We start from the raw sequence: 57,054 nt of genomic DNA on the forward strand, positions 1-57,054 counted from the left end.
GCTGATTGCGGTCAGCGGCACATCTTTGAGCAAAGCGGCCAGTTCGACAGCGGAGCGCACGTGCAACTTGGTGTAAATGCGGGCGCGATGGACTTCCACCGTTTTGATACTGATGGCCAGTGCATCCGCAATTTGCTTGTTCAACTTGCCCGCCAACAGCTCACGAAGCACTTCACGTTCACGCGGCGTCAATGCATCAAGCTGATCAGACAAAGACTGACGCGCTTCCCATTCACCGCGCAACGCTTCGTCCTGTTCCAGATAAGTCTGGATTTTCCCGACCAGCACCCGGTTGTCGCAGGGTTTTTCCAGGAAGTCCGTTGCACCTTCCTTGACCGCGGCGACGGCCATCGCCACATCGCCATGACCGGTCAGAAAGATCACCGGAGGCAAGTATTCGGCGGTTTTGATCTTGTTAAAGAGTTCCAGACCACTCATGCCGGTCATGCGCACATCCAGCACCATACAGCTGAAATCGGCAGGACCGGCTTCAGCCAGAAAGCTTTCTGCGGAATCAAATGCAATAGCAGGCCAGCTGCGGGTTTCAAACAGCAGGGTCAACGCATCTCTTACGGCGATATCGTCGTCGATGATGGCAATCGGTCGCATTATTCGGTTTCCTCGGTCACTGCGGTACTGATGGTGAGCGGCAGCCGGCAGATAAAGCGGGTGCCACCGCCCGGGTTGGCTTCGGCCAGCAACTGGCCGCGATGTTGTTCGATCACGGAACGGCAGATATTCAAACCAATACCCATACCGTCCGGTTTTGTGCTGTAAAACGGCTGGAACAGCGATTCTGGCGCGGCAAGACCCGGCCCACGATCAGCGACGACAATCTCCAGTTCGCGATCGGTGGCACTGGCCGAAACCGTAATCTCATGGGGCGCATCCAGCTCTGCGGCGGCCATTGCCTCAATGCCGTTCTTCAACAGGTTGAACAATACCTGCTCCAGCATCACGCTGTCGCCTTGAAAGATGGGCAGGTTGTCCGGCAGCTCTACAATCACCCTGGATTGCGTCTTGCGCACCACAGGTTCCAGCAGCTGGATCGGCACGGACAACAACTCAGCCAGATCGCAATTTTCCCGGCGCGGCGCCCGTTTGGCAGCAAAGTCGCGGATACCCCGGATAATCTGCCCGGCGCGGCGCGCCTGTCCACCAATGCGGGCCAGCACATCCCCCGCTTTTTCGACCATGGGGACGGGCGCATTCAGCATGTCTTCGGCGGCTGCCGAGTAGCTGCTGATCGCTGCCAGCGGCTGATTGAGTTCGTGCGCCAGGCTGGAAGCCAGCTCGCCCATACTGATCAGACGCGCCGTGTGCTGGAGTTTTTCGCTTTGCAGTCGCATGTCTTCAGCGTACTGCCGCACTTCGGTGACGTCCGCCACGATATCGAGCCAGACCAGGCGCCGATCCACCCATTCAATACGACGGCGCTGCACATGAAACCAGCGCCCGGACACCGGATCACGCGTTTCCACTGCCAACGTGTGATCTTCGATCAACGGCACAAGGCAACACGGCGCTTCATCGCGCAACGGGAAGAGATCATCGTGGTGACGGTTGCGATACAACAACTGACCACTTTGCTCGTCAGTGACCGACACAGCGGCCTCCAACCCCTCCAGCACGGTCAGCAGTTGCTTGCGGGACGCGGCCAGCGCTTCGCGTTCTTTGCGGATCTCTGTCACGTCGTACAGTGAGGCCATCCAGCCGCGATATTCGCCGCGACCATCTACCAGCCGTGATGAGTACAAACGCACATCAAAGCGCTCACCATTGCGGCGCATAAAGCGCAACTGATAGCCATTCTGCGGCGTTTGCCCTTCCAGAATGGCGCGGTAAGCCGCAGCGCAGTTTTCCAGTTCTTCTGGCGGCCAGTAGGGCATGGGCGGGATATGCCCAAGCAGCTCGGAAGCACTCCAGCCCACCATCTGACAGAACGCCGGGTTAACGTAAATAATGCGTCCGTCGCGATCCATAGCCCGCAAACCGGTGGTCAATGAGTCTTCCATCGCGGACCGGAAACCCATTTCGTCACGCAGCGCGACTTCCGCGGCCTGCCGTTCCAGCATGCGCCGACGCAGCATGGCCAGCATCCACCACAACAAGGTCAATAGCAGGAACACGGCGCCCAACAGCCACGTCTGGCTACTCGCCTTGGGATTATCACGCACGCTGGCGCGCAGCTTGAGTTCATGCCCCAGCGGGTCAACGCCGACGGTCCGCGTCAGTTGCGAACCAGGCATGACCGTCGCATCAAGCGGTGCCACCACATGGCCTTGATCATCCAGCAATGCCAGGTCGTAGCGCTGGATCATCCACCAGGGAATACGCAAACGCAGCAGTTCGGGCAAGGAATACGCAGCCAGCACAATCCCGCCATACACTGAGGCATGGTAGTACGGGACAGCGAGCACAATCACTGGCGCATCGCGGATGATCACATTGCTGTAAACGGCATAGCCGAGCGTAGCGGCACCATCAATGGCTTCTTCGACTTGCGGGTCATCCAGCGGCACCAGACTGCTGGGGCGCGAGCTGTATACCGGCAAGCCGCCCATACGGTGCCCGGTCGCGTCCAGAAATTCCAGCGACTGCATTTCCGGGTTGTCTTTCATCAACGCGTCGGCACGCGCGTTAAAGTCGGTATCGTCGATGGCGTTGGCGGCCAGGCTATAAGCCAGGTTTTCCATCACATTCTGGTTGGTTTGCAAATGCAGCCGCAAACCCTGCTCTTGCCAGAGCAAATCCTGCGCCATGGTCATGTCGCGGGCGGCTTCAGTCTGGCGTTGATCCAGCCAGGTATAACCTGCCAGTGCGACGAGAACGAGGCCAATGGCAACGTGGGCCACCAGCCACGGCAGCATGGCATGCCAGGGAAGGAGAAATCGGGGTAAACGCATGGGTGAAGGATACCCGGTATTCTCAGCTTTGCCTTATACAGTCTTCCCCTTTGCGACGCGGACAAAACAAAACGCCACCTTGCGGTGGCGTTTTGTTTCAGGCTGGACCGCGTTAGTTGCGGTTGTTGCCAGAGAGCGCCATGAGGATGTTCAGCAGGCTGATGAAGATGTTGTACACGTTCAGGTACAACTGCAGCGTTGCCGTCACGTAGTTGGTTTCACCGCCGTTCACGATCCGGCTGACATCCATCAGGATATAAGCCGAGAAAATCATGATGGCAATGGCAGACACTGCCAGCGAAATAGCCGGAATCTGGAAGAACAGATTAGCCAGCGACGCCAGAATCAAGACGACCAGACCCACAAACAGGAACTTGCCCATAAACGAAAAATCTTTTTTCGTTACGGTTGCAATACCCGCCAGGGTAAAGAAGATCGCGGCTGTACCAATGGCTGCCGTACCGATCATGGCCGGGCCGTTGGCAAAACGCAGGGCAATTTGCAGGATCTGCGACAGCCACAGGCCCATGAAGCCGGTATAGGCCAGCAGCAGCACAACACCCATGGCACTGTTCTTGGTTTTTTCAATGGCGAAGAACATACCGAAGCTCACGCCAAGGAAAACAACCGCGCCAAACAGCGGGCTCATGGCGAAATGCATGGAAATACCCAGCAACGCACCGGCGGCGGTGGGCAGCATGCTCAGGGCCAGCAGGAAATAGGTGTTACGCAATACCCGGTTGCGTTCGACGGCGAGAGCCGCGCCGCCGTATTGGGCGGTGGTGTAATCCATAGTTTTCTTCTCCATGTTCTATTCAATACGAGCGGTTGACTCGCAGTGATTAAGATGACGGGATACGGCAAAAGTTTCAAGTCGCCGTGTGACTTTTTGCATCAGGCAACTATATCAGGCTTGCGTCGGTTATTTGTCAGATATCCCTGACAACATTCATACCGCATCAAACCAGCGTGTCACGCCCCGTGCCAACGCGGCTTCCACCGTAGTATCTTCCCAACCCGGTTGATTGTCGCGATCAATCAACCGGGCTCGTACGCCTTCACGGAAATCACCATGTCGCACGCTATGGCGAGCCGCCAGCGTTTCCATGGCCACCACTGCATCGTAATCCATGCCTTGGGCCCGCTGTGCCAACGTCCAGCTGAGTACGATCGAATTGGGCGACCCGGTCGCCATCTGTCGTTGCGCCTGCTGAATCCAGGTATTGTCGGTCTGGCAGGCGGCAATACGGCGTGTGATCTGCAGTAGATCATCACCCGCGACCAGTTCTGCGACCCAATCCTGTACCGGCTCCCACTGTGCTGCAGGCAACGGGCACGATAATGCACTGGAAAGCGCCTCAAGCAGTTGCGAGAGCATGGCCGCATCAGCTTGGCCCTGACCGGTCCAGGGGAGTTCATCCAGCCCCTGCAGCAGTACTTCGAACCCTGCGGCCGGCAAAGCCCAGTCTGCAGCGCCAGCAGCAAGGGCATCGGCGGCGTTCAAGCGTGAAGCCGTCAAAAACAAAAATCGCCCCACGTTCTGATTGAGCCGGCCCAGCCAGTCGCTGGCCCCCACATCCGGGAACAAGCCAATACCGATTTCGGGCATGGCCAGCATGCTGGATTCCGTCACTACCCGGTGACTGGCGCCCGCCAGTAAACCCCAACCACCGCCCATGACCACGCCATTACCCCAGGCCAGCACCGGTTTGGGGTAACGATGCAGTTCGCGGCACAAGGCATATTCCTCAGCAAAGAAGTCGTCCGCCTCGGTGATCCGGCCAGGTTCGGTCATAGCGTAATACAACGCCTTGATGTCGCCACCAGCGCAAAAGGCTTTCTCCCCTACTCCGCGCATCAGTACGGCCACGACCCCTGGATCATCACGCCAGAGATCCAGTTGCGTATGGATCTCTCGCACCATCGAGAGATTCTGGGCATTCAGTGTCCCTGGCGTATCAAGCAGAATTTCGGCGATACGTGCGCCGTGACGGGTGGGCAGATACTGGAAACGAACCATGCGGATTCTCAAACACCAAGCCGTGATCGGAAGCCTTGAGCTTACCGTTTTCGAGGGCGTGAACGCATCCGGGTTGTCACTCAGCGTCGCGTTTCATTAACGGGCGAAAACAACAAAAAACGGCGCTCAAAGCGCCGTTTTTCTGGGTTTCACCGTTAGAAACACGGTCTATTGATCGCGATCCGGGAATTTCATCTCGGCATAGGAAACAAATTTCGATTTACGTGTGAAGCGATAACCCAACCAGATCACCAGGAACACAGGCAGACCGATATAGGTCGCCGCCACACCAATCCAGTCAATCTGATCTTTGAGGAAAGCCTGGTAATTCTGACCGAGCGTGATGATCAGACATAGCACAAAAGCGAAGATCGGCCCCCAGGGGAAAAAGCCCGAGCGATACGGCAATACGTTCAGATCCCGACCTTGTGCCTGGTAACCCTTGCGGAAGCGGTAGTGGCTGATGGCGATACCCAGCCAGGCGATGAAACCCGTCATCCCGGACGTATTAAGCAGCCACAGATAGACCTCTTGCTTGCCGAACATGGAGGTCAGGAAACACAGTGCACCGACAATGGTCGTGGCATACAGCGCGTTGCGCGGCACACCGTTGGCAGAAAGTTTGGCGAATACCTTCGGGGCCTTGCCCTCCGAAGCCAGCGTGAACAGCATGCGCGTCGAGGCATACATGCCCGAGTTACCGGCCGAAAGCACAGCGGTCAGAATCACCGCATTCATGGCGGCGGCGGCAAATGCGAGGCCAGCGTGCTGGAATACCAGGGTAAACGGGCTGACCGCGATATCGCCCACGTCGTTCTTCAACAAGCGCGGATCAGTATATGGAATAAGCAAACTGATCACGAAGATGGCAAAAATGTAGAACAACAGAATCCGCCAGAACACCTGACGGACCGCGCGTGGAATGTTCCTGGCCGGGTCTTGCGACTCACCCGCCGCCACCCCGATCAGTTCAGTTCCCTGGAACGAGAACCCCACGACCATCGCCACGCCAATCAACGCAGAGAAGCCACCCGCAAACGGTCCATCACCAATGGTGAAATTATGGAAACCGGCGGTTTCGCCCCCCTTCATGATGCCGAAGATCATCGCCAGACCCAGCGCGATGAAGATGACAATCGTGACAACCTTGATCAACGAAAACCAGTATTCGGCCTCGCCAAAACCTTTGACGGAGATGTAATTGAGCAAGAACATGATGCCAAGGAACAGCGCGCTCCAGATCCAGCCAGGCGTCCCGGGAAACCAGTACGCCATCACCAGCTGGGACGCCACAAGGTCTACTGCAATGGTTACCGCCCAGTTGTACCAGTAGTTCCAGCCCAGCGCGAAGCCGAAGCCTTCTTCCACATAATTGGCGCCGTAGGTGGCGAACGAACCGGATACCGGCATGTACGCGGCCAGCTCGCCCAGGCTGGTCATCAGGAAGTAAACCATGAGACCAATCAAGGCATAGGCGAGCAAAGCACCGCCAGGACCCGCCTGAGAAATGGTGGCGCCCGAGGCGACAAAGAGCCCCGTGCCGATCGAGCCACCGATCGCGATCATGGTCAGATGGCGAGCTTTGAGCTTGCGCGCCAGTACTGGAGTTTGAGTCGGCGCTGCGGCCGGGGTGTCTACCCTGTTATTCATGCCAGAAATGATTACATATGAAAAAACGAAGGGCCGGATTCTAACAAAATCCAGCCCTTCGTGCCGTGTAAATACCTGTTAATACAATGGATTCACGTCATAATTCACTGACCGCCGGTCAGCTCCCGGGCCGTTAGCCACCAGTTCCACCCACCGTGAGGCCACCGTCGATGCGCATGGTCGGCTGGCCGACACCCACCGGCACGCTCTGACCTTCCTTGCCGCAGGTGCCCACGCCTGGGTCCAGCGACATGTCGTTGCCAATCATCGATACCCGTGTCAGGACATCCGGACCGTTACCAATCAGCGTGGCACCCTTGACCGGGTATTGCAGCTTGCCATCTTCCACCCACCACGCTTCAGAAGCCGAAAACACGAACTTGCCGCTGGTGATGTCGACCTGACCACCGCCGAAGTTCACGGCATACAGACCCCGCTTGACCGATGCGAGGATTTCTTGCGGATCTTTATCACCGCCCAGCATCAGCGTGTTGGTCATGCGCGGCATCGGCAAGTGGGCATAGGATTCGCGGCGACCATTACCGGTCAGCGGCATGTTCATCAGGCGTGCATTCAGGCTGTCCTGGATATAACCCTTGAGGATGCCGTCCTCAATCAATACGGTGCGACTGGTCGGGTTGCCTTCATCATCGACATTGAGCGAGCCGCGACGATCGGCAATGGTGCCATCGTCAATCACCGTCACCCCCGGTGCCGCAACGCGTTCACCCAGACGACCAGAAAACGCCGAGCTTCCCTTGCGGTTGAAGTCACCTTCCAGACCATGGCCAATGGCTTCGTGCAGCAAAATGCCAGGCCAGCCATTACCCAACACCACCGTCATCTCACCAGCGGGTGCCGGGCGGGCCGAGAGATTAAGCACCGCCTGCGCAACTGCAATCTGCGCATATTGTTCGACGACCGAGTCGGTGAAATAACTGTAATCGAAACGACCACCGCCACCCGCGCTACCTTGTTCGCGACGGCCGTTTTCCTCGACGATCACATTGAGCGACAAACGCACCAGGGGGCGCACGTCCGCAGCACGGTGGCCATCATGCCGGGCGATGTAGATCACATCATATTCAGACGCCAGGCTTGCCATGACCTGTACAACGCGCTTGTCGACGGCACGGGCGGCGCGCTCCAGTTTTTCCAGCAATGCCACTTTTGCGCCTTCATCCAGGCTGGCCAACGGATCAACCGGCCGGTACAACGCATGTCCGGCACCGTTCTTGACGAGCGCCGCCGTACCAGTGCCGCCCTGGCGGCCAATAGCCCGCGTGGCGCGCGCAGCCTCTATCAGCGGCGCAAAACCAATTTCATCTGAATACGCAAAGGCGGTTTTCTCGCCCGAGACCACGCGCACGCCCACACCCTGGTCGATCGAAAAACTCCCCGACTTGACGATGCCCTCGTCCAGACTCCAGCCCTCGGAGCGAGTGCTCTGGAAATACAGATCAGCGTAATCAAGGTCGTGCTGCATCAGCTCAGAGAACACGCGATCAAGCTGTTGTTCATCAAGACTGTACGGTGCAAGCAGGGTGGACTGTGCGGTTTGCAGAAGGCTCATGCCGGTATCGCTCGGGAAAATGGCGGGGAATGGATGGAACATGCCATCGGGGATGGGGTTTGACAAGCCCCGGCGACATCGGGGAACCGCTATAGCACCCGATGCTTCAGTGCCGGCAGAATCTTGCGCACACGTTCTTGCTGGCTGGCTTTGAGCTCGGCGATCACAACGCCATTGCCGTTCTCACGCTGAGCCAGAATCTGGCCCCATGGATCAACGATCATGCTGTGACCGTGGGTTTCGCGGCCGGTCGGGTGCATACCGCCCTGACCTGGTGCGATGAAATAACACTGGTTTTCAATGGCGCGGGCACGGATCAGTGGCTCCCAGTGCGCCTTGCCCGTCGTCGCGGTGAACGCCGAAGGCAGGAACCAGAAATCGACCTCGCCTGGCGCCCGGAAGAGTTCCGGGAAGCGCAGGTCATAGCAAATCGACAACCCAACCCGGCCAAATGGCGTGACAAAGGTCGTGACCTTGTCGCCCGGCTCAATGGTTTCGGCCTCGGCAAAGTGCTCGTCGCCATTGATAAAACCAAAGAGGTGGATTTTGTCGTAACGGGCGGCCAGCTTGCCATTGGGGTCATAGACCAGGGTGCTGTTACGCACCTTGTCGGGCACAGACGCCACCAATGGCGCGGTGCCGCCAATCAGCCAGACACCATGCTTTGCTGCTGTGGCGGCCAGAAAATCCTGAATCGGGCCGTTGCCAGGTTGCTCGCGCACTGCAATCTTGTCACGCGGGTCATGGCCCATGATGGCGAAGTACTCGGGCACAGCCACCAGTTGCGCGCCCTCGTCTGCCGCCTGCGCAATCAACTTGCCTGCAAGCACCAGATTTTCACTGACGTCTGGCGTGGAGATCATCTGGACGGCGGCGGCGACAACGGTTTGCATGCGAAGGTCCTGTTAACTCAAGGTGATTGCGTGGGGATACCACGGTGCAGCACATTCTTTTCCAGTAACGCCGCCTCTTGCACCCGGCGGATTTTCGGGTCACTCATACTGCCGGTAATATCGTATTCATAGGCGATCAGCTGTCCCAGCGGGTCTTTCAGCGCCCGTTGCAGCAGAAAAGCGGCGACACCTGCAATCGGGTTGACGATGGTGGTGGCCACCGCAACGGAGTCACCAATCACCGGCACGATACGTACACGCAAGTCCTGCGTACCCGCTTCAAAATTGGCCGCACCGCGGAACAACACCTGGGCAGAAGAACCCGTGATAACAAGGTTATCTGTGCGGGCAACCCCTTTTTCAATGATCGAGTCACCATGAATGGCGTCAAACTCGAAGCCTTGTGAGAACACATCGCGAAAATCCAGCTGCACGCGCCGCGTGAGCGACTGCAAACTCAGGATGGATAACAACCGCCCGGCCCCCGGATCAATGCGGGCGAACTGGCCGGCTTTGACATCGACATTGATATTGCCCTGCATGGACTGGAAATCCGGAGGGAAAGGCTCGCCATCCCACTCGACCTTGCCACTCACTTTGCCAGGTGCACGACGCAAGGTATCCGGATAACCCAATCGGGCCAACAACTTGCCAAAGTCATCACTGGCCAGGCCAAACTGGCCCGAAACATGAGATTTGCCATTGGTTTGGCGCCACAGGCCACTCATATCGAAATGGCCATCCGGGTTATCCAGCGTCACCTTGTTGAGCGACCAGGCGTCCCCCTGCTGCACACCCTGCATTTCCAGCTTGCCCAGTTGCAGGCTCTTGTACCGGAAGTCATCCACCGTCATGTCCATCGCCGGCAAACTGCGTAGCGGCGAGGACTCCGCTGGCTCGCCACCGCTGGAGGTCAGCGGCAGATAAACCTTGGCCAGATGTGCAACAACCTTGCCCTTACCCTGGCCGTTCCAGCCAAAACGACCTGTCATCTCACGGCTAGCGACTTCACCTTGCCAGTTTTGTACGGCGGTTTGGCTCGCCTTGAGCTTGACGTCATTAAGCACACGTCCCCAGCCACTCAAGCGGTCAAAGGCCAGATCAACCGAGGCGATCGCGGGCAAACCAGCACTGGCGGCGTTATCCGGTGCACGCCACTCTTGATCAACAAAGTGATACCAGTCCTCAACATCCACCTCTGGCCAGCCGCCGCTGACCACCAGGCCGCTCTTGCTGATGACCGCCGGTCCGGTACCGAGCACAAGATTGCCCGATGGCGCACCGCTAACCGGCTGATGCACCGTTGCCTGCACAGTGCGTTCCCACGCCAGATCAAGGTCATAACCCGTTTTGTCGCCACTGACGTGCAAACGAAGTGGCCTTGGTGTCGTGGCAGCTTTACCGACCGGGGCGGGTAAATCCACCGCTGCGCCGACCATGGAAGAATTGAGTAAAAGGTCAAGTTTCTCATGGCCCGCCAACAACTGGCCTTGCCAGGCAATCTGGCCGCGCAAGCGACTTGCCAGCGGTGCATCGAAACGGCTGATGGCATCGCTCAACTGGCCCTTGCCCGACAGTTGCAGACGCAAGGCACCATCTTTATCGGTGTTGCCACTGATCTGCACCGGGCCACCCAGCGCCTGGCCGGAAACCTCCTTGAATGACATCCCGGTCTCGGTAAAGCCAATCTGGCCTGAAGCCGCGGTCAGAGCGGGTGCACCATGGTCAAAGTCGAGTTTATTGCCGCTAAAACGGTAAGTACCCGCAACCTTGGTGTCATCTGGCTTGTCGATGGGAATGTCCAGTTTGAGCGTCAGATCTCCATTCCCTTCAGCCTTGAGCGGGTCAATGTAACTGGCCAGCATGCCATGCAATGGCGTCGCCTTGAGGTACTCCATAAAACCGTTGGTACTGTCTTGCGCCTTGCCGCTGACCAGCACGCGGGCATGATCCAGATCGGGTATAGACGCCTCAACATTGCTGAGCTGGGCATTGCGGGTCTGCGCATGCTGGGCATGGATCAACATGCTGCTGCCGTGAAAATCCAGCGTGCCATTAATGCCGGAGATCTCTGGCCAGTCGTTGGCAAAACGCAGCGAGACATCCTGTGCAGTGGCAGTAATACGGAACAGGCCGGTTTTGTCGCCCGTAAAAGGGAAATCCTGCAAGTTACCGTGCACCTGGATTTTGCCGTCATAGGCACGCCCACGCGGCAGCGAATCTTTTAGCCAGGCCAGTGTATCGTCACCCACCGCACGCGGCAGATAAGCATAGGCGCGTGATGCCTCCAGCCCCTTGATCACGCCATCCAGATCCAGTTTGCCTATGCCAGACCCCGGCCAGTTGTACTGCCCGGCCACGCTGACATTCATGTCTTTGTTGGTCAGCCGCGCGACATCCAGATTCACATGCCAACCTGGCGCTTTGCGTTGCCATGAAGCGATAACAGCCAGTTGATCCAACTTGATGGGCTCGACAAAGTGGTCGGGGTAATCGAGCACAAATTTGTTTGAATCAACATGCAGTGAGCCACCTGTGTCTGAGAAATCCGCCTGGATATTGGCCGGCCCCCATTGCGGCAAGGTACCCGGCCATTTCACCGCGAATCCATCTATGCCGGCTTTGCCACTGAAATGCGCCGGTTTATCCCAGTCACCCTGCCAGTTGTACTGGACGGCATGAACCAGACCGGCCAACTGGCCATCTGGAATCTGCTGCAACAGAGAGGTCGGCAGCGCTTCACGCAATCCGGCCAGATGGTCGAGCTGCCAATTGGAAAGCGACAGCGCCTGCTTGCCGGATTTATCACGCGTCCAGCCAAGGCGGCAATCATTACAGACCACGCCGTCGCGGGTTGCGATCTGCTGGCCCTCAAAATTGAACGACTGCCCTGCCCCCGGACCGTTCCAGCGCACATGACCCGTAAACCGGGGAAGTTCAAGCGTCCGGGTCCCATAGGTGGCCAGCAAGGAACGTGCGTCGATATCCACATCAGCCTGGGTAACCACACCATGGCCGATGCTGAAATCGACCTTGCCACCCGCGGTGCCTGAGGACACCGCAACCGGCAATACATTCGGTGGAATACGTTGCCACAACGCATCCAGCGAGACTTGCGGGGCGACGATACGCCCATGCCCTGTCCAGTTGCGCCAATTGCCGACATCGCTGCCATACCAGACACCACCCACCGTAAATGGCTGGGCGATCTCTTGCGGCGGCGTGGCAGCAAATTCAAAACTGTGTCGACTAAACAGGCGACGCACATGCAGCAGCATATTGCGCGCTTCAACCGGGGCAGTCTGCGTCAAGGCATCCGCGTAACGCAGGGTGCCGCCGCGGACATCCAGTTCATCCTGATTCAGAAACCAGTTCACGAGCTGGTTGTCACCCTTTTCAGGGCCGGTACCCAACGCAAAACCTGCGACGTGCCAGATACCGCCGGCATCGCGCATGACCTCAACATTCGGAGCGGACACCGTCAGGTGCCGAAACCTGATTTGCCCTGCCGCGAGCGACCACCATGCCACTTCGGCATCCAGCGTATCCAGGTGCAGCGCTGGCGAACCATCATGATTCAGGATGGTCAGCCCTTCGATCCGGAAACCCGGACGGAATGCACGCCAGCCGCCCTCGATCCGGCCAAGCCGGATCTGGCTACCCGTGGCCTGGGCAAAACGATCTTGCAACCATGGGCGGAACTCGTCCAGGCGGGGAAGCAGATAGAACTGCCAGACCAGCGCGATGCCGACAAACACCAGTGCACAGGCCAGCAAGAGGCGCAGCAACAAGCGGTAGTGCCAGTGAAGAAATCCCTTGAGGCGCGACCAGAGCAGACCCGGCAAGGTTTTAAAAGAGGAAGAGCGCAATAAGGTCATGCACAGCCCGGTGACCCGGTTCGTCAAAAAGCACGATCAGACATTGATCAAAAACAGGCGCAACGCGCCTTTTACCAGGTCGCAACGGCGACACGTCATCCGCAAACCGCCCAGGAACCAGGCTGGAATATGCTACGGTAGCCGCTCCGGGCATTCTAACCGATCAAGCCAGGCCTCAAGAGATTGAACATGTACGCTGTGACACATACCACGCTGGGCCCCGCCATTGAACATAGCCGTTTCTTGCAACGCCTGTTCACCCGCTATAGCGGGCTGGAGGCTGAAACGGCTGCCGCGCTGCAACAACCCTTCAGTCGTCTGCAGATGCAATCCTTTGTAGCCGACTGCGTGAATCAGGATGAAGAGACCGCCAAACGCACACTCCGACTGTTGCGTACACACGTCATGGCCCGCTTGATCGGGCGTGAACTGGCCGGTTTGTCTGATCTGGATGAAGCCGTCACTGTGGTCAGTGACCTGGCCGAAGTCGCCATCGAAACCGTACTGGCCGCTGCCAGCAAGCCATTGCATGCGCGTTACGGAGACCCGATTGGCGAAGACACTGGTCAGGTTCAACAACTGATCGTGGTTGGCATGGGCAAGCTGGGTGGGCGTGAACTCAATGTTTCCAGCGATATCGACCTGATCTTCGTCTACCCGGAAGACGGCGAAACCAATGGCGCTCGCAAAATCAGCAATCACGAGTACTTTGCCATGTTGGGCAAAGCGTTCATCCAGTGGATCGGCCAGCAGACAGATGAAGGCTTCGTATTCAGGGTAGATATGCGGCTGCGCCCGTTCGGGGATGCGGGCCCGTTGGCATCCAGCTTTGCGGCGCTCGAAAACTATCTGTTAACGCAGGGCCGCGAGTGGGAGCGTTATGCCTGGATCAAGGGCCGCCCGTTGTCTGGCGACGGTGACGCGCTGATGCAACTGGTGCGCCCGTTTGTCTATCGCAAATATCTGGATTTCGGCGCGTATCGCTCCATGCGTGAACTTCATAGCCAGATTCGCCATGAAGTCACGCGCAAGGACCGGCTGGACAATATCAAACTGGGGCCAGGCGGTATTCGTGAGATCGAGTTCATCGGCCAGGTTTTCCAGCTGATTCGTGGCGGGCGCGACCGGTTTTTGCAAGAGCGCCCTACCCGGACCATTCTGGCGCAATTGGCCCGTGAAGGTTTGCTTCCGCAAGAGGCGGTCGAAGAACTCACGACCGCGTATGAGTTCTTGCGGAATCTTGAACACCGCATCATGTATATCGATGATGCGCAAACCCAGATGCTCCCGACCAATGATCAAGATCGTGCCCGCATTGCCACCAGCATGGGTTATCCAGACTGGTCCGCTTTCGGTGCACGGTTAGGGCAAATCCGCAACGCAGTGACGCGGCATTTCGAACAAGTCTTTGTCTCACCGCAGGCGGAGGACGAGAGCCATCCGCAATCTGAACTATGGCAAAGCGTGCAAGACGATGGCGAAGGGGTCGATGAAGGCCTGGCCAACCTGGGCTATCAGAATGCAGCGGAGATCCATCGCCGCCTTGCCGGCATGCAAGCCAGCAGCCGCTATCAGCAGTTATCTGAACGCAGTCGCCAGCGCATGGATGCCATTTTGCCTGCACTGCTGGAGGTCGCTGCCGGATACCCTAATCCGGACACAACTTTCTTGCGGATTCTGGACCTGCTGGAAAGCATTGGCCGGCGTGAATCTTATCTGGCCTTGCTGGCAGAACACCCACAAACGCTGAACCGGTTGGCCAGCTTGTATAGTGCCAGCCCGTGGGTCGCTGAATACCTGACCCGCCATCCCATCTTGCTGGATGAACTGCTGGATGTACGGTTGCTCTATCAGTCACCAGACTGGGTGGAAGCCGGCAAGCAATTGCGTACGCAGATGAAAGACCATCTGGACGATACGGAAGCGCGTATGGACGTGTTGCGACACTTCCAGCACACCCAGGTATTCCGCCTGGTTGCACAGGACATTGCCGGTAATCTGCCGCTGGAAAGCCTGTCTGATCATCTTTCAGACCTGGCGGACCTGTGTCTGTCCGTCACACTGGAAGAAGCATGGCGCGACATGACCACGCGCCATATCGAGACGCCAGTTTTCACCATCATTGGTTATGGCAAACTCGGTGGCAAAGAACTGGGTTACGGGTCTGATCTGGATCTTGTGTTCCTGTATGACGACCCACACCCGGATGCGGCAGACATCTACGCCCGCTACGCCAAGCGCATCGTGAGCTGGCTCAGTGCCCTGACCTCCGCCGGCCAGTTGTATGAGGTCGACCTGCGACTCCGTCCCAATGGCTCATCCGGCTTTCTGGTCTCCAGTATTGAGGCGTTCTTGCAGTACCAGAACGAATCAGCATGGATGTGGGAGCACCAGGCGCTCACCAGGGCGCGTTACGCTGCCGGCAATGTTGCACTGGGTCAGCGATTTGAAGACATCCGGATTGAAATTCTGCGCCGCCAGCGGGATATCGCAAGCCTGGCGGGTGAAGTGGTCACCATGCGTGAACGCATGCTGGAAACGCACCCCGCCCGGGCCGAAGACGTCAAACACTGTCGTGGCGGCATTGTCGATATCGAGTTCATCGTGCAATTCCTGGTGCTGGGGTTTGCATCGCAATACGCTGACCTGACGGCCAACCGCGGCAATATTGCGCTACTGGCTACGGCAGCCAGCCACGGATTGATCGACGCCGAAGATGCGCAGGCCGCACGTTACTGCTACCGCGAATTGCGCAGGCTGCAACACAAGAGCCGGCTGAATGGCCACAAACCCACGGAGGAAGAATTCATGGGTCTGGCCGCGCCGCTGGCGGCTGTACACAAGATCTGGCGGATTTTGCTCAAGCAGGAAATCTGATACGCAAGCCATCGAGACTGACAGTTTGCGCAAATGCCCTGATCAGGAATCTCAGAGCGGGAACGTACAGTACTCGATGGCTTCTGCCCCAAGTGGCAGATAAGGCTCCAGCCAGGTCATTTCCAGCTTCACACGATCAATGATTTCGACAACCTGCCGCGGATCAGCGTCATTGGCAAAGCACATTTCCTTGCTCCAGAAGCGGTCGTCATTCAGCAGACCACGCACGCCCGGAGACATTTCATCCAGCGTCTTGCGATTGCTGCGGTAGCCCGTGCTGGCGAGCAGTTCGCCCAACTCGTCCGAGGCATCCGCCACCTCAATCACAAAAGCAAGTCCACCAGAAGCCTGTTGTCTCAGGTTGACGAATACACGGGTATCGAGCATTGAGCGGCGCGCCAGTTCGGCAAGGCAATGTGGACAAGAAAAAGCCGCGCGAATAAAGCGCGCTTCGTGACGATCGAAAGCAGACGGCCCTGGCAGCTGTCTGTGCCCGCAACGGTGAATCATGTTGAAAAGCAGTCGATCCATTCAGTGGTCTGACAACAATCATTAACTGGAATGACGCAATTATGTGTTAAACAAAATAAAACGCCAGAGATGTGTAAGCATCTCTGGCGTTTTCGCAACAAGTTTGCTGTCAGCTTTTGACTCAAACCGTTTTAAATGGCCGTTTTAGCCTTTGGTCAGGTTCAAGCGGTCGGCGTCGGATTGCGCAGACGAATATGCAGTTCGCGCAGTTGTTTCTCATCCACGGCGTTCGGGGCGTTGGTCAGCAGACACTGAGCACGCTGGGTCTTCGGGAACGCAATCACGTCACGAATCGACTCTGCACCCGCCATCAGCGTAACCAGGCGGTCCAGACCGAAGGCCAGACCACCGTGAGGAGGCGCGCCGTATTGCAGGTTGTCCAGCAAGAAGCCGAACTTGTTCTGGGCTTCTTCTGCGCCAATACCCAGAGCATCGAACACAGTCGATTGCACATCGGCACGGTGGATACGAATGGAGCCGCCACCAATTTCCCAACCATTGAGCACCATGTCATAAGCGCGGGCACGGCAAGCACCTGGATTGGTCGTCAACAGTTCAAGGTGATCGGCCTTGGGGCTGGTGAACGGGTGGTGGCAAGCGTTCCAGCGCTTGTCATCTTCGTCGTATTCAAACATCGGGAAGTCGACCACCCACAGCGGACGCCATTCACGCACAAAGAAGCCGCCGGCTTCGCCCTTCTCCAGACCAATCTTCAAGCGCAGCGCGCCAATGGCTTCGTTCACCACTTTGGTCTTGTCAGCACCAAAGAAGATGATGTCGCCAGCCTGGGCTTCGGTGCGTTCGACGATGGCCTTCAGTGATTCTGGCGTCAGATTCTTGACGATCGGCGATTGCAGGCCTTCTTCGTTCAGCTTGGTCGGGTCGTTGACCTTGATGTAGGCCAGACCCTTGGCGCCATAGATGCCAACGAACTGGGTGTAGGCGTCGATCTCGGAACGGCTGAAGGAGGCACCACCCGGTACGCGCAGGCCAACCACGCGGCCATTGTCCGAATTGGCCGCACCGGCAAAGACCTTGAACGGCACGTCTTTCATGACATCCGTCAGTTCAGTGAACTTGAGCGAAATGCGCATATCCGGCTTGTCAGAGCCGTAGTAGAACATGGCGTCGTCGTACTTCATGCGCGGGAACTTGCCCAGATCCACGCCGATGGCTTCCTGGAATACATGGCGAGCCATGTCTTCGGTGATGTCCATGATTTCGTCTTCGTTCAGGAACGAAGTTTCGATATCGATCTGGGTGAATTCAGGCTGACGATCAGCGCGCAAGTCTTCGTCACGGAAGCACTTGGTGATCTGGTAGTAACGATCAAAACCGGCCACCATCAACAGCTGCTTGAACAACTGGGGAGATTGCGGCAGCGCAAAGAACATCCCGTCGTGCACACGGCTGGGCACGAGGTAATCACGGGCACCTTCCGGCGTGGAACGGGTCAGCATCGGGGTTTCAACATCAATGAAGCCGCGGCTATCCAGGAAGTTGCGCACCAGCAACGCCACCTTGTAGCGCAGACGCAGATTCTTTTGCATGGCCGGACGACGCAGGTCGATCACGCGGTTTTGCAAACGCACGGTTTCCGACAGGTTTTCGTCGTCGATCTGGAACGGTGGGGTGTTGGCCGAGTTCAGGACCTTGATGTCCTTGGCAAGGATTTCGATCTCGCCAGAGATGAGGTTCTTGTTGGTGGTACCCGCCGGACGATCGCGCACGATGCCGGTGATTTCCAGCACGTATTCAGAGCGGGTAGCATCGGCGGTCTTGAAGGCTTCCGGGGTATCCGGATCAAACACGACCTGCACCAGGCCTTCGCGGTCACGAAGGTCGATGAAGATCACGCCGCCATGGTCACGGCGACGGTGCGCCCAGCCTTTCACGGTTACGGTCTGGCCGAGGAATCGCTTGTCGATCAAGCCACAGTAATCGGTACGCATAATTTTCTGAACCTGTTATTCGGTAAATACCGGGTCAATGAGTCTGTCTGTAAATCGTAAATCAAAAAAACCAGTCACTTCAAAATACAAAAGCCGGCCAGTCATCAAACTGGCCGGGCAGATACGGCAAACAACTGCACAACTTAAACGGGTGCGGCCACTGTCGCGTTGGGCGGTGCGGCGACGGTACGGCCAGAGGGCTGCACCACACCCATGGAAATCACGTACTTGAGCGCTTCATCCACGCTCATGTTCAGTTCACGTACGTCACCACGGCGCGCCATGAACAAAAAGCCGGAAGTCGGGTTTGGTGTGGTCGGCACAAACACAGAAACCAGATCGTCACCCAGATGATCTGCAATTTCGCCACCCGGCGCGCCGGTCATGAACCCGACCGTCCATGTGCCTTGATGCGGAAACTGTACCAGCAAAGCCTTGCGAAACGCCTGACCCGAATCCGAAAAAACGGTGTCTGAAACTTGTTTCACGCTGGAGTAGATCGAACGCACGATCGGAATGCGATTCAACAGCAACTCACCAATCTGCAGCAAACGACGGCCCAGCACGTTGGTGGCGATAATGCCGGTGACCAGCACCACCAATACGGTCAGCACCACACCGAAACCCGGGATATGGTGTGCACCGCCAAGGAACGGCGCATAAGGCGCAATCAGCTTGAGCAGCCAGAAATCGGGCCGTACCACTTGTGGCAGCAACGTGCCCAGTTGATCCAGCGTACCAATGATGAGGTTCAACACCCACAACGTGATGCCCAGCGGCACCCACACCAGCAGGCCAGTCAACAGGTATTTCTTGAAATGCGCCATTCAGGATCAAGCCTTGCGCCGGAGGGCGCCCAATTCATTCATCTTTGCCAACCCAAACGGGCTTAGTGGCACGCACAACCTGGACTACACGCCGCTGCTGCGGGTTCTGCAGCAGGTTTCTCAGCCGCTGTAGATGCCGGCGCCGTCACCGATGTACCACCACTACCGCCCTTGAAATCCGTGGCATACCAGCCCGTTCCCTTGAGCTGGAAACCGGCAGCAGTCACCTGCTTTTCATACGCAGCGGCGTGGCAGGACGGGCACTCGGTCAGGAGCGGGTCTGACATCTTTTGCATGTGATCGTTCTGATACCCGCAGGCGCTGCAACGATAAGCATAAATTGGCATGTGCGTACCCCCAAAAGAGACTGATTATACCGTGTTAGTCATGTTCGGGGCATTACCAGCAAAATCAAGCCTGTACACCGTACGGCGGCCGCGCTTTCAGGGCTTGGGAATACGCAGGGTGCGGCTGATCATCAGCGAACCCGACAACGCAAACATCAGCACCAGCGGATGCAGTTTCCAGGGGCCAAGATGCACCACCCCAAACCACAACGCATCACCCAGTGCCCCTGTCCATGCGGCAACAGCCAGCACCAGCACCAGCAAGAGCGAAGTGGGAATGGGCGTTCCTTCGTAATAACGCACCTTGCCTGACTCGCCCTTCAATTGCTCTGCAGTGACGTTGTAGCGCGCCAATCGACTCACGCCGCAAGCCACAAAGTAGCCCAGCACAATGCGATCCCACATGCCCTGCATGCCCGCGCCATATGCAATGGCAGCAGGCGCAACGCCAAAAGAGATCACATCGGCCAGCGAATCCAGCTCACGGCCTAGTGCCGACTGGGCATGCCGCCAGCGTGCGACCTGGCCATCCAGAATGTCGAAAAACAGCGCCAGCGGAATCAAGCCGCAGGCAATCAAGAGGTGCTCCGGGCTTTGCTGTTGCAGATACGTCATGACAGAAAACAGGGCACCGGTGCCGCACAGGGCATTGGCAAGGGTAATCCAGTCCGCCAGGTGAAAGCCCCGGATCATGGAAAAGTGACGGGCTTGTTTGCTACGCGCTTCGTCCAAGATTGCTCCAAAAGGCCAAAACAGAAGGGTAAACGTGTCCTATCTTAGCACTGGAGCGTCTGTTCTTTGAGAGATGCAAATGACATGCATGTCTGATGATTTCTTCCGCAAACCGGATCAGTGTTTGCTGTTGATCCACAAAACACCTGACTTGCTTATTCAGAAAAGATCGCAGCACAGTAGCGAAACTGTCCGCCTGTCCGGATGGTGTTGCACACGATTGCAAGCCACTTGCCCGGATGGCCGAGCTGCTTTAGCTTTTGGGGTCTCGCGCAGGCAGAACCCTGTAAAACAAGGGTCATCACACCGATGACCCTGCGGCAGGAGCTTGCAGGCGCACTAGATCACATCGGGTACGACTTACTGCACACAGTCCAGCAAGAGACTGGCGGCAATATGTAAGCCAAAAAGAAAATGGAGAGTTGAATATGAGTATTGGCCATCGTTTAATTGCAATGATTGCCATTGCGCTTGCAGCTGTGCTGGCGATCGGCGCCACCGGTTTGTATCAGTTTGCGCAAATCCAGTCCGGGGTAACCCGGCTGATGAACGATGACATCGACAGCCTGTTGATCGCCAACGATCTGAACAACCAGTACAAGGTGGAACAGATCCAGGTGGGCCGGTTGATCCTGGAGCAAGCCCCGGATGCGCGCGCCGCGATCAACAAGGGCATCCTGGATACACGCAACAAGCTGCAAACCCAAGCCAGCGCCTACGAAAAGAGCCACGTGCTCGACGACAGTGAAAAAGCCAGTTTTGAAGAGTTCAAAACGGCGCTGGCCAATTTGCATACCGTATTTGATCAGGTCATGAAAGCCTCTGAGGCGGGTGACAATGCCACAGCAGTGACTGTGGCTGGCTCACAAGGACGTGACCTGTCGATTGAAGTCGAAAAGAAGCTCGATAAAGTCTCTGCGTTCAATATTGATCGCGCGCAGAAAGAACAGGCCGAGATCGACCGTCGCCACCGGAATGCGCAAATCCAGTTTATTGCGGTGATCGTGCTGGCCACGCTGATTCTGATTGTGGGCGGCGTGGTGATGTACAGCGCCATCCGCCGTCCGCTGGCCGCCATGAAGCAAGCGTTTGTGAACGTACAGCGCAATCTGGACTTCACCCAGCGCGTGCCGGTTGGCCGCAATGATGAAATCGGCGCAGCCGTGCGTGCGTTCAACCAGTTGCTTGATGGCCTGCAAGGCAGCCTGCAAGGCATTAGCCAGCAGATTCGCCAGGTGGCGGGCGCCGCAACGGATATGTCGCGCAATGCCGTCGAGATGTCCGGCAATGCCAGCAGCACCAGCGAAGCCGCCAGCAACATGGCCGCGACCGTCCAACAGGTGACGGTCAGTATCAACCATGTGGCGGACCGGGCTGGTGAAGCCAATGAACTGTCGCGTGAATCCGGCAAGCTGGCCAAAACAGGTTCTCAGGTGATCGAATCAACGGTGAGCCGTATTGAGGGCATTGCCGGTACGGTGCGCACTGCGGCGGATGAAATTACCAGCCTGCAAACCCTGTCGGCTGAAATCAACGCCGTGGTGAAGGTGATCAAGGAAATCGCCGATCAAACCAATCTGCTCGCCCTGAACGCCGCGATTGAAGCCGCCCGTGCCGGTGAACAAGGCCGTGGTTTTGCGGTGGTCGCCGATGAAGTGCGCAAGCTGGCAGAGCGCACCTCGGCTTCGACTCAGGAAATCTCTGCCACGGTCGGCTCGATCCAGGATGGCGCGCTGCGTGCGGTATCGTCGATGCAGGAAGTCGTGTCGCGCATGGAAGATGGCGTGGGTCACGCCCGTGAAGCAGGTCAGGCGATTGTGGAAATCCGCCGCGGTGCCAACGACGTGGTCGAGCGGGTGGACGACATCAGCACGGCCATTCAGGAGCAAAGTGCTGCCAGCAGTAACATCGCACAACTGGTCGAGCGCATTGCGCAAATGTCGGAAGGCAATAGTGCTTCTGCCAAACAAACTGCCGGGGCTGCCCAGCAGTTGCATCAACTGGCTGGCGATATGCAGCGCGAGGTTGAACGTTACCGCGTTTGATTCTCTGGCACTCTCTGGCACCAACAAAAAAGCCCGGCTTGCGCGTCGGGCTTTTTTTGTTGGTGCGGGACGGAAGTCCGCGCTAACGCACTTCCACCAGATCCAGCGCCCAGGTTTTGGCGCAAGTGCCCTGGATATCCTGCGCCAGTTTGTCCAGGTCAATGTCGCCAATGGGCATCGGGCGGGCAAACAAAAAGCCCTGCAGCTTGGTCGCACCCATGGCGCGGAGTTGATCGGCAGTACCCAGTGTTTCTACACCTTCTGCCACCACTTCCAGATTCATGGCCTGCGCCAGCTGAATCACGCAACGCACAATGGCGGCACTCTTGGGATCGCTGTCCAGCGAAAGCATAAAGCTCTTGTCGATCTTGATGGCGTCAAACTGGTAGTGATGCAGATAAGACAATGAGGCATAGCCCGTGCCGAAATCATCCAGCACCACCTTCACACCGGCACTTTGCAACGCCTGCATGGTGTAGTTGGCCTGGACGGGATCAGCGACCAGCGCCCCTTCGGTGACTTCAATTTGCAGCCGCTCCGGGCGAATACCGAACGAGCGCATGCGGTCCAGAATAGTCTGCGCGCAGTTTGGCTGTACCAGCGAAAGACCCGACCAATTCAGGTGAATCGGTGGCCAGGAGTCTGGCACAGAGGCCAGCCAGCGGCACAGCCAGTCCAGCATGTAGTAATCCAGCCGGGTGATCAGCTTGGTGTTCTCGGCCACGGCCAGCAGTTGCGCTGGCATGGTCCAGCTGCCGTCACGCCAACGCCAGCGCATGAGTGCCTCGAAGGCCACGACCTCCCCTTTTTTGCAATCCACAATGGGTTGCAAGAACGGCACGATGGCATCCTGCCCCTTGAGCGCGTTGCGAAAACGGGTTTCTTGCTCAAGCAAGTCACCGGCCTGTTCACGCAGGTCTCCGGTGAACAGGACATAGCCGTCGCGACCACGGGCTTTGGCCATATACATGGCCGCATCGGCATCACGCAGCAAATCTTGCGGGGTCTGGTGTAACTGCGGCTCGGCCATGACTATGCCAAGCGAACAACTGGCAAAGATGGATTGTCGCGCCAGCAGAATCGGATGATCAAAGGCATCCAGAATGCGTTGCGATACCGTCGTTGCCGCGGCAGGATCACGCACACCCGGCAGCAAAATTGCAAACTCGTCGCCACCCAGGCGCGCCAGCAGGTCATTCTCGCGCAGGCAGGACTGGATACGCCGCGTGGCTTCAATCAGCAGTGCGTCGCCTTCGATGTGCCCGAAGGTATCGTTGATGTGCTTGAAGCGATCCATATCGGCAAAAATCACCGCGAAGGGTTCTTCTGACACGCCAAAGCCACGCCAGGCTGCGTCCAGTTCATGCATGAAGTAATTGCGGTTGGCGATGCCGGTGAGCGTGTCATGCCGGTTTTCGTATTGCAGGCGCAGGTTGGCGGAGTCCAGATCTTTGGTGCGCTCCGTCACCCGTTTTTCCAGTTCCAGATAGGCCGCATGCAAACGGTCGGTGCCACGTTTGCGCGCCAGTGCCGTACCAATGTGATGCGAGACAAAGGTCATCAGCGCCACTTCGGTATCACCAAACTCGATCTCACCCTCGTAAATCTGGATCACGATCACGCCGCAGACGTTGTCGTTCTCAAACAGCGGGGCGCCCAGCCACCAGGTGAAGTTGTCGTCACGGTTCAAAAACCGCGGGTCAATCTCTTCGGCCCGAGCCAGATCAGAGGCCCATGTCCGGTTCACCAGTACGGGCTTGCGCTGACGAATCACATATTCAGTCAGGCCACGCTGGGCTTTGCGTGGAGCGGGCGTATCTTCCAGACTATCGACAAAATACGGGAAACTGACGATGTCGGTTTCTTCATCATGCAACGCAATGAAGCAGTTTTTGGCATAGACCAGCGTGCTGATGATGGCGTGGATCTGACCATAAAAATCGGCCATTTCGATCGGGCGCGACGAGAGTTCGGCAATCTGGAACAAAGCGTGTTGCAACGCTTCGCCACGCTCGCGCTCCTGGACTTCGGAGACCAGCCGCGTGTTCAGTTGCTGCAATTCTTCGGTGCGACGAGAGACTTCGGTTTCCAGCCACGCCTTGCGCAGGAAGCGCTCCAGCGCCAGACCCACGTGTTGGGCGGTCAACAGGAACAAACGCTGATCGTCGGCATCGTAACGGTAGCCGGGGCGGTAAGTCTGTACGGCAATCATGCCGATCACTTCACCATTGGCTGAGCGCAACGGCGCACCAATCCAGGACTCTGCGACCGGGCCTTCGCCCCCGAGACTACCCGTGCGCTGGCGGTACAAAATACCGTCACGGTCAATCAACAACGGTTCGGCGTTGCGGATCACCCATCCCGTGAGCGTGATTTCATCTGGCGTAAACGGCAGGTCCTCGTTGGGATCAGGCAGGTCTTCATCTAGCGTATCGACGAAATAAGGATAACGCAGCGTCTGGCGCACCGGGTCATACAGGGCAACGAAGAAATTCTCGGCATCAATCAGCGTGCCAATCACTTCATGGACTTGCGGCAGGAACACATCAAGCTGGGTTTCACTGGCCGCCAGATCAGCCAGGCGGATCACGGCTTCGGTGATTTTTTGCAGATGATCTGCGTGGCGACTGAGAATGGAGCGACCAAAGACCTCGGCCGCGCACATCGCCACAAAATGGTCGACCTGGCCGCGCACAATCAGGCAGCCATCCGGGCGCAGTGGATCGCCAGTGAAGAACGCCTGGCCGTCGAGATCCTTGATGGCTTTGTGCGGGTACTTGTAATGCAGCGCGTCTACAAAAACGCGAAAATCATCCACCCCGGCAATCTGCTGCCAGACGTCGTCACGGTGTACAAACCAGGCCCAGTCCCCTTGTAACCAGACGGTTTTATCAGCTTCAAGGCAAGCCGCTATCCCGGCCAGCGTGCGCTGTTGCAACAGCGACCGGCAGATCGAGGCAGCTTCCTCGGGGACGCCCGGCAATGTGTCTGCCCAGGCAGGTTTGCTACTCATGCGCGGATACCAGGTGTGAGCTTTGACTGACAGATAAGTGCATCTTCACGGGGGATCACCGGTTTGGCAATCCCGACCGGGCAGAGTGTCGCGCTTTTCTTGCAAGACTTGACGTCCCGGCCGATCAGCGCCAAGGGGTCGCAATGGTATGCGCTACCTGTTGCCAGCCGCCAGGCCAGGGGCCATCGACCTGTTCATCATAGAAAACATGCAGCGCTGCGGCCAGGTCGTGCGAAGACATCCTCTCCTGACCGGTATGGCAGGCCGTCATCCTCACGCATTGGTCCACAATCCATACCGGCTTGTCGACAGCTTATCCACAGTCATGTCCACAGGCTCTGCCAGGCTTTCAGCGCAGATCCACCCATTCGCCTGGCGCAGCCATTGTGCGCACGATCGGCAGCATATCGCGCCAGCCGGCCGCGAAACTGCTGGAGACCGGCTTGCCGCTGCGAATGGCACGGGTAAAGGCGCGCAACTCGCTTGCATAGCCATCATCATCATCACGGCGCCATTCGCGCGCTTTGCCACTGGCGTCAGTGATGATCAATGTGCGGCCGTCGTAGGTCGCGCTGCCTTTTTCGGCCAACAGCACAAGACGCCACTCGCTATGCGCAGCAACGGAGAAATACAGATTGATATTGGCCGTCGCACCCGAAGCCGTTTGCAAAGCAAACGCAGCACCGTCATACCGGCCCAGATGCGGGTTGATCTGGCTGGGGCTGGCCGTGGCCCGGGTGATGTCGCCCAGCAAATCACGAACCACCGCCATGTAGTGCACGCCAGCATCAAGCACCAGCCCACCAGGAAATGCCTCTGAAGCCCGCCAGCCGCTTGAAATATACCGGTTGTCTTCGCGCATCAGCATCATGGCATTCCAGTTCAGCGCGTACGGGCGTCCGGCTTCGCCAGAATCCAGCCAGTTGCGCATACGCTCGAACACCGCGGCATAGCGGAAGTTTTCTGCCACCATGGTCACGCGATCGGGCCACGCTTGCGCCAGATCCAGCATGGCTTGCGCTTGCTCGGCGGTGGGGGCCAGGGGTTTTTCGACGAGCACATGTTTGCCGGCTTTGAGCGCTGCCCGTGTAGCCAGCAGGTTTTCAGTTGCCGGCAAGACAATATCGACCGCTTCAATATCTGGTCGCGCCAGCAATTCTTCCCAGCCAACATACCAGTCCACGCCACCGGCCATGGCAGAGAAATGCTGGGCCTTCTGCGCGGTGCGATTGCACACAGCCACCAGTTCGACTTCCTCGGCAGCAGCCTGCAGGGCCGGCCAATGCAGTTCGCGCGCCGCAACGCCGCAACCGATCAGCCCCAGCTTGACGGGGTGAGACATGGATTTTCTTCCTGCGAGTCGGGTATGTAATAAGAGTTTTGCGTTACGTTACGCGGCCCACCGACAGGAAGCAAAAGACGTATAAGGGTTAAGACGTAAGTACAACACCTGACCCGGGCTGCACAAAGAATTGCGGCAGGTCAAACGCCCCTGCCGCAATCGATGAATCAGAAGGCCAGCAAGGGTTCCAGCTTGGCTTGGGCCGAGGCAACCCAGGCGGGAATGTAAAACGGCGCGTCGTCCATGGCGATGGCTTCAACCTCCGTAAACATCTCCACCGCTTTGGGTGCGCCACGACGCGACTGGCGGGTGATGTGCGAGACCTTCCAGATGGTTTGTTTGACCTCGCCAGGCTTGTTCCACAAATCATCCAGATGCTTCATGCCGGCGGGTAGCACGAAGTAAGCATCAATGGCGTCGTAGGTGGTTTTGTCGTGAAAGCGCTCTGGATAAAGACACAGCAACAGGTAAGGCAAGTAATGGGCCTGCAGCCCGGCGTAATCAAAGATGCCGCGGGTATTGGCATCAATCAGTGCACGCTGAAAATCGCCCCAGGCCAGCTTGCGGCCAGACAGTGAGTACGCTTTCAGATAAATGGGATATAACTCTTTGAGCGCCCATGCACGCAGGCGCTTGCCGTTCTCCAGATCCAGCGCGGACGGCTTGAGATTGAATACGGCGTGACGATATTGCTCCAGCGAGCTGCAGCGGCTACCCGCCTTGTGGGCAAAGTGCGTCATCGTGTGCGGTGGGTGTGCGACGCGCAACACGAGTTCAGCTTCGCAGATTTCGCAGCGCCCCGTAGCGTTCTCGCCATAGGTTTGCCGGAACCATTCCGCGCTCTGGATTCCGTGCCCGTTCGGGTCTGTGGCGCGATGAGTCATGGTTGTCTCCTTGTCTGTCAGACAACCATGATAACCAAACCGCTCGTCCAGCCGAAGTGAACCAGTCAGCGGCGCGGCAAAAAGCCCTCAATCCAGCAGTCACATTTGCGTTCTACACTCCCCGCTCATTCGCCAAACCGCCCGGATCTCACCATGATGCGCAGTCTGATTGCCCTCTGGTTGTTGAGCACAGCCAGCTTTGCCGGTGCTGCGGCACCTGCCCCGCTTTCCGCACAGAACATGGCGCTTTATACCTACGTTATGGGACGCGCGATCAAGGCCGACTGCGAGCAAACCTATCCGGAAGCGACGAGTGCCATTGAGGCCAACTGGCAACGCTGGCATATGGCGCAGCCAGAGGTGGTCGCAGATTTCCGGGGCGAGCGCGCGCCTTCGGCCCCGCCCACTCGCGAGCAGCTAAAACGCATGGGCAACCCGGCGCAAAGCATCAAATCATTCTGGTGCCAGCGTCTTGATCTCTACATGGACTTTGGCACGCGCAGTTCACCCACCGCGGTCGCTGCCCTGCAACCATGGCTGGGTGAGGCCAACCCTGGCGCCCTTGTCCAGGCCAATGACGAATGCCGAAAACTGGGACCAGCCCAGTGCGGCCCGCTTGAGATCATTGCAAGCCAGCCAGCCCCTGCTGCGGTCCGTTAGCGCTCAGGCAGTCAGAACAAGCGAGCGATCAGCGCCTTGTTGAGCGTAGCGGGTAGTTCGATGGAAATAGCCACGCCATTGCCAGGCGCAACGCTCACCGGCAGACCGTCACCATCCCGCATCGCCCTCAGTTCAATGACCTGATTGCCGGAGGGGTGAATGATTTCCAGCTGGTCGCCCACTGCAAAGCGGTTTTTAACATCAATCTGCGCCCAGCCATCCACCACATTCAGGACCTCACCGACATACTGGCTTTGTCGTGATTGCGAATGTCCGTGCAAGTAGTTTTGCGTGTCCTGGCTGTGATGACGCTGCAAAAATCCATCGGTATAGCCACGATTCGCCAAACCCTCCAGATCAGCCAGGAGGGCCGGATCAAACGCCCGGCCGGCGACCGCATCATCAATCGCCCGGCGGTACACTTGTGCGGTGCGTGCCACGTAGTACGCGCTCTTGGTACGCCCTTCGACCTTGAGTGAATCCACGCCAATGTCCACCAACCGCGCCACATGCTCTACCGCGCGCAGGTCTTTGGAATTCATGATGTAGGTGCCGTGTTCATCCTCGATGATCGGCATCAATTCGCCAGGACGGCCGGGCTCCTCGAGCAGATACTCCGTTTCAGCAGCATCATGACGCGGCACGCCCCCACAAGCGCTCTCGCCTGCGGCGTGGATCTTGTAGTCCCACCGGCACGCGTTGGTACAAGTGCCCTGATTGGGGTCACGGTGGTTGAAATAGCCTGACAGCAAACAGCGGCCCGAATACGCGATGCATAGCGCGCCATGCACAAAGACTTCCAGCTCCATATCCGGGCATTGCTGGCGGATTTCCGCAATTTCTTCCAGCCCCAGCTCGCGCGAAAGAATGACGCGGGTCAGCCCCAATGATTGCCAGAACTTCACTCCCGCGTAATTCACGGTATTGGCCTGCACTGACAAATGCACAGGCATATCGGGCCAGGCTTCACGAACCAGCATGATCAGGCCAGGATCCGCCATGATCAGCGCATCTGGCTTCATGGCAAGCACTGGTGCCATATCAGCAAGGAAGGTTTTGACCTTGGCGTTGTGGGGCAACACATTGGCCGCCACGAACAATTGCTTGCCACGTGAGTGGGCCCGTTCGATGCCCTGCGCCAGGTGCTCCAGCCGGAAGTCATTGTTGCGCGCACGCAGGCTGTACCGGGGCAGACCGGCGTAGACGGCATCCGCGCCGAAATCGAACGCGGTGTCCAGTTTGGCAAGATTGCCGGCAGGCAATAACAACTCAGGGGCATGGCGCATGACGGGGTCCGGTCAGGACGAAAGGGAACCCGCAATTATAAACTGCAGCCGCACTGCCTTTCTTTTAATCAGCGGGTAAAAATTCCTTAAAAACAATCGGTTATATTGACTATCCACAACACGCACACAAGCTTGTTCTGGTATTTGCGTGGAAAACTCATGCCTGTCCACACCCCATGATGTCGGCTACGCACAGCGCAGAAATATCCAGCCAGGTTGCTTAAAAAACAGACAGCCACAGTAAATACCATGGCAGACAAGGACTTGGCAGGGTTGTCCACAGGGCATACACAATCTTGTGCCCGCAACTTGTGTAAAACCCCCGATCGTTGCCTCTTTTTCAGTCAGCAAGAAAAGCGCGTTCTGTGTCAAAGACTTGAGTCGCTTGTCCACAGATCACCAACATGGTTGTTCCGGTAAATCCGTGGAAAAGCGCGCCAGGCCTGCCTTAGGGCGCTTTTTCTACTCCGCGGCAAAACACCCGAAGCACCGGTTTTACCCATCCGACCCCCTCCTTATGGCGTTTGCCTGTTTTTTGATCAGCGCTTAAAAAACCTTATGACTCAGCATGCTGGGTGGTTTATCCACAAGCGCCTCACATAGCAAACCACACAAAACGGGGATAACCCCCAGATGCTGGCAGCAAGGCGGCTGACCATTTTGCAGGCAGCGGGGTTTATATCTTTCAAATCAGCTTGATAAGGCACTTACCCACACCGCGCGCACAAACTTGTTCATGGCCCGCAGTGGATAAACCCAGGTTGTGCACAACCCCCTGTACGCAATCACACATGCCATCGCCATGGCAGGCGGTTAACATAGTCATTTGCCCAGCAACCGTAACGAGGTTTTCTCCACCATGAAGATCGGATTTATCGGTACTGGCAACATGGCAGGCGCCATGATCGCCGGCATCAAGCATATGCACCCGGAATGGGAAATCCATGGTTACAACCGCAGCCATGGCAAGCTGATCGACCTGCAGAACAAATGGGGCGTGGTCCCGTCTGATTCGCTGGCTGAGATTGCGGCCCTGGCAGATTTCCTGGTCGTGGGCGTCAAGCCACAAGGTTATGACGCCATGCTGGCGCAGCTACGCCCGCTACTGCAGCCGCGTCACGTGCTTGTGACCGTAGCTGTCGGCTACAGCATTGAACGCGTACAGCGCCATGCTGGCGAGCAAGCCAAAGTGGTACGCAGCATGCCCAACACCCCGGCGCAGATTGGCCAGGGAATGAGCGCGCTGTGTGCATCGACCCACGTATCCGCAGATGAACGCACCGCCGCACAAAGCATCTTTGAAAGCTTCGGCCGGGCAATGTTCATTGAGGAGTCCCAGTTTGATGTGTTCTCCGCCGTAGCAGGCTCACTACCCGCTTATGTCTGTGTAATCATCGAAGCCCTGGCGGATGCCGCCGTGCAGCACGGCATGCCGCGCCAGCAGGCTTATGGGGTAATCAGCCAGGCGGTCATGGGGTCGGCGCAGCTGGTGCGTGATAGCAACCGGCATCCGGCAGAGCTGAAAGATCAGGTGTGCTCACCAGGCGGCACGACGATTGCTGCTATTGCTGCGCTGGAAGCGGGTGGACTGCGCAGCACGCTGATAGAGGCCGTCAGCGCCTGCATGGCCCGGACCAAAGTGCTCGCAGGCAAGTGATTGCCGGGCATGACAACAAAAAACCGGGACATGTCCCGGTTTTTTGTTTGCGTACATCCCGCTGAATCAACCCAGCTTCTTGCGGATTGCCGCTTCCACGCCCGCGCCGTCCAGCCCGCAATCAGCCAGCAGTTTGTTCTGCTCGCCGTGTTCAACGTAACTATCCGGCAGGCCCAGCAACAGCGTGTCAACCTGGATACCCTGTGCGCTGAGTGATTCCAGCACCGCACTGCCCGCCCCCCCCATGATGGCGTTGTCTTCTACCGTCACGATCAGATCGTGGCTGGCAGCCAGTTCTGCCAACAGCGCGTCGTCCAGCGGCTTCACGAAGCGCATATTGGCCACAGTGGCATCCAGTGCGTCACCTGCATGCAGCGCAGCGCCCAGACGGGTACCAAAGGACAGAATCGCGACCTTGCTGCCCTTGCGGCGAACTTCGCCCTTGCCCCAAGGCAAAGCGGTCATCTCTGGTTCGACTGTCGCGCCAATACCGCTACCGCGCGGGTAACGCACGGCCGTCGGGCCATCGTGCAAGAAGGCGGTGTAGAGCATTTGACGACACTCGTTTTCATCACCCGGGGCCAGAATGGCCATATTGGGGATACACCGCAGGAACGAGTAATCAAACGAACCCGCATGTGTCGGGCCATCCGCACCGACCAAACCGGCGCGGTCAATGGCAAACACGACCGGCAGGTTCTGCAGGGCGACATCGTGGACCAACTGGTCATAGGCACGCTGCAGGAAGGTCGAGTAAATCGCCACCACCGGCTTGACACCCTCACAGGCCATGCCGCCCGCAAACGTCACAGCATGTTGTTCGGCAATGCCCACATCAAAATAACGGTCCGGGAATTGCTCGGCAAACTTCACGAGACCCGAACCCTCACGCATGGCGGGTGTAATGCCGACCAGGCGCTCGTCTTTGGCAGCCATATCGCACAGCCACTCACCAAACACCTGGGTAAAGCTGGGCTTGCTGCTGCCAGATTTGCCAGTCATGCCGTTTTCCGGCGTAAACGGGGTGACCGCGTGATACTTGACCGGGTCAGCCACAGCCAGCTTGTAGCCCTGCCCTTTCTTGGTCACCACATGCAAAAACTGCGGGCCCGACAGCTTCTTGATGTTCGACAGCGTGGTGACCAGCGTGTCGATGTCATGGCCATCAATCGGGCCGATGTAATTGAAACCAAACTCTTCAAACAGCAAACCGGGCGTGAACAGCCCCTTGAGTTGTTCTTCGCTACGCTTGGCCAATTCACGCAGTGGTGGCACCTTGTCCAGCATGCGGCCAGACACATTGCGAAAACCGTTGTAGAACTTGCCCGACAGCATCTTGGCCAGGTAGTTGTTCAACGCACCTACGTTGGGTGAAATCGACATCTCGTTGTCGTTGAGGATCACCAGCAGATCGACATCCCGGTCGCCCGCATTGTTCAGGGCCTCAAACGCCATGCCAGCAGTCATGGAGCCGTCGCCGATAATGGCAATCGCTTTGCGGTTTTCACCTTGCAGTTTTGAAGCCTCTGCAAAACCCAACGCAGCACCGATTGAGGTACTGGAGTGGCCTACGCCAAACGTGTCGTACTCGCTTTCTTCACGCTTGGGAAAGCCCGCCAGACCGTTTTGCTGGCGCATGGTGCCCATCCGGTCACGACGGCCGGTCAGCACTTTATGCGGGTAGCTCTGGTGGCCTACATCCCACACGATCCGGTCATACGGCGTGTTAAAGACGTAATGCAACGCGATGGTCAGCTCAACCGCGCCCAGATTGGAGGCAAAGTGGCCACCGGTGGTACTGATAGAGTCCAGCAGAAACTGGCGCAACTCGCCCGCCACTTGCGGCAAGTCATCCTTGTTCAGGGCGCGCAGATCGGCCGGCAGATTGATTTGATCGAGCAATGTTGTCATGACTATGTTCTTTTAGCTGCGGCGTTCGACGATGAAGTCCGCCAGTGCCTGCAAACGGGCGGCTCGTTCGCCAAATGGCTTTAACGCGGCACGGGCTTCGTTCAACAGTTCTGCGGCCTTGTCCTTTGCGCCCTTCAGGCCCAGCAAGGACACATACGTCGGCTTGTGATTGGCGGCATCCTTGCCGACCGTTTTGCCCAGCGTGGCCGTGTCGGATTCTTCATCCAGTACGTCATCAATCACCTGGAAGGCAAGACCGATGCATTTGGCAAAATGATCCAGCCGCGCGCGTTCATCGCTATTCATGGGCTCGCCGCAATGCGTGCCCATGATGACGCTGGCACGGATCAGCGCGCCCGTCTTGAGAATATGCATCAATTCAAGCTCTGGCAGAGTCAGTGTCTGGCCGACACTGTACAGATCAATGCCTTGTCCGCCACACATCCCCAGGCTGCCCGAGGCACGCGCCAGGCTGGCTATCGCGGCGACCTGGTCTGCGGCGCGGGCAAATGGTGCGTGCGCCAGAACATCAAATGCTTGCGCTTGCAGTGCGTCTCCCGCCAAGAGCGCAGTGGCCTCATCAAAATGGACATGAACGGTGGGTTTGCCACGGCGCAGCACATCGTTGTCCATCGCCGGCATGTCATCATGCACCAACGAGTAGGCGTGGATCATTTCCACAGCGGCCGCAGCCGCGGCCATACAGGGCTCACTGGCTTTGACCAGGTCTCCGGCGGCATAGACCAGCAAAGGCCGCACGCGCTTGCCGCCATCCAGGACAGCGTAGCGCATGGCGTCATGCAGGCGCGAAGGCGCGTGCGAGAGCGGCGGCAGAAACTGATCGAGCGTATTTTCCATGCGCGTCTGAACGTCGCGCATCCAATCCTTGAAGTCGGTCAAGCTTGATCCCCATCCACTTTGAGGGTCTGCAGGCGGTCCCCTTCCAGGACCTTGAGCTGGCGTTCGGCGTCGGCCAGTTTGCTTTCGCAATATTGCAAAAGCTCCTGACCGCGTTGCCAGGCCGCGAGCGAGGCTTCCAGTGCCAGGTTGCCAGATTCCAGCTGGGCAATCAGTGCTTCCAGCTCGGCAAAGCCGGCTTCAAAATTCTCCGGCTGTTTGACTGTTTTGGGCATGGTGCAAAACTCGGCGGAAAATCCAGCGAACATAGCGTATTGGCGGGTTTGGCGTCAATGACAGGCAGATGACTGTTGCCTTGGGCAAGCGCATTGCCCTGATCATGCAGCAGGTCTATCTGGACTTCCCGGGCAAAGCACATCAACTAGATGTTGTTACTCATTGATCTAGCTCGTTTTTTGTTGCTTTGCAACATTTCTTACAGAATTGGCAATTAAAAATTCACGCGTCATAACACCTGAATCCTGAAAAAACAATTAAATACGCGGACTTACCAAGTCACACCGCTGTAACAAAAAAGCAATAAGCTGCCTGCGATTTTTACCGTTGTGGAAAGCAAGCCATGAAAATTGCCGCGCAGCTCAAACTGGTCAGCGTATTTACCGTTCTGGTGCTGATCTGCCTTGCCGGCTGGTTAGCTTTCAAGACATCCGGCCTCTCACGGGACTTTGCCCGTTATCGCAGCGCCCAGGACACCGTGGCAGAGCTCGGTGATATGCGCGCAACCATGCTGACGATCTCCCGACTGGACCCACTGAGCGAACATGCCCAGGCACAGCTGGATGCCGCCAATACCGAGGTTATGCAAAATGCACAACACGTCACCAGTGCGTTGGTGCATGACCAGGCCGATGCCCTGCAAGGCGGCCTGAAAGGTCATTGGTCCGCCTTTGTGCAGCAGTACCAAAGTGCCATCAAGATTGCCGCCACCAGCCCCCAGGATGCACTCAACATACCGGACCAGGCCTGGCATAACGAACTGGAACCCCTGCTCGCCACAGTTGAAACCCTGCGCGACAGGGCCAGCAAAGCGGGTCAGGAGGCGACCGGCACCATTGACAGCCATGTCCGGCAATTGCTGGCCGCCACACTGGCCCCGCTGATACTGACGGGCTTGCTGATCGTCGCCAGCCAGTTGTATTTCTCCCGCACATTGAGCCAGCGCATGCGCAGTATGAACAGTGTCAGCCAGCAATTGCAGACGGGCGATCTGACGCACCGGATGCCTGCAGGCAAAGACGAAATTGGCGAACTGGGCACGGCACTCAACCACTTTCTGGATCAACTGGCCGGTACGCTGCGCGAAGCACGTAGCGCGGCTCAGTCCACACGCACTGACGCAGCAGCGGTAACCCAACTGGCCCAGGCCATTCATGGCGATGCCAGTGAACAAACCCACCATTTGCGGGACATTGTTGATAGCAGCAGCACCCTGCGCGAAGCGGCCCTGCAAATGGGTACGCAAGCCGCGCAAGCGGGTGAGATTGCCCACGCCACGCAACAAGCCGTCGATGATGCCCATCAGGCCGGCGAAGCTTCACTGCTCCGCCTGCAAACGCTGGGCGAAGAATTTGCGATTACGGATCAGGCCATGCATGCGTTGGCAGGTTCAGTACAGGACATCATCCGGGTTGCCAGCGTGATCGAAAAAATTGCACAGCAAACCAATCTCCTGGCTTTGAATGCAGCCATCGAAGCAGCCCGCGCGGGTGAGAGTGGCCGTGGTTTTGCCGTGGTGGCTGATGAAGTACGTAAATTGTCGCTGGATACCACCAACGCCACCCAGAACATCCGCACGATACTCAGCGACACGGATTCCCGCACTCAGGCGACATTGACCGCCATGGCGGCAGCCAATGAACGCGTGGCACAGTGTCGGGATGATGGCGCCATTGTCGCGACGGCGCTGGAACGAATCAGTCAGGCCGCCGAACAGGTGAGCCGCATGATGGAAGGCATTGCCTCTGCCACAGAAGAGCAAGGAAGCGCGACGGAGGCTATCAACCAACGGCTGTCAGGCATCGGGGCAAGCGCGGGTCAAAGCATTACACGCACCCAGAATATGCTGGGCCAGATGCGCGCGCTGGCCGGCGTGGCCGATGGCATGGAACAACAGCTGACCGGGTTCCGCTTCTGATGCAGCGTTCTGCGGTCAATGCAGAACGCGGATTTCTTCCTGTGCCCAATCGTCGTTGATCAAGCCTGCCGGCGCGATGCCGGTGGACTCCATCAACCGTTGCGCAACACCCGCCGGTACGCCGCCCTGCAGCATGATCTGCATGACGTCTTGTGGCTGGCTGCCGGCCGCGAGGTTGTCCTCAGCCCATTCCAGCCAGTCTACGTAGTAATCCAGCCAGTTTGCGTCTTCTGTTTCCATGAGTTCGTCCACGTGCAAAGAGCGCATAGGATATATCCGATAAGAGAACGCAAACGGATACTTGTGTAAAATTGACGAAACCGTTTCTCACAAAAGAATCAGCTACTTGTGAGCATTTTTGCGCACACAATGCCAAACGGAGCCGCACGGGCTCCGTTTTTCTCAAAACACCTTGACGCGGATCAATGGCATTTACAGCGCAAAACGCATCGACAAATCAATCGCGCGGACATCCTTGGTGAGCTTGCCGACGGAAATGCGGTCCACTCCCGTTTCTGCAACGGCGCGAATGTGCTGCAGATCAACACCACCCGATGCCTCCAGCACCGCCTTGTCACGCGAAGACTGAACGGCAATACGCATATCGGCCAGAGTCATGTTATCCAGCAGGACTGACGTTGCGCCGGCATGCAAAGCTTCATTCAACTCATCCAGGTTTTCTACCTCGATCTGGATGGTGACGTGCGATGGTGCCAGTTCTCGTGCCGCCTTGAGCGCAGCGCCGATACTGCCCGCAGCCATGATGTGGTTTTCCTTGATCAAGATGCCATCGTACAAGCCAATCCGCTGGTTTTCGCCGCCCCCCACTTTCACCGCGTATTTCTGCGCCAGACGCAAACCCGGCACCGACTTGCGGGTGTCATACACTTTGGCTTGCGTACCGGCAATAGCATCGACATAACACCGCGTTTCAGTCGCGACACCTGAGAGCAACTGCAGGAAATTGAGCGCCGAGCGCTCGCTGGTCAGCAAACTGCGGGCCTCGCCTTCAATCCGGCAAAGCACTGTATTGGCGGCGACCAGATCACCTTCGGCCACTTGCCAGATCACCCGGCTGGCGGAGTCAACCTGGCGATAGACTTCTTCAAACCAGTCCTGCCCGCAGATCACGGCGTCTTCGCGTGCGATCACCGTCGCCACACCTGGGCGCCCGGCGGGGATCAATTGCGCGGTCCAGTCGCATTGGCCGATGTCTTCTGCCAGCGCGGCAGCCACATTGGCAGCAATCACGTGGCGGGCGGGCAAAGCCGGGTACAAAGGAGCGGTCATGCGGCACTTTCCTGGTTGCAAAAGTGCTTATTGTACCGGCCAGGGCAGCGGTGCGATGGCCGTTTTTATTTCCTGTTCAATCCGGGCCAGCGCGGCCGCGTTTTCGGCTTCAAGCCTTAGGGTCAATACGGGGGTGGTGTTGGAGGCGCGAATCAATCCAAAACCGTCCGGGTACTCAATCCGCAAGCCGTCTACGGTGATCAGGCTGGTAGACGTCGGGAACGTTGCCTGCCTGGCAATACGCGCAACGACGGCATGGCCGCCTTCTTGCACTGGTACCTGAATTTCCGGTGACGAAATGAACTGCGGCATGCTGTCGAGCAGCGCATCGAGGTCAACCCCGGCGGCGATCATCTGCACAATGCGCGCGCCCGCATACATGCCGTCGTCAAACTTCCATTGTCCAAACGCCAGGTGGCCCGATAACTCACCGGCTACCAGTGCACCCGTTTCTTTCAATCGCTTTTTCATGTGGGTATGACCCACGGCGATGACTTCGCTGGTCCCGCCCAGCTGCTCGACCCACACCGAGACCGCGCGGGTTGATTTGACGTCATACAGCACATGGCCGCCCGGATGGGCATCCAGCACAGCTTTGGCAAACAGCATCAGTATCCGGTCGCCCGGCACAATGCGCCCACTCCGGGTCACCACGCCAAGTCGGTCGCCATCGCCGTCAAACGCCAACCCGACAGCCGCACCAGTACTGATGACCGCCTTTTGCAGATCAACCAGGTTGGCCACCACTTGCGGGTCAGGGTGGTGATTGGGGAAATGGCCATCGACCTCAGTAAACAGGCCATGCACGGTGCAACCCAATTGCTCATAAAGCCGTGGCGCACTGGCACCGGTAACCCCGTTACCGCAATCAATCACGATCGAAAGCGGCTTTGCCAGCCGGTTCTGTTCGCATAGATCCCGAATATATTCAGGCGCTATATCCAGCGACTTCACGCTCCCCTGGCCGTTCACAAAATCATCGGCTTCAATCAGGTCAGCCAGCCCGGCAAGACGGCCATCACCAACCGTCACGCCGCCTTCCATGATCTTGATACCGTTGTAGTCAGGTGGGTTGTGACTGCCAGTCACCACGGCACCGCAGCCTTCGGACTTGTAGAGCGCTGAGTAATACATCTCCGGTGTCGCCGCCAGACCAAGATCCAGTACGGTGAGGCCACAATCAATCAAGCCACGTGTCAACGCGGCAGCCAGGTCCGGACTCGACAGGCGACCATCTCGTGCCACTGAAAACAAAGTGTGCCCCGCCCGCGCCACCATGGTCCCCGCAGCACGGCCGATCAAATACGCGGCCTCTGGCGTGAGTTTGTCTACGGTAGAGCGGACGTCGTAGGCTTTGAATAAGCTGCGATCGATGCGGGACATACTGGAACTCCTTGATCAGGGATTCTGCGTGGCCTTGTGAGCCCGCAGATGAGCATCAAAAAATGTGAGCAATGTGCGTGGCAACCAGGTCAATTGCCCCGGCGGCATGCCGTCAGCAAACCCGACATGACCCCCTGTGGCGGGCTGCAGCAGGGTCACTGCACCGGAGACCTCGCTCTGCACGGGCAGAATATGCGCCGGAACGAAGGGATCATTCTTTGCGTTAAGTATCAAAGTTGGCACGGCAATGCCTTTCAGATGCGGTTTGCTGCTCGCTGCACTCCAGTAATGGTCGACATCCCGAAAACCATGGAGTGGTGCGGTGACAAGGTCATCGAACTCGCGCAGCGTCACCGCGCGGCGGATCGCGTTCTGGTCGATGTGGACATCGGCGTGGAGCCGCAGCTTCACACTCATTTTCTTTTTCAGCGTGCGCAAGAACTCACGCGTGTAAATCTGGCGGTTCAGCCCTTTGTCCAGTACTGCACCGCATTCGGTCAGATCAAGCGGCGCACAAACGGCTGCGGCGCCATCGACCACCTTGCAAGCTTCATCGCCCTGCTCGCCCAACCACTTCAGTAGCGCGTTGCCCCCCAGCGATACACCGGCCGCAAAGACCGGTACGCCCGGATTTTGTTGCCGGATACGGCGCAAGACCCAGTCAATTTCGACTGAATCCCCTGCGTGATAGGCGCGCGGCAAGCGGTTGTCAAAGTCCCCACAGGAGCGGAAATGCGGGACTGCCCCCCGATACCCGGCCACCTGGGCAGCCGTAAACAAAGACAGCGAATAATGGCTGCGCGAACTGCCCTCCAGCCCGTGAAACAACACTAGCAGGGGTTGGTTTGCGGCACCATCCAGCCAGTCAATGGCGATCTGGTCGTCGTCGGGTGTATCCCAGGTTTCGCGGCGAAACTGTGGGCCACGGTGACCGAGTGCCAAAGCGGGATACAAGGTTTGCAGGTGACCGCCAGGCAGCCAGGACGGCGCGCGGTATTCGATAAACTCAGGCACAGAAAGACGGCGGGACATGGACGAAGGCTAGGACAAGGCAGAAGCAGGTTCAAGGCCAGCCCCGACCCGCACGCCAGGAGGCAGCAGGCCGGGCCCGGGTCGATACATCAGATGGCAATGCCCTTATCGTCGAACATGCCTTCAAAGAGGATGGAGCTGAGGTAACGCTCCCCCGAGTCCGGCAAGATCACAACGATGGTTTTGCCTGCATTCGCTGGCAGTTTGGCCAGACGCACAGCCACAGCCACCGCAGCGCCGGACGAAATACCCGAGAGCAACCCTTCTTCACGCGCCAGGCGGCGGGCGTACTCAACAGACTCTTCATTGGTGACTTGCTGTACATCATCAATCAGCGACAGATCCAGCACGTCTGGTACGAAGCCTGCACCGATCCCCTGGATTTTGTGCGGGCCGGGTTGCAGCGGCTGACCAGTGCGCTTTTGCGTCAGCACCGGGCTGTTGGTCGGCTCGACAGCGACCGAATGCAGCGGTTGTTTGCGCTCTTGTTCAAAGTAGCGCGATACACCGGTAATGGTGCCACCCGTACCTACGCCAGAGACCAGGATATCGACCTTGCCGTCTGTGGCATTCCAGATTTCCGGGCCGGTGGTGGCCACGTGCACTGCCGGGTTGGCCGGGTTCTTGAACTGTTGCAGCAAGACGTACTTGCCCGGATCAGACGCGACGATCTCTTCGGCCTTGGCAATGGCGCCATTCATGCCCTTGGCACCTTCGGTCAGCACCAGTTTTGCGCCGAATGCGGCCAGCAATTTGCGGCGTTCGAGGCTCATGGTTTCCGGCATGGTCAGGGTCAGCGGAATGCCTTTGGCAGCAGCCACAAACGCCAGCGCGATCCCGGTATTGCCGCTGGTGGGCTCTACCAGTTCTTTGCCCGCACCCAACAGACCACGTTGCTCGGCATCTGCAATCATCGCCGCGCCGATCCGGCACTTGACCGAATACGCCGGGTTACGACCTTCCACCTTGGCCAGAATGGTGGCCGGTGCGCCGTCTGTAATACGGTTAAGTTTCACCAGCGGCGTGTTGCCGATGGCCAGCGCGTTGTTCTCAAACCAGTGAGCCATGCGTGTCTCCGTTAAAAACCAGGGTAACAGGGTGATAAATGGGTTCAATACCCCGGCCACCAGCCAGGGCAGTCATTCATGATTTGCGGCGCTGGGCCGCCAATTGCAACGCCACGTCCGTCAGCACCTTGTAGGTTGCGCCCGTAGCGGAATCAAGTTGAGTCGTGGCGGCGATTTCCTGCGCGATGATACCCAGATCATTACGGGCAGCCGGGCCGGTCAGCGCTTGCGCAGGGCCAACCCGATCCAGGTTCGCCAGTGTGCCATCAATCAGCGGTTTGAGCGCAGACCACGCCGCTTCTCGTGGCACGCCCGCGCCTTCCATGCTGCGCAGTGCGGTTTCCATCAGCGCGACCAGATGGTTGCACGCCAATACGGCACCGGCGTGATACAGCAACTTGCCGGATGCCGGCATCGTAAAACGCTGTGCGCCTATACCATCAAACAGCGGCAAGAGGATATCCAGCGCCGCTGCATCGCCTTCGGCCGCGCACCATGTACCCGTAAAACCGGTGACGGCCGTCACCGGATCAGCGAATGAAAACAGTGGGTGTACGCTGGCGACGACGGCACCACCGGCGCGCAGCGGCGCAAGCAGGTCGCTCGATAATGCACCGCTGCAATGGAACACCACATCACCAGGCCGAACGTGCGCCCGCAACCGGCCTGCAGCGCCAGCAATCGCGTCATCCGGCGTGGCAATCAGCGTGATGGCGGCCGGTGCCAGATCATCCCAACCGGCTACACGGCCGGTGCCAATGAAGTCAGCCGCGGCGCGGGCGTGGGCGCAATCGCGGGCCAGCAGGTCAGCCACACGTACGCTGGCGCGTTCATGCCAGAGCCGCGCCAGCGTTTGCCCCAGCCTGCCGGGGCCGATCACATTCAATTGAGGAAGCAACATGACAGCAATTGGTAAAAAAAATGACACTGGCCGGATGTTACGCTGCTGTCCGCGCCAGGCAAACCGCCCATGAGTGCTATAACAGCACCAGTCCGCAGGGCCTGCCCCCGCCAGCCATCCCGCCAATCCGCCAAGAAGATGCGCAAATGACCCAGCCCGTAGATCCACAACAGATTGATGCCAGTGACCTGCCCACCGACCCGACCCGCCGCCGTGTACTGGAAGGCCTTGCCGCCGTCAGCGTGGCTGGCGTGCTACCGCTGGTGGCCGAAGACGCCGACGCGGCCAAAGCCAGGCCGCAACACACCGGCGGCCCGCTGGATGCGCGCTTGAGCGCACACGTGAAGAACATTGTGGTGATCTACCTGGAAAACCGCAGCTTCAACAATCTGTATGGCGACTTCCCGGGCGTGCTTGATCCCTTGTCATCGTTAACTGCCGCGCAATACACGCAGACCGACCGTAACGGCCAGCCACTGCCGACACTGCCCAAAATCTGGGGCGGACTTGTGCAGCGTGGCCAGACGGTCGGCGGCAAGTACTACATGATCAAAGAAGAACAGATCGACAAATTGCCTAATGCGCCCTTCCCGCTGAAAGACACCGAAGGCCAGCCGCTGCCAGAGGCCGTAATCACGCGCGATCTGTGGCACCTGTTCTATCAGAACCAGATGCAGATCAACGGCGGCAAGAACGACCAGTTTGCGGCGTGGGCGGATTCGGGCGGCCTTGTCATGGGTTATTACGACCAGACGGCCAGGAACCTGAACATGTACCAGATCGCCCGCCAGTTCACACTGTGTGACCGCTTCTTTATGGCGGCGTTTGGCGGCTCTTACATGAACCACCAATTCCTGGCGGCGGCGCGCGCGAATGTTTATCCGGATGTCGCCAACAGCGTTGCGGCCAAAAAGATCGCCAAGGTCGATGGTGGCCCACAGGGCACGCGCCTGACCCTGCACGCCGAAAACCCGGCCTCTGCCCTGGATGGGAAACCCAAATTCGCCAACGATGGTGCCATGACGCCAGATGGTTTTGCCGTGAACACCATGGCCCCACCCTACCAACCCAGCTTTATCAAGCCCGCCGCCGATGGCGACAAAACCCTGGCCGACCCGAATGACCCGGCAACCTTGCCCCCGCAAAGCTACGACACTATCGGCGATCTATTGACCCGCAAGGGTGTGAGTTGGGCGTGGTACGCGGGCGGCTGGCAAGCTGCGCTGGATGGCAAAGGCGGCCCGGACCAGCCGAACTTCCAGTTTCACCACCAGCCGTTCAACTATTTCAAGCAATTCGGCCCTGGCACGGCCGCACGCGCGGAACACCTGCGTGATGGCGGCATGGGTGACAGCCCGATGTCCAACCGTTTCCTGGCAGACGCCGTCGCCGGCAAATTACCCGCAGTGACGTTCTACAAGCCACAGGGCAACCTGAACATGCACGCCGGGTATTCGGATGTGGAATCAGGCGACCGCCACGTCGCCAACATCCTGATGCACCTGATGAGCTCGCCACAGTGGAAGAACATGGTGGTGGTTATCACCCATGATGAAAACGGCGGCTGGTGGGATCATGTCGCCCCGCCGCAAGGCGATCGCTGGGGCCCAGGTTCACGTATTCCGGCGCTGGTCGTGTCGCCGTTTGCCAGGCGCGGGCATGTGGATCACACCTTCTATGACACGACGTCCATCTTGCGCTTTATCAGTCGCGTGCATGGTTTGCCCAAGCTGGAAGGGATTGCGGAGCGGGACGCGGCATTCAAGTCCCGCGGCACGCAACCACCAGGGGATTTGACCGGGGCACTCCAGGTGTAACGCGTCCCGGGCCAGAAACAAAAAAGCGCAGCCGAGGCTGCGCTTTTTTGTTGGTCAGACCGCCGAAACGATCAGACTTCCACCCCACGGCTATGCAGATAGTCTTCATACCCGCCGACGTAGTAGGTATAAGTACCGTCGCCGTTCAGCTCCAGAATCTGCGTCGCCAGGGACGTCACAAACTGACGGTCATGCGACACAAACACCAGCGTGCCCTTGTACAGTTCCAGCGCCAGGTTCAAAGATTCAATCGACTCCATATCCATATGGTTGGTCGGTTCATCCATCACCAGCACGTTCGGGTTTTCAAGGATCAGCTTGCCGTACAGCATGCGGCCCTTTTCACCCCCGGACAGCACCTTGACCGACTTGTGCACGTCGTCGCCGCTGAACAAAAGCTTGCCCAGTACGCCACGCACCACCTGGTCATCGGTACCCGGCTGGGTCCATTGCTTGAGCCAGTCAAACAGGGTGATGTCTTCGGCAAAGTCGGCTTCGTGATCCTGAGCAAAGTAACCCAGTTGGGCTTTTTCGGCCCACTTCACGCTACCGGCATCCGGGCCCAGTTCGCTGACCAACAGCTTCATCAGCGTCGATTTACCCACACCGTTACCACCAATCACGGCCAGCTTGGCACCGGCTTCCATGATCATGGAGAGGCTCTGGATCAGCGGCTTGTCAAAGGACTTGGACAGGTTGTTCGCTTCAAAAGCCTGACGATGCAGCTTTTGCTTGTCTTCCATTTCAAAGCGAATGTACGGGTTCTGCCGCGACGACGGCTTCACCTCAACCATGTTGTCCTTGATCTTGTCGGCCAGCTTCAAACGGCTGGTGGCCTGACGGCTCTTGGACTTGTTGGCGGCAAAACGCTGGGCAAATGCCTGCAGTTCTGCCACGCGTTCTTTCGCCTTGGCGTTGTCCGTCAACAGGCGGGCACGCGCCTGGGTGGCGGCCAGCATGTAGTCGTCGTAGTTACCCGGATAAATGCGGATCTCGCCGTAGTCCACGTCTGCCACGTGCGTACACACCTGGTTCAAGAAGTGACGATCGTGCGAGATGATGATCATGGTGGATTCACGCTCATTGAGCGCTTCTTCCAGCCAGCGGATCGTGTTGATGTCCAGGTTGTTGGTGGGTTCGTCCAGCAGCAACACATCAGGATTGCTGAACAGCGCCTGGGCCAGCAGCACCCGCAGCTTCCAGCCCGGGGCAACTTCGCTCATCGGGCCATTGTGCTGTTCGGTGGGAATACCCGCACCCAGCAGCAAGGCGCCAGCGCGCGCTTCAGCGGTATAACCGTCAAATTCAGACACCACGCCTTCCAGCTCGGCGGCGCGCATGTAATCGTCTTCAGTGGCCTCCAGGTTGGCGTAGATGGCATCCCGTTCCTGGATAGCCGCCCACAGTTCAACGTGGCCTTGCATGACGACGTCCAGCACACGCTGGTCTTCGTAGGCAAACTGGTCCTGACGCAGCTTACCCAGACGTACGCCCGGATCAAGGCTAACGTTGCCGGCGGAAGGCTCCAGATCACCACCCAGAATCTTCATGAAGGTGGATTTGCCGCAGCCGTTGGCGCCGATCAAACCATAACGGTTGCCGTCACCGAATTTAACACTCACTTTCTCGAACAGCGGCTTCGCGCCAAACTGCATCGTGATGTTGGAAGTACTGATCATCTGTCGCGTTTTCCTCGTCGTCCGGCGTACGCGGCCGGAAAGCGATTAAAATTCAATATTTTGCCAAACCCGGCATTTTAGCATAACCGGACTAATCTCATGCGTTACGCCCAGCGTCTCTCTCATATCGAGCCCTTTCATGTCATGCGCATCCTTGAAGCGGCTCAGCAAATGCAGGCTGCGGGCCTCAATGTCATTCACCTTGAAGTGGGCGAGCCGGATTTCCCGACACCCCAACCCATCGTCGAGGCCGGGCTGAAAGCACTGGCAGAGGGCAAAACTCTTTACACCGGCGCATGCGGCATCCCGCAATTACGTGAGGCCATTGCCCGGTTTTATCAAACACGTTTTAACGTCATCGTTGATCCGGCGCGAATCATCGTTACCCCCGGTGCCTCAGGCGCCTTGCAACTCATTCTTGCGCTGCTGGTCGATCAAGATAGCGAAGTGCTGCTGACTGACCCTGGCTACCCGTGCAACCGGCATCTGGTGAGCCTGCTGGGCGGCACGTCAGTGAATGTGCCCGTGGGTGCCGATACGCGCTTTCAGTTGCTGGCCCCGCATATTGAACAACACTGGCATGACAAAACCGTGGCCGCACTGGTCGCCAGCCCGGCCAACCCAACTGGCACCGTGCTGGAGCCAACCGAGATCAAAGCCCTGGCACAGGCATGCAATGCACGAGGTGGCGCCCTGATTGTCGACGAGATTTATCAGGGGCTGGTGTATGGGCGTCCCCATGAGACAGCCCTGGCCTTGGGTGAAGACCTGTTTGTCGTTAACAGTTTCTCCAAGTATTTCCAGATGACGGGCTGGCGCCTTGGCTGGCTGGTCAGCCCACCAGAACATGTAGCCGCGCTTGAAAAACTGGCGCAAAACCTCTTTCTTGCACCGCCCACAGCGGCGCAATGGGCGGCACTGGCGGCGTTTGAGCCTGCGACGCTTGCCATTATTGAGGCACGGCGACAAGAACTGGACAACCGCCGGCAGTGCTTGCAAGGGGCGCTGGCACAACTTGGTTTTGGTATTCCCGCAACACCGCAAGGGGCCTTTTATCTGTGGGCGGATGCAGGACATCTGGGACGCCCTGCCGCTCATTTCTGCGAAGACCTGCTGGCCGCACAAGCCGTCGCAGTCACACCGGGTGATGACTTCGGTTCCCAGATCAATTTCTTACGTTTTGCATACACGCAGCCAACCCACATACTGGAGGAAGCCTGCAATCGAATTCATAACTACTTGATATCGGGTTGATTGTCGTAAGCTTTTGACTTAATCTTAGAGAAATCACAAGGAAACCCGCACCGGTTTATTCCTACAAAAACATGGTTCGCTGACATGGCTCAGGTGCAGCGAACCCCTGGATTCGATAGGCCAAGCAATGTTCGATTTCAAAGGACTGGTAGGCGCCCTGTTTATCAATCGCGCTGCCGAAGGGGTTCACGACTTCAAGTCAGCCACGCTGATGATGGCCGAACTGCCGGAGAGCGATATCCTTCAGGCGCAGATCGAGATCGTTAAAGCGCTGCGACAGCTCAACACCAACCCGGATGTCTCGTTCAAGGAACGCAGCCGGGCCGTGCCCTATCTGGATGAAAAAGCACGCGTGCTGCAACGGCACCTCGTGAATATCTGTGAAGGCAGCATCCTGGACGACAAAGCCAGCCCGCAGCAGGTATTGCCGACCATGCTGGCTTTCTGGCGCGAAATGGGCGATGCCTATCGCATCTGTATCAAGCAGGCGCTCCAGGGCACAACGCGTGGCCTTGAAAAAACCCTGCACCAGTTCACCTTGCGTGCGATCACCTATCATGGCGCGCACGCCAAATGGTGCTGGCTGCGCTACCTCGATGTCGAAGCCAACGCCTGGCGCAATCTGCATAAGTTATATCTGTACGCCGAAGAAGGCGGTTATACCGACGCGCCGCTGGCGGCCTGGGATGGCAGCCCCATGACGGACGTGCGCGGCGAATACCTGCAAACACTCATGTTGTCCCTGGCCACGCCGGACAAACTGCAACCGCGTCAGATTGAAACCGTCGCGCACTGGCTGGCCCGCTGGAGTGGCCTTGTCCAGATTGAAAAACACATCCGCCCGCACCATCAACTGTTTGCGGTCAATCTGGCCGGCTCTACGCCACCGAAACGCCTGCGCCGCGACATGGTGGGAGACAACTGGCGTTACTGGGGCACCGAAGCGCTGTCACGCCACATGGAAGAAATACGGGATGAACTCAAGCGCGGCGCCAACCCGTTAGCGCTCAGCCTCCCCGCAGACGCCGGCACCCCTGGTAACGTTGCTTTGTTGCAGCAAATGATCAATTTGTGGTCGCACGATGTACCACAGCCGATACGCAAACAAGAACGACGCGTGGCAGAGAAAAAAATCAGCGTGGTGCGCGGACTGGATCATATTGCCGCGTTCCTGCGTGGCCAACGCCCGGAAGACGGCCTGCCACTGGTACGCTGGTCTGTAGAAAACGAAAGCGATGGTGGCATGGCGCTGGTCTACCGCGCGGTAGACGATGACAAACTACAAGTCGGCGAAGTGCTGTGCATGGCCGGCTTCGGCAACAAGCCCTTCACGATCGGCGTGGTGCGGCGCCTGAACAAAACCCGCGATGGCCAGGTACACGTTGGGGTAGAAGCCCTGACGCAAACCCCGGTCGCCGTCGAGCTCACCCCGCTGCCTGGCCAACGGACGATCACCGCAATCTATGCGCCCGACAGCCTGAACCCCAATCACGGCCGCTTTATCATCGTGCCGGAAGCGTACTTTGCAGACGAGCGCGAGTTCCAGCTGGCGGCGCAAGGCAAGGCCTGGCGAATCAAGCTCACACCGGCCATTGAACTCAGCAACAACGCCGTGCTGACGCGCTTTAACGTACTGGAAAAAGTGGCCGTTTAACACAATCCACATTCCCCCCTACCCCAGCGGCGCGATACCCGCTAGAATACGCCCCTCAAACCGGAGGTCTGGGTGAGTGGTTTAAACCAGCAGTCTTGAAAACTGCCGAGGATGTGAGTCCTCCGTGAGTTCGAATCTCACGGCCTCCGCCAGATTGAAAGAATAAAGCCCTGATTCTTCAGGGCTTTTTCTTTACCCCTAGCAAGCAGCCCCACATTTAGCCCCACACTATCGTATCGCTGTTAATGGTGCTTCATGGCCATGGTGAGCAAATCATCGTGGCCGATCAATCCAGCTTCGCTCTAAAAAAATAACGTTCAGAGAAATGGCGATTCCGAAATCCAGCAGCCCTTCCTGCGGTGCGGGAAGCAAGGTCGGGTGCGCACGCTACTGGATTCTTTGTGTCGGGTTATCCGATGGATAATCGGTCAGAGTAGCCTGCGGGACTGGTCACACATATCTACTTTTGCCCTTGGCTGCTAGCGAGACAAGAATTTGTGAGTCCAAATGAAATTAGGACGTTGCTCTACGTGCATTTCTCGCTGTGGGGTGACAGGCCTGCCGGGCCGCAATGCCTTTTTGGTGCATTCAAGTCAGCGCAAGACCTACGGGAAATTATACATCGTGCATTGAAAGGTAATTGTGCACCACTGGACAGGATTGTTTTCAGTGCCCTCATTCGCATTACTTAGGCCCGATTATTCTCAATAAGCCCCCCCTTTGACGCTTTCGGGTGAGTTGATCAAGCGCGGCATTCTCTTTTATCCCAGTGTCCCTCCCCTGAGAAAGCGTTTCCAAATAGAACACGCAACTGGCATTTCTAACAGATGTATCATTTTTCCATCATTAAACTGACAATAATTGGAAGCAAATAAAATGACATGTATGTTGGCATGCACTTGTTAAGTGTAAGTACAAGCTGACGTGCAGCCCGCATTCGATGTTGAGCCCTAAGGCAGCGTAGGCTGCTTGTTTGCTTGATGCCAAGGGTAATAGTGTAAGAGTTTGGCAGGGCCGATTGATCACTTCACATCAGCGTAGTAGCAGTCCTCTTAAGCCAGCAGGTCCAGCGCTCCCGAAATCCGGACCACTTTAAAGGATGCAACTCATCATGAATCCGGTTGTATTCCAAGTTAATAAAAGCAACGACCGAAGAGTACGAAATGGAATAAGTTGTTTCCTTTCCATGATGGCAGCAATTGGATTGTTTAGCCTTTTCACATTCGCTTGCAGCAGAATGGCCTGGGCAGGCAATTCGCCGTGCTCGCAACAAGGAGAAAGTGCTGCTTGTTCCACGGCTGTTATCGACTTTACATCATGGGTTGGCGATACAACGGGGCCGGAGCCCACTGCTGTCGCCGCTGCAAGTGCTGTTCTGGCGGCCGTAAATTCACCCTGGTATGTAAAGCGTGCTTGCCGGCTTTATTACGATAATGGCGTGAATTGGTATTCCCCATTTCCGTGGGTGCGCTCGATTGCTTCGCCATGCCCGACAAGTGACGGTACCAATAACAGCAGTCAGTTGAGGTACGGTGGCGCAACTTACCCCAGAGGCTGGAGCATCTACTGGCCGGTTTACACAAACGGCAATGAGGTCACCGGAAAGCCTTCGCTGACCGACGCTGCCAGTCACGTCATGCAATACACCAGCTATGACGCCAACGGCGATTTGCAATCAATGACCGACCTCACCGGCAAGGCCAGCATCTTCACCTGCGATGCCCGCAACCGGTTCAAGACCCGTCAGGAAGACAGTGACCTAAGCACATGTGTCTACGATCCGGCCGGGCAACTTGCAGCCGCACAGGCCATGGTCACCACGAACCAGCAAACTGGCAGGGCGACGCCATGAACACCTGGCTCCGATTCCTCCGCAACGATAACGAAATCCGGCCCGTGCCCGAGTAGCAGAGGCGTGCCCGGCCGATACAAAACAGTCAGTTCCGCATCTCTAATCTTGGTGACGCTATCTTGCTCAAAAAACTACTCATCCTGGTTTTCTTTTTGCTTTGCCAGCAGGTGATCGCCGATGACAACGTAGGTAAATTTTGTCCTGATTGCTGGGATACGCCAAGCCGTGAGCGGGCAGCATACCCACCAGACTCGGCGACACTTCCGATGTCTCCGGACGGGACACAGGTCTATACATTAAGGAGCTATGGTCATCCTTGCGGACTCGGTTGCGCGGAGGCTGTAGTGTATGACCGGGTAATCACTTGGTGTTACTCCAATGTCGATGGTTGCGGCTCCCTAAATCCGAAACAGATTGTCGATACCTTAGGGTTCGCCGTTGTCTGCCGCGATCCATATATCGCCTACAACTATCAGATTCATCGCTGTTACAAGCCACCTTGCCCTCCAGGACAATTTTTTGGGCGCTCGACCAACACCTGCAAACAACAATGTGATAGCAATTCATACCTTTCAGTAAGCGGTACCTGCGTATCGCTACCCCCTTGCAGCGGCTCTCTGTGCCAGCGGCCTTCCGATGCAGATCCGGATGGTGGCGAGCCGTGTTACTGCTCGGGCAATCCGGTCAATACTGCGACCGGAGGCAAATTCCAGGAAGAGGCCGACTTGGTTTGGGGGCCTGGTCTCGTGTTCAGACGTTACTACAATGGATCTGGATTTTCCGGGTATGCCGACTTTGGTTTGGGTGGCGGCTGGCGCCACAACTATTCTGGACGCATCACGCCGGTCTATTCGACCAGCTACCGACTCCCCCCATTTGCAGATGTGGACCCTGACTGGATTTCGTCCGACACATCTTTTTTCATGTCCTCACCGGACACGATACAGCACTACGTCCTGGAACGAGCTGACGGGCGCAGTTATGCGTTTAACCTGGACGGCTCCCCGCTGGTAGCCAACGTCCAGAACCCATTCAGGATGACGGTCAACAACAATGGGTTTGCCGTCACGGATGGGGACAACACGGAGACATACGACAGTACCGGTGCACTGAAACAGATTCGGGCCAGGAACGGTCGAGTTCTGACTTTTACTTATGACCCATTGACTCTCGCCCTGACCCAAGTCAGCGATAATCTTGGGCACAAGCTCAGTTTTCAGTCTTTGGATGCCTATCATGTAAATTCTGTGTCCACCGGTAGCACCTCAATCACGTACAGCTTTGACGCGATGGGGCGGCTTAAAGCCGTGAACTATCCAGATGCGTCCACGCGTCAGTACCTATATACCGACAACCGGAATGGCAAGCTATTGACCGGGATCATTGACGAAAATGGGGTGCAATATGCCGCTTGGACTTACGACAATCAGGATCGCGCCATCACTTCATCCCATGCCGGTGGGGCGGATCTGGTGCAGCTTGCATATACGGGAACTGCGGATATGTCATCGCGCAGTACCAGCGAAACAGACCCGCTTGGGGCATCCAGAACTTCGAGTTTCAGCTACGTTGCATCCCATTCTGTACTAACGGCACGGACACAGCCTGCTGGAACTGGCAGTCCCGCAAGTAATGAGGCATTTACCTATGATGCCAACGGCAACATTACCAGCCACACGGATTTTGGTTCCCGCACGACCACCTATACTTACGACACTGCGCGCAATCTGGAAACCAGCCGCACCGAAGCCTCCGGCACGTCTCAGGCACGTACGATCAGTACAGTTTGGCATCCCACATTCCGTTTACCAACCCAGATCACCGAACCCAACCGCGTCAGCAACTTCACGTACGACACCAACGGCAACCTGTTGACCAAGTCCGTCACGGCCGGCGGCAAGACACGAACCTGGAGTTATACCTACAACGGTTTCGGCCAAGTGCTCACGGCAACAGACCCCGACAGCAACAAGACCACCTACACCTACGACGCCAGCGGCAACCCGACCAGCCTGACCGATGCCGCGAGTCACGTCACGCAGTACACCAGCTACGACGCCAACGGCAATCTGCTGTCGATGACGGATCCCAACGGCAAGGTCAGCGCCTTCACCTGGGATGCCCGCAACCGCCTCAAGACCCGTCAGGATGGCAGTGACCTGACCACGTACGTCTATGACCCGGTAGGTCAGTTGATCCAGGTGACCCTGCCCGATAGCAGCACGGTGACCTACAGTTACGATCCGGCTCACCGACTCACCGGCATCAGCGACAGTCGCGGGAACAGCATCACCTACACGCTGGATGCCATGGGCAACCACACTCGGGAAGACGTGAGCGATCCGGCCGGGCAGCTCGCAGCGGCGCAATCGCAGGTTGCCACCAGCCAGCAAACCGGTGGAGTGATGCAGTGATACTTGCTATGTACCGAAAACAAGGCATTTTGCTTCGCCAGGCATTTCTGTCGATGATCAACCCCGCCAAGACTCAGTATGTGAATTGGGGTGTAATACACCAAACATGCGTCTTGGCGATGGTAGCTTTAGCCTGTTTCTTTGCTTCCCCGCGAGCGGCAGCCGAGGCTTGTCCAGCCTGCTGGATCAATTACGGTTATGTAGGAAGCACAGCTGCCCCCTTGTCGGACTATATCGTCCCTTTCAATGGGGGGTGGTATGAGTACACCATTCATGATGGACCATTTCAGCCGAACAACGGTAACTGGTGGTGGCACGACACGTACAACAACCTGATGCATCAGTACTTTTACGATGGCCAAGGTAATCTGCATGTGCAGACAGGCATGCAGGGGTACGACGCGCTGATCTGCAATGAAGCTTATCCGTATTATTCAGCCGCGTTCCATAATTGCTTTTCTGAGCAGGTCCCCACTGACCCCTGCGATACATTGAAGGGGCAGACCTATGCCATCCAGCCTGGGTTTACCTGGATGTTCGAGGGCGGGGGCGGCAGCACCCTGGCTGCCAGTCACATTTCTTGCATCAATCGTTGTGTCGTATCCGGTGCCAGCAGCTCAATTTGCAGTACTACGCCAGCGGGTATGGCTGTTTGCACGGCTGGCAAAAATACCCTTACCAACACCGGGGTGACAGACCCGGGCTGTGTCGACGTATATGCAGTAGCCGATTCGGTCCCGCCAAAATCTACGCCAGGTGGTGGGTGTGGCTGTGACAATGATGGTCCGGGCAATTCCGGATCGGTGACCCGCAATGATCCCGTCAGCATCGGTACTCGTGAACAGGTCGAATCAGTTCTGGACATAGCCAACTTAGGCCCTGCCCCACTGACATTCAGGCGGACCTATTCTAGTCTCGCAGGTGGAGATCCGGCCTTGGGGTATGGCTGGCGCCACAACTACTCTGCCCGTCTGTTTTTCTACCCGGATTCGACCGGGAACGGGCCTGTTATGCTTGTGCGGAGCAACGGCCAGTACGTGCAATTTGATCCCACAAACAGTGGTGGCGCTAATGGGGATCAAACATACTCCTCAAATCCGGATGTCAACGATACCCTTGTCAAAACGACAGATCCCTTCACTCAATTTGCAGTATGGATCCTTCGGCACCCAAATCGGACGGTCGAGACGTTTGATATTAATGGTCGATTGCAACGGATCACCAATGCAGCCGGGCTTTCTGTATGGCTGAGCTACGACGGTCAGGGGCGCCTCATATTTGTTACAGACCCATTCAACCGTAGTCTGAGATTCGGCTATAAAGACCTGACTCTGCAAATCCGTAGCATCACCGATGTGGCTGGCGGTACCACTAATTATAGCTATTCGCCTGCGGGTTCACTCGAGTCGGTCACGTACCCGGATGGCGGCACCATTTGGTACAGCTACGACGAAACCAACATGCCATACCAACTGATCAGCATCACCGACCCGAATGGTATTGCCTATGTATCACTGATCTATGACCACGGCAGTTCTGCGCACTCCCAGCGTGCGGGGGGTGCCGACGCTTTGGAAATCACTGGCAGTGGCTCAACCGTGGTTGCAACGGATGGGCTTGGAAGTGTAACGACCTATTCCTTCACTACCATTGCCGACGTGCCACGCTGGCAGCAACAATTAATCAATTGCGGGGCAAGTTGCACCGGTGCGACGCTAAAAGCAAATTACGATACAGCCGCTAATCTACTTAGCCTTCAGGATGGGAATGGTGTCGTAACCACTTACACTTACGATCTGACGCGTAATCTGGAAACCAGCCGCACCGAAGCCTCCGGCACGTCTCAGGCGCGTACGATCACCACGACATGGCATTCAACCTTCCGGCTACCCACGCAGATCACTGAGCCTAACCGTGTCACCAGTTTCACCTACGATGCCAGTGGCAACCTGCTGACCAAATCAGTTGCGGCCGGCGGCAAGACCCGCACCTGGGCCTATACCTGGAACGGCTTTGGGCAGGTGCTCACGGCCACCGATCCGGATAACAACAAGACTACCTATACCTACGACGCCAGCGGCAACCTGACCAGCCTGACCGATGCCGCGAGTCACGTCACGCAGTACACCAGCTACGACGCCAACGGCAATCTGCTGTCGATGACGGATCCCAACGGCAAGGTCAGCGCCTTCACCTGGGATGCCCGCAACCGCCTCAAGACCCGTCAGGATGGCAGTGACCTGACCACGTACGTCTATGACCCGGTAGGTCAGTTGATCCAGGTGACCCTGCCCGATAGCAGCACCGTCACCTACAGCTACGACCCGGCCCACCGCCTGACCGGCGTCAGCGACAGTCGCGGCAACAGCATCACCTACACGCTCGATGCCATGGGCAATCACACACGTGAGGATGTGACCGACCCGGCCGGCCAGCTCGCCGCCGCCCAGACCCAGGTCATGACCAGCCAGCAGACCACCGGGGTGATGCAATGACGCCACCCGCTCGCAATCACAACACCAATAAATCAACCAGGGACCTTGAGATGCACCCAACCGCACGTACGGCGGGGAAGTGGAACTTGCTGGCACTGACCGCAGCCAGCGTGATCGGAGGGATCGCGTTGTTCTCCCCGGTCCATGCAGACACCAGCGCTTGCGCGGACTGGAGCAACAGCACCAGTTATGTCGCAGGAGACTGCGTGGCTTATAACGGGAAGCAGTACACCGCTAACTACGCCAATACTGGCGATAACCCGGCCAGCTACAGCGGTTCGACGGCACCGTGGTCTGCCACCGGCGGTAGCACTTCATTCACCTCGGCTGCGACGACCTCGCCATTGGCCACCAGCGGCAGCGTACAGATTCAGTCACTCGCCGCAGAGCGCGCAGTTGCCACGGCCACGCCAGCGGCGACGGTCGCCTCCGGCCTGCCGGCGCATGTATCCACGGTCAGTACCATCAACACTTATGACGCATTGGGTCGCCTTGTCACCGCCATGGATGGCAAGGGCTTCCAGACCACCTACACCTACGACGCCAACGGCAACCGTCTAACGAGTAAGGATGCGCAGGGTTACCTCACCAGCTACCAGTACGATGCGCTGAACCGCCTCACCCAGATCACCGACCCCAAGAACGGCATCACCAAAATGGCGTATGACGCCAATGACCACCTGGTCACAGTGACCGACCCCAAAGGCTTCGTCACCACATACAACTATGACGGTCTCGACAACCTGCTCAGCCAGGTCAGCCCGGATACCGGTACAACGACCTATACCCAGGATGCCGCTGGTAACGTCAAGACCAAGACCGACTCGCGCGGCAAAACCGGCACCTATACCTATGACGCGCTGAACCGGGTGAAATCAGTCGCCTGGGGTGACCAGACCTGGACCTTCAACTGGGATACGGCTACGAATGGTGTGGGTCGACTGGGTAGTTTCAGCGACCAGGATGGTACGACCACCTACACGTACGATACCCAGGGTCGTGTGACCTCCTCCCGCCGCGTCGCAGGTACGCTCTCCCAGACCGTGGGGTATGGCTGGAGTGCCGGCAACCGATTGACCGCTATCACTTATCCGTCCGGACTTCAGGTCGCCTACACCTGGAGCAATGGCGTCATCACAGGCGTTACCATCAATGGTAACCCGCTGGCCAGCAACATCGTCTACCAGGCGTGGGGTGCCCCGCTCGCCTGGACCTGGGGTAACGGCCAGTTGTGGGGGCGCAGTGGCGATGCCGCTGGCTACACCACAGCCCAGACCACCGGTGATGCGGTGCGCACCTACCAGTATGAGGGACGGGGTAATATCACCGACATTGCCGACAGCACCCACCCGACGCTGGAACAGATCTTCCAGTACGACGAGCTGGATCGCATTACCCAGAACAATGCTGCTGGCGTGGTCTACAAGTACACGTACGATGCCAACGGCAACCGCCTGAGCCGCAGCAATGGCAGCACCAATTACCCCTACGTGTATGACACCGCCAGTAACAAGCTCAAGAGCATCGGCGCCATTGATGCCTTCGACTACGATGCGGCCGGTCTGCAGGCTCACGCCTTTGGCATCCACAACCTGTTCGACAATGCCGGGCGCCTGTACTACACCCACTCATCGGCCGGGGACAATTCCTTCCGCTACAACGCTTTCGGCCAGCGAGTCAGCAAGAACACGCCCGCACTCAGTCTGCGCTTCATGTACGACGAAGCCGGACACCTGCTGGGTGAGTACACCGCTACCGGTACCCCGGTGCAGGAAACGGTTTATCTGGGCGACTGGCCCATTGCCACCGTCCGCCCGGTTAGTGGCGTCTCCACGGCCTACTACGTCTGGCCTGATCACCTGGGCACCCCCCGCCAGGTGACCGATGCCACCAGCAAACAAGTCCTCTGGCGCTGGGATAGTGAAGCGTTTGGCGATCTCGTGCCCAACCAGGACCCACAAGGCACTGGCAACACGTTTGTCTACAACCTGCGCTTCCCCGGCCAGTACTGGGACGCGGAGTTCTATCGGTCCTATAACGGCGCCCGGGATTACAACCCGTTCCACGGGCGGTATATTGAGAGTGACCCGATCGGGCTGGCGAGTGGGCAGGCTTCGACGTATGCATATGTGGCGGGAAACCCAGTAAAGCAGTCCGACAGTACTGGCCTTGACGGAACT

At 57.6% G+C, this 57,054-nt stretch carries 39 protein-coding genes and 1 tRNA gene (1 of these 40 only partly in view); 13 read left to right on the forward strand and 27 right to left on the reverse strand.

The genetic code is table 11. From position 1 onward, the window contains the following. From IEX44_RS05955 to IEX44_RS05990, 8 genes are all read right to left on the reverse strand, one after another. Positions 1–609: the 5' portion of a response regulator transcription factor gene (locus tag IEX44_RS05955; protein ID WP_188690182.1), read on the reverse strand. The gene continues 24 nt to the left of window position 1, outside the view; 609 of the gene's 633 nt are visible here — the first part of the coding sequence; it begins with the start codon at positions 607–609; its stop codon lies off the left edge, out of view. Then, positions 609–2,906, reverse strand: a complete 2,298-nt coding sequence (locus IEX44_RS05960) for a PAS domain-containing sensor histidine kinase (protein ID WP_188690185.1) — start codon at positions 2,904–2,906, stop codon at positions 609–611. Before IEX44_RS05960 ends, IEX44_RS05955 begins: the two co-directional genes overlap by 1 nt. A gap of 112 nt (positions 2,907–3,018) precedes the next feature. Next, the gene (locus tag IEX44_RS05965; protein WP_229678773.1) at positions 3,019–3,714 is read right to left on the reverse strand and encodes a Bax inhibitor-1/YccA family protein; all 696 of its coding nucleotides are present in this window, start codon (positions 3,712–3,714) and stop codon (positions 3,019–3,021) included. A 141-nt stretch (positions 3,715–3,855) separates the two neighbouring features. After that, positions 3,856–4,926, reverse strand: a complete 1,071-nt coding sequence (locus tag IEX44_RS05970; RefSeq protein WP_188690188.1) for an enoyl-CoA hydratase/isomerase family protein — start codon at positions 4,924–4,926, stop codon at positions 3,856–3,858. Between the two features lie 168 nt (positions 4,927–5,094). Further along, positions 5,095–6,576: an amino acid permease gene (locus IEX44_RS05975; RefSeq protein ID WP_188690190.1), complete on the reverse strand. Its 1,482-nt coding sequence runs from the start codon at positions 6,574–6,576 to the stop codon at positions 5,095–5,097. A gap of 133 nt (positions 6,577–6,709) precedes the next feature. Next, positions 6,710–8,191 carry a metalloprotease TldD gene (gene tldD, locus IEX44_RS05980; protein WP_373287764.1) on the reverse strand — a complete coding sequence of 494 codons (1,482 nt, stop codon included), beginning with the start codon at positions 8,189–8,191 and terminating at the stop codon, positions 6,710–6,712. A 47-nt stretch (positions 8,192–8,238) separates the two neighbouring features. Beyond that, a complete protein-coding gene (locus IEX44_RS05985; RefSeq protein WP_188690194.1) occupies positions 8,239–9,042 on the reverse strand; it encodes a carbon-nitrogen hydrolase family protein in 804 nt (267 codons plus the stop codon). Between the two features lie 17 nt (positions 9,043–9,059). Beyond that, positions 9,060–12,920 (reverse strand): YhdP family protein, encoded by a 3,861-nt coding sequence (locus tag IEX44_RS05990; RefSeq protein ID WP_188690197.1) that lies wholly within the window; start codon positions 12,918–12,920, stop codon positions 9,060–9,062. Positions 12,921–13,109: 189 nt separating this feature from the next. Here IEX44_RS05990 and glnE point away from each other — a divergent pair, with 189 nt between their 5' ends. Continuing rightward, complete coding sequence (gene glnE / locus IEX44_RS05995) at positions 13,110–15,797, forward strand: bifunctional [glutamate--ammonia ligase]-adenylyl-L-tyrosine phosphorylase/[glutamate--ammonia-ligase] adenylyltransferase (protein ID WP_188690200.1); 2,688 nt, start codon at positions 13,110–13,112, stop codon at positions 15,795–15,797. Between the two features lie 51 nt (positions 15,798–15,848). On the opposite strand, the gene IEX44_RS06000 is transcribed toward glnE, so the two are convergent. The 5 genes from IEX44_RS06000 to IEX44_RS06020 form a co-directional block, all read right to left on the reverse strand. Further along, positions 15,849–16,328, reverse strand: coding sequence for a hypothetical protein (locus tag IEX44_RS06000; protein ID WP_229678774.1), 480 nt, complete (start codon positions 16,326–16,328; stop codon positions 15,849–15,851). 161 nt (positions 16,329–16,489) lie between these two features. Continuing rightward, positions 16,490–18,280 carry an aspartate--tRNA ligase gene (gene aspS / locus IEX44_RS06005; RefSeq protein ID WP_188690206.1) on the reverse strand — a complete coding sequence of 597 codons (1,791 nt, stop codon included), beginning with the start codon at positions 18,278–18,280 and terminating at the stop codon, positions 16,490–16,492. A gap of 143 nt (positions 18,281–18,423) precedes the next feature. Further along, entirely contained in the window at positions 18,424–19,107 is a 684-nt protein-coding gene (locus tag IEX44_RS06010) for a DUF502 domain-containing protein (RefSeq protein ID WP_188690209.1), read from the reverse strand. 62 nt (positions 19,108–19,169) lie between these two features. Further along, positions 19,170–19,454, reverse strand: coding sequence for an FmdB family zinc ribbon protein (locus tag IEX44_RS06015; protein WP_188690210.1), 285 nt, complete (start codon positions 19,452–19,454; stop codon positions 19,170–19,172). A gap of 96 nt (positions 19,455–19,550) precedes the next feature. Further along, the gene (locus tag IEX44_RS06020) at positions 19,551–20,186 is read right to left on the reverse strand and encodes a CDP-alcohol phosphatidyltransferase family protein (protein WP_229678775.1); all 636 of its coding nucleotides are present in this window, start codon (positions 20,184–20,186) and stop codon (positions 19,551–19,553) included. Positions 20,187–20,614: 428 nt separating this feature from the next. Between IEX44_RS06020 and IEX44_RS06025 the strand changes: the two genes are divergently transcribed. Beyond that, positions 20,615–22,231 (forward strand): methyl-accepting chemotaxis protein, encoded by a 1,617-nt coding sequence (locus IEX44_RS06025; protein ID WP_188690213.1) that lies wholly within the window; start codon positions 20,615–20,617, stop codon positions 22,229–22,231. Positions 22,232–22,313: 82 nt separating this feature from the next. Here the strand turns inward: IEX44_RS06025 and IEX44_RS06030 are convergent, their stop codons facing one another. The 3 genes from IEX44_RS06030 to IEX44_RS06040 all read right to left on the reverse strand — a co-directional run bounded on the left by IEX44_RS06030 (position 22,314) and on the right by IEX44_RS06040 (position 27,470). Next, positions 22,314–25,244: a sensor domain-containing diguanylate cyclase gene (locus IEX44_RS06030; RefSeq protein ID WP_188690215.1), complete on the reverse strand. Its 2,931-nt coding sequence runs from the start codon at positions 25,242–25,244 to the stop codon at positions 22,314–22,316. Positions 25,245–25,593: 349 nt separating this feature from the next. Beyond that, positions 25,594–26,586 carry a Gfo/Idh/MocA family protein gene (locus IEX44_RS06035; protein WP_188690217.1) on the reverse strand — a complete coding sequence of 331 codons (993 nt, stop codon included), beginning with the start codon at positions 26,584–26,586 and terminating at the stop codon, positions 25,594–25,596. Positions 26,587–26,753: 167 nt separating this feature from the next. Then, positions 26,754–27,470: a hypothetical protein gene (locus IEX44_RS06040; protein ID WP_188690220.1), complete on the reverse strand. Its 717-nt coding sequence runs from the start codon at positions 27,468–27,470 to the stop codon at positions 26,754–26,756. A 153-nt stretch (positions 27,471–27,623) separates the two neighbouring features. Between IEX44_RS06040 and IEX44_RS06045 the strand changes: the two genes are divergently transcribed. Next, a complete protein-coding gene (locus IEX44_RS06045) occupies positions 27,624–28,130 on the forward strand; it encodes a hypothetical protein (RefSeq protein ID WP_188690223.1) in 507 nt (168 codons plus the stop codon). 11 nt (positions 28,131–28,141) lie between these two features. Here IEX44_RS06045 and trhP read toward each other — a convergent pair whose 3' ends face one another. Further along, positions 28,142–29,416, reverse strand: a complete 1,275-nt coding sequence (gene trhP / locus IEX44_RS06050) for a prephenate-dependent tRNA uridine(34) hydroxylase TrhP (protein ID WP_188690226.1) — start codon at positions 29,414–29,416, stop codon at positions 28,142–28,144. Between the two features lie 859 nt (positions 29,417–30,275). On the opposite strand from trhP, the gene proC reads away from it, so the two are divergent. Then, the gene (proC, locus tag IEX44_RS06055) at positions 30,276–31,073 is read left to right on the forward strand and encodes a pyrroline-5-carboxylate reductase (RefSeq protein WP_188690228.1); all 798 of its coding nucleotides are present in this window, start codon (positions 30,276–30,278) and stop codon (positions 31,071–31,073) included. A gap of 66 nt (positions 31,074–31,139) precedes the next feature. Here the strand turns inward: proC and dxs are convergent, their stop codons facing one another. Genes dxs through IEX44_RS06070 form a run of 3 tightly spaced genes read right to left on the reverse strand, consistent with a single transcriptional unit; the run spans position 31,140 to position 34,117 of the window. After that, positions 31,140–32,984, reverse strand: coding sequence for a 1-deoxy-D-xylulose-5-phosphate synthase (gene dxs / locus IEX44_RS06060; RefSeq protein ID WP_188690232.1), 1,845 nt, complete (start codon positions 32,982–32,984; stop codon positions 31,140–31,142). A 12-nt stretch (positions 32,985–32,996) separates the two neighbouring features. Continuing rightward, positions 32,997–33,863 carry a polyprenyl synthetase family protein gene (locus IEX44_RS06065; protein ID WP_188690235.1) on the reverse strand — a complete coding sequence of 289 codons (867 nt, stop codon included), beginning with the start codon at positions 33,861–33,863 and terminating at the stop codon, positions 32,997–32,999. Between the two features lie 17 nt (positions 33,864–33,880). Beyond that, positions 33,881–34,117, reverse strand: a complete 237-nt coding sequence (locus tag IEX44_RS06070) for an exodeoxyribonuclease VII small subunit (protein ID WP_188690238.1) — start codon at positions 34,115–34,117, stop codon at positions 33,881–33,883. Positions 34,118–34,461: 344 nt separating this feature from the next. Here IEX44_RS06070 and IEX44_RS06075 point away from each other — a divergent pair, with 344 nt between their 5' ends. Further along, on the forward strand, positions 34,462–36,036 hold the full coding sequence (locus tag IEX44_RS06075) for a methyl-accepting chemotaxis protein (protein ID WP_188690240.1): 1,575 nt from the start codon (positions 34,462–34,464) through the stop codon (positions 36,034–36,036). Positions 36,037–36,051: 15 nt separating this feature from the next. Here IEX44_RS06075 and IEX44_RS06080 read toward each other — a convergent pair whose 3' ends face one another. The 6 genes from IEX44_RS06080 to IEX44_RS06105 form a co-directional block, all read right to left on the reverse strand. Beyond that, entirely contained in the window at positions 36,052–36,303 is a 252-nt protein-coding gene (locus tag IEX44_RS06080; RefSeq protein WP_188690242.1) for a hypothetical protein, read from the reverse strand. 165 nt (positions 36,304–36,468) lie between these two features. Next, positions 36,469–37,326 (reverse strand): carboxylating nicotinate-nucleotide diphosphorylase, encoded by an 858-nt coding sequence (gene nadC / locus IEX44_RS06085; RefSeq protein ID WP_188690245.1) that lies wholly within the window; start codon positions 37,324–37,326, stop codon positions 36,469–36,471. Positions 37,327–37,353: 27 nt separating this feature from the next. Beyond that, positions 37,354–38,709, reverse strand: a complete 1,356-nt coding sequence (locus tag IEX44_RS06090) for a phosphomannomutase/phosphoglucomutase (protein WP_188690248.1) — start codon at positions 38,707–38,709, stop codon at positions 37,354–37,356. A gap of 15 nt (positions 38,710–38,724) precedes the next feature. Next, complete coding sequence (locus IEX44_RS06095; RefSeq protein ID WP_188690251.1) at positions 38,725–39,741, reverse strand: YheT family hydrolase; 1,017 nt, start codon at positions 39,739–39,741, stop codon at positions 38,725–38,727. 89 nt (positions 39,742–39,830) lie between these two features. After that, entirely contained in the window at positions 39,831–40,808 is a 978-nt protein-coding gene (gene cysK / locus IEX44_RS06100) for a cysteine synthase A (protein ID WP_188690256.1), read from the reverse strand. Positions 40,809–40,884: 76 nt separating this feature from the next. Further along, a complete protein-coding gene (locus tag IEX44_RS06105; protein ID WP_188690259.1) occupies positions 40,885–41,709 on the reverse strand; it encodes a Rossmann-like and DUF2520 domain-containing protein in 825 nt (274 codons plus the stop codon). 146 nt (positions 41,710–41,855) lie between these two features. On the opposite strand from IEX44_RS06105, the gene IEX44_RS06110 reads away from it, so the two are divergent. Then, positions 41,856–43,526 carry an acid phosphatase gene (locus IEX44_RS06110; RefSeq protein ID WP_188690262.1) on the forward strand — a complete coding sequence of 557 codons (1,671 nt, stop codon included), beginning with the start codon at positions 41,856–41,858 and terminating at the stop codon, positions 43,524–43,526. A 71-nt stretch (positions 43,527–43,597) separates the two neighbouring features. On the opposite strand, the gene IEX44_RS06115 is transcribed toward IEX44_RS06110, so the two are convergent. Further along, a complete protein-coding gene (locus tag IEX44_RS06115; protein ID WP_188690264.1) occupies positions 43,598–45,205 on the reverse strand; it encodes an ABC-F family ATPase in 1,608 nt (535 codons plus the stop codon). Between the two features lie 99 nt (positions 45,206–45,304). On the opposite strand from IEX44_RS06115, the gene IEX44_RS06120 reads away from it, so the two are divergent. The 7 genes from IEX44_RS06120 to IEX44_RS06150 all read left to right on the forward strand — a co-directional run. Further along, the gene (locus IEX44_RS06120) at positions 45,305–46,459 is read left to right on the forward strand and encodes a pyridoxal phosphate-dependent aminotransferase (protein WP_188690267.1); all 1,155 of its coding nucleotides are present in this window, start codon (positions 45,305–45,307) and stop codon (positions 46,457–46,459) included. Between the two features lie 127 nt (positions 46,460–46,586). Then, on the forward strand, positions 46,587–48,113 hold the full coding sequence (locus IEX44_RS06125) for a cyclic-di-GMP receptor FimW-related protein (protein WP_188690270.1): 1,527 nt from the start codon (positions 46,587–46,589) through the stop codon (positions 48,111–48,113). A gap of 62 nt (positions 48,114–48,175) precedes the next feature. Then, a tRNA-Ser gene (locus IEX44_RS06130) sits at positions 48,176–48,265 on the forward strand. 947 nt (positions 48,266–49,212) lie between these two features. Further along, positions 49,213–49,965, forward strand: a complete 753-nt coding sequence (locus tag IEX44_RS06135; protein WP_229678777.1) for a hypothetical protein — start codon at positions 49,213–49,215, stop codon at positions 49,963–49,965. Between the two features lie 119 nt (positions 49,966–50,084). Next, the gene (locus IEX44_RS06140; protein ID WP_188690282.1) at positions 50,085–52,379 is read left to right on the forward strand and encodes a DUF6531 domain-containing protein; all 2,295 of its coding nucleotides are present in this window, start codon (positions 50,085–50,087) and stop codon (positions 52,377–52,379) included. Positions 52,380–52,600: 221 nt separating this feature from the next. Next, positions 52,601–54,874, forward strand: coding sequence for a DUF6531 domain-containing protein (locus IEX44_RS06145; protein ID WP_229678778.1), 2,274 nt, complete (start codon positions 52,601–52,603; stop codon positions 54,872–54,874). Positions 54,875–54,924: 50 nt separating this feature from the next. After that, positions 54,925–57,054: RHS repeat-associated core domain-containing protein (locus IEX44_RS06150; RefSeq protein WP_188690286.1), on the forward strand; the 2,130-nt coding region annotated here is incomplete at its 3' end.

It is taken from the genome of Silvimonas amylolytica (assembly GCF_014645555.1).
Lineage (GTDB): Bacteria > Pseudomonadota > Gammaproteobacteria > Burkholderiales > Chitinibacteraceae > Silvimonas > Silvimonas amylolytica.

Bases quoted from the DNA above. Each gene is read 5' to 3' on its own strand.
- IEX44_RS05985 (WP_188690194.1), bottom strand. From the start codon at position 9,042: ATGCAAACCGTTGTCGCCGCCGCCGTCCAGATGATCTCCACGCCAGAC.
- IEX44_RS06110 (WP_188690262.1), top strand. From the start codon at position 41,856: ATGACCCAGCCCGTAGATCCACAACAGATTGATGCCAGTGACCTGCCC.
- IEX44_RS06025 (WP_188690213.1), top strand. From the start codon at position 20,615: ATGAGTATTGGCCATCGTTTAATTGCAATGATTGCCATTGCGCTTGCA.
- IEX44_RS06040 (WP_188690220.1), bottom strand. From the start codon at position 27,470: ATGACTCATCGCGCCACAGACCCGAACGGGCACGGAATCCAGAGCGCG.
- nadC (WP_188690245.1), bottom strand. From the start codon at position 37,326: ATGACCGCTCCTTTGTACCCGGCTTTGCCCGCCCGCCACGTGATTGCT.
- IEX44_RS05975 (WP_188690190.1), bottom strand. From the start codon at position 6,576: ATGAATAACAGGGTAGACACCCCGGCCGCAGCGCCGACTCAAACTCCA.
- tldD (WP_373287764.1), bottom strand. From the start codon at position 8,191: ATGTTCCATCCATTCCCCGCCATTTTCCCGAGCGATACCGGCATGAGC.
- aspS (WP_188690206.1), bottom strand. From the start codon at position 18,280: ATGCGTACCGATTACTGTGGCTTGATCGACAAGCGATTCCTCGGCCAG.
- IEX44_RS06045 (WP_188690223.1), top strand. From the start codon at position 27,624: ATGATGCGCAGTCTGATTGCCCTCTGGTTGTTGAGCACAGCCAGCTTT.
- IEX44_RS06015 (WP_188690210.1), bottom strand. From the start codon at position 19,454: ATGCCAATTTATGCTTATCGTTGCAGCGCCTGCGGGTATCAGAACGAT.
- IEX44_RS05965 (WP_229678773.1), bottom strand. From the start codon at position 3,714: ATGGAGAAGAAAACTATGGATTACACCACCGCCCAATACGGCGGCGCG.
- trhP (WP_188690226.1), bottom strand. From the start codon at position 29,416: ATGCGCCATGCCCCTGAGTTGTTATTGCCTGCCGGCAATCTTGCCAAA.
- IEX44_RS06095 (WP_188690251.1), bottom strand. From the start codon at position 39,741: ATGTCCCGCCGTCTTTCTGTGCCTGAGTTTATCGAATACCGCGCGCCG.
- IEX44_RS06075 (WP_188690240.1), top strand. From the start codon at position 34,462: ATGAAAATTGCCGCGCAGCTCAAACTGGTCAGCGTATTTACCGTTCTG.
- proC (WP_188690228.1), top strand. From the start codon at position 30,276: ATGAAGATCGGATTTATCGGTACTGGCAACATGGCAGGCGCCATGATC.
- IEX44_RS05960 (WP_188690185.1), bottom strand. From the start codon at position 2,906: ATGCGTTTACCCCGATTTCTCCTTCCCTGGCATGCCATGCTGCCGTGG.
- glnE (WP_188690200.1), top strand. From the start codon at position 13,110: ATGTACGCTGTGACACATACCACGCTGGGCCCCGCCATTGAACATAGC.
- IEX44_RS06070 (WP_188690238.1), bottom strand. From the start codon at position 34,117: ATGCCCAAAACAGTCAAACAGCCGGAGAATTTTGAAGCCGGCTTTGCC.
- IEX44_RS05990 (WP_188690197.1), bottom strand. From the start codon at position 12,920: ATGACCTTATTGCGCTCTTCCTCTTTTAAAACCTTGCCGGGTCTGCTC.
- IEX44_RS06125 (WP_188690270.1), top strand. From the start codon at position 46,587: ATGTTCGATTTCAAAGGACTGGTAGGCGCCCTGTTTATCAATCGCGCT.
- cysK (WP_188690256.1), bottom strand. From the start codon at position 40,808: ATGGCTCACTGGTTTGAGAACAACGCGCTGGCCATCGGCAACACGCCG.
- IEX44_RS06090 (WP_188690248.1), bottom strand. From the start codon at position 38,709: ATGTCCCGCATCGATCGCAGCTTATTCAAAGCCTACGACGTCCGCTCT.
- dxs (WP_188690232.1), bottom strand. From the start codon at position 32,984: ATGACAACATTGCTCGATCAAATCAATCTGCCGGCCGATCTGCGCGCC.
- IEX44_RS05970 (WP_188690188.1), bottom strand. From the start codon at position 4,926: ATGGTTCGTTTCCAGTATCTGCCCACCCGTCACGGCGCACGTATCGCC.
- IEX44_RS06115 (WP_188690264.1), bottom strand. From the start codon at position 45,205: ATGATCAGTACTTCCAACATCACGATGCAGTTTGGCGCGAAGCCGCTG.
- IEX44_RS06000 (WP_229678774.1), bottom strand. From the start codon at position 16,328: ATGGATCGACTGCTTTTCAACATGATTCACCGTTGCGGGCACAGACAG.
- IEX44_RS06010 (WP_188690209.1), bottom strand. From the start codon at position 19,107: ATGGCGCATTTCAAGAAATACCTGTTGACTGGCCTGCTGGTGTGGGTG.
- IEX44_RS06135 (WP_229678777.1), top strand. From the start codon at position 49,213: ATGCAACTCATCATGAATCCGGTTGTATTCCAAGTTAATAAAAGCAAC.
- IEX44_RS06120 (WP_188690267.1), top strand. From the start codon at position 45,305: ATGCGTTACGCCCAGCGTCTCTCTCATATCGAGCCCTTTCATGTCATG.
- IEX44_RS06035 (WP_188690217.1), bottom strand. From the start codon at position 26,586: ATGTCTCACCCCGTCAAGCTGGGGCTGATCGGTTGCGGCGTTGCGGCG.
- IEX44_RS06030 (WP_188690215.1), bottom strand. From the start codon at position 25,244: ATGAGTAGCAAACCTGCCTGGGCAGACACATTGCCGGGCGTCCCCGAG.
- IEX44_RS06065 (WP_188690235.1), bottom strand. From the start codon at position 33,863: ATGCGCGACGTTCAGACGCGCATGGAAAATACGCTCGATCAGTTTCTG.
- IEX44_RS06105 (WP_188690259.1), bottom strand. From the start codon at position 41,709: ATGTTGCTTCCTCAATTGAATGTGATCGGCCCCGGCAGGCTGGGGCAA.
- IEX44_RS06080 (WP_188690242.1), bottom strand. From the start codon at position 36,303: ATGCGCTCTTTGCACGTGGACGAACTCATGGAAACAGAAGACGCAAAC.